This window comes from Clostridium sp. Marseille-Q2269, assembly GCF_943736985.1.
Classification (GTDB): Bacteria; Bacillota; Clostridia; order Clostridiales; family Clostridiaceae; genus Clostridium_F.
The window spans coordinates 57,672-115,342 of the sequence record NZ_CALSFS010000010.1; the positions used below are offsets into that span (position 1 = coordinate 57,672).

At 26.9% G+C, this 57,671-nt stretch carries 49 protein-coding genes, 1 pseudogene and 1 riboswitch (2 of these 51 cut by a window edge); of the genes and pseudogenes, 11 read left to right on the forward strand and 39 right to left on the reverse strand.

What is annotated here, in order from left to right; translation table 11 throughout:
• The 7 genes from NGI68_RS11945 to metF form a co-directional block, all read right to left on the reverse strand.
• Window positions 1-627, reverse strand: the start of a protein-coding gene (locus tag NGI68_RS11945; protein ID WP_251861704.1) for an ABC transporter permease/substrate-binding protein. Its footprint begins 951 nt before the window's first position; only the first 627 of its 1,578 coding nucleotides appear in the window; its start codon is at window positions 625-627; the stop codon falls past the left edge of the window.
• A complete protein-coding gene (locus NGI68_RS11950) occupies window positions 620-1,765 on the reverse strand; it encodes an ABC transporter ATP-binding protein (protein WP_251861705.1) in 1,146 nt (381 codons plus the stop codon). The genes NGI68_RS11945 and NGI68_RS11950 overlap by 8 nt, the downstream gene beginning before the upstream one ends.
• Window positions 1,766-2,055: 290 nt before the next feature.
• Window positions 2,056-3,549, reverse strand: coding sequence for a DUF4179 domain-containing protein (locus tag NGI68_RS11955; protein ID WP_251861706.1), 1,494 nt, complete (start codon window positions 3,547-3,549; stop codon window positions 2,056-2,058).
• Window positions 3,542-4,114, reverse strand: coding sequence for a sigma-70 family RNA polymerase sigma factor (locus tag NGI68_RS11960; RefSeq protein WP_251861707.1), 573 nt, complete (start codon window positions 4,112-4,114; stop codon window positions 3,542-3,544). The genes NGI68_RS11955 and NGI68_RS11960 overlap by 8 nt, the downstream gene beginning before the upstream one ends.
• A gap of 417 nt (window positions 4,115-4,531) precedes the next feature.
• A complete protein-coding gene (locus NGI68_RS11965; RefSeq protein WP_251861708.1) occupies window positions 4,532-6,910 on the reverse strand; it encodes a homocysteine S-methyltransferase family protein in 2,379 nt (792 codons plus the stop codon).
• Entirely contained in the window at window positions 6,900-7,580 is a 681-nt protein-coding gene (locus NGI68_RS11970; RefSeq protein ID WP_251861709.1) for a vitamin B12 dependent-methionine synthase activation domain-containing protein, read from the reverse strand. Before NGI68_RS11970 ends, NGI68_RS11965 begins: the two co-directional genes overlap by 11 nt.
• A 224-nt stretch (window positions 7,581-7,804) precedes the next feature.
• Window positions 7,805-8,692 carry a methylenetetrahydrofolate reductase [NAD(P)H] gene (metF, locus tag NGI68_RS11975; protein WP_251861710.1) on the reverse strand — a complete coding sequence of 296 codons (888 nt, stop codon included), beginning with the start codon at window positions 8,690-8,692 and terminating at the stop codon, window positions 7,805-7,807.
• A gap of 127 nt (window positions 8,693-8,819) precedes the next feature.
• A riboswitch (SAM riboswitch) is annotated at window positions 8,820-8,919 on the reverse strand.
• 454 nt (window positions 8,920-9,373) lie between these two features.
• On the opposite strand from metF, the gene NGI68_RS11980 reads away from it, so the two are divergent.
• The 3 genes from NGI68_RS11980 (at window position 9,374) to NGI68_RS11990 (ending at window position 15,052) form a co-directional block, all read left to right on the forward strand.
• Window positions 9,374-13,036 carry a collagenase gene (locus NGI68_RS11980; protein ID WP_251861711.1) on the forward strand — a complete coding sequence of 1,221 codons (3,663 nt, stop codon included), beginning with the start codon at window positions 9,374-9,376 and terminating at the stop codon, window positions 13,034-13,036.
• A gap of 379 nt (window positions 13,037-13,415) precedes the next feature.
• A complete protein-coding gene (locus tag NGI68_RS11985; protein WP_251861712.1) occupies window positions 13,416-14,183 on the forward strand; it encodes a DeoR/GlpR family DNA-binding transcription regulator in 768 nt (255 codons plus the stop codon).
• A gap of 11 nt (window positions 14,184-14,194) precedes the next feature.
• Complete coding sequence (locus tag NGI68_RS11990; protein WP_251861713.1) at window positions 14,195-15,052, forward strand: Cof-type HAD-IIB family hydrolase; 858 nt, start codon at window positions 14,195-14,197, stop codon at window positions 15,050-15,052.
• A gap of 340 nt (window positions 15,053-15,392) precedes the next feature.
• On the opposite strand, the gene NGI68_RS11995 is transcribed toward NGI68_RS11990, so the two are convergent.
• Entirely contained in the window at window positions 15,393-16,154 is a 762-nt protein-coding gene (locus NGI68_RS11995; protein ID WP_251861714.1) for a DeoR/GlpR family DNA-binding transcription regulator, read from the reverse strand.
• Window positions 16,155-16,421: 267 nt separating this feature from the next.
• On the opposite strand from NGI68_RS11995, the gene NGI68_RS17130 reads away from it, so the two are divergent.
• From NGI68_RS17130 to NGI68_RS12015, 5 genes and pseudogenes are all read left to right on the forward strand, one after another.
• The gene (locus tag NGI68_RS17130) at window positions 16,422-16,886 is read left to right on the forward strand and encodes a glycyl-radical enzyme activating protein (protein WP_353505391.1); all 465 of its coding nucleotides are present in this window, start codon (window positions 16,422-16,424) and stop codon (window positions 16,884-16,886) included.
• 38 nt (window positions 16,887-16,924) lie between these two features.
• Window positions 16,925-17,323 carry a radical SAM protein gene (locus NGI68_RS17135; protein WP_353505397.1) on the forward strand — a complete coding sequence of 133 codons (399 nt, stop codon included), beginning with the start codon at window positions 16,925-16,927 and terminating at the stop codon, window positions 17,321-17,323.
• Window positions 17,324-17,327: 4 nt separating this feature from the next.
• Window positions 17,328-19,255 (forward strand): annotated as a pseudogene (locus NGI68_RS12005) (formate C-acetyltransferase/glycerol dehydratase family glycyl radical enzyme); the annotation flags it as partial.
• Window positions 19,256-19,309: 54 nt separating this feature from the next.
• The gene (locus NGI68_RS12010; protein ID WP_251861794.1) at window positions 19,310-19,732 is read left to right on the forward strand and encodes a glycine radical domain-containing protein; all 423 of its coding nucleotides are present in this window, start codon (window positions 19,310-19,312) and stop codon (window positions 19,730-19,732) included.
• An 11-nt stretch (window positions 19,733-19,743) separates the two neighbouring features.
• Entirely contained in the window at window positions 19,744-20,412 is a 669-nt protein-coding gene (locus NGI68_RS12015; protein ID WP_251861715.1) for a fructose-6-phosphate aldolase, read from the forward strand.
• A gap of 187 nt (window positions 20,413-20,599) precedes the next feature.
• On the opposite strand, the gene NGI68_RS12020 is transcribed toward NGI68_RS12015, so the two are convergent.
• From NGI68_RS12020 to NGI68_RS12035, 4 genes are all read right to left on the reverse strand, one after another.
• A complete protein-coding gene (locus NGI68_RS12020) occupies window positions 20,600-21,526 on the reverse strand; it encodes a DUF6414 family protein (RefSeq protein WP_251861716.1) in 927 nt (308 codons plus the stop codon).
• 117 nt (window positions 21,527-21,643) lie between these two features.
• Entirely contained in the window at window positions 21,644-22,141 is a 498-nt protein-coding gene (locus tag NGI68_RS12025; protein ID WP_502799392.1) for a TspO/MBR family protein, read from the reverse strand.
• A gap of 328 nt (window positions 22,142-22,469) precedes the next feature.
• Window positions 22,470-22,916 (reverse strand): exosporium protein CsxB, encoded by a 447-nt coding sequence (csxB, locus tag NGI68_RS12030; protein WP_251861718.1) that lies wholly within the window; start codon window positions 22,914-22,916, stop codon window positions 22,470-22,472.
• Window positions 22,917-23,019: 103 nt separating this feature from the next.
• Complete coding sequence (locus NGI68_RS12035; RefSeq protein ID WP_251861719.1) at window positions 23,020-24,318, reverse strand: RNA polymerase subunit sigma; 1,299 nt, start codon at window positions 24,316-24,318, stop codon at window positions 23,020-23,022.
• A gap of 248 nt (window positions 24,319-24,566) precedes the next feature.
• On the opposite strand from NGI68_RS12035, the gene cutA reads away from it, so the two are divergent.
• A complete protein-coding gene (gene cutA, locus NGI68_RS12040; RefSeq protein ID WP_251861720.1) occupies window positions 24,567-24,902 on the forward strand; it encodes a divalent cation tolerance protein CutA in 336 nt (111 codons plus the stop codon).
• 76 nt (window positions 24,903-24,978) lie between these two features.
• Here the strand turns inward: cutA and NGI68_RS12045 are convergent, their stop codons facing one another.
• The 5 genes from NGI68_RS12045 to NGI68_RS12065 form a co-directional block, all read right to left on the reverse strand.
• The gene (locus NGI68_RS12045) at window positions 24,979-25,656 is read right to left on the reverse strand and encodes a response regulator transcription factor (RefSeq protein ID WP_353505398.1); all 678 of its coding nucleotides are present in this window, start codon (window positions 25,654-25,656) and stop codon (window positions 24,979-24,981) included.
• A 337-nt stretch (window positions 25,657-25,993) separates the two neighbouring features.
• Window positions 25,994-26,941 (reverse strand): ROK family protein, encoded by a 948-nt coding sequence (locus NGI68_RS12050; RefSeq protein WP_251861721.1) that lies wholly within the window; start codon window positions 26,939-26,941, stop codon window positions 25,994-25,996.
• Between the two features lie 285 nt (window positions 26,942-27,226).
• Complete coding sequence (locus tag NGI68_RS12055; RefSeq protein ID WP_251861722.1) at window positions 27,227-28,228, reverse strand: LacI family DNA-binding transcriptional regulator; 1,002 nt, start codon at window positions 28,226-28,228, stop codon at window positions 27,227-27,229.
• A gap of 271 nt (window positions 28,229-28,499) precedes the next feature.
• Window positions 28,500-28,955 (reverse strand): DUF2383 domain-containing protein, encoded by a 456-nt coding sequence (locus NGI68_RS12060; protein WP_251861723.1) that lies wholly within the window; start codon window positions 28,953-28,955, stop codon window positions 28,500-28,502.
• A 240-nt stretch (window positions 28,956-29,195) separates the two neighbouring features.
• Window positions 29,196-29,864 carry an NAD(P)H-dependent oxidoreductase gene (locus NGI68_RS12065; protein WP_251861724.1) on the reverse strand — a complete coding sequence of 223 codons (669 nt, stop codon included), beginning with the start codon at window positions 29,862-29,864 and terminating at the stop codon, window positions 29,196-29,198.
• 115 nt (window positions 29,865-29,979) lie between these two features.
• Here NGI68_RS12065 and NGI68_RS12070 point away from each other — a divergent pair, with 115 nt between their 5' ends.
• A complete protein-coding gene (locus NGI68_RS12070; RefSeq protein WP_251861725.1) occupies window positions 29,980-30,318 on the forward strand; it encodes a winged helix-turn-helix transcriptional regulator in 339 nt (112 codons plus the stop codon).
• 273 nt (window positions 30,319-30,591) lie between these two features.
• Here NGI68_RS12070 and NGI68_RS12075 read toward each other — a convergent pair whose 3' ends face one another.
• The 7 genes from NGI68_RS12075 to NGI68_RS12105 all read right to left on the reverse strand — a co-directional run bounded on the left by NGI68_RS12075 (window position 30,592) and on the right by NGI68_RS12105 (window position 39,568).
• Window positions 30,592-31,407, reverse strand: a complete 816-nt coding sequence (locus NGI68_RS12075) for a RelA/SpoT domain-containing protein (protein WP_251861726.1) — start codon at window positions 31,405-31,407, stop codon at window positions 30,592-30,594.
• Window positions 31,408-32,068: 661 nt separating this feature from the next.
• Entirely contained in the window at window positions 32,069-33,388 is a 1,320-nt protein-coding gene (locus tag NGI68_RS12080) for a family 4 glycosyl hydrolase (protein ID WP_251861727.1), read from the reverse strand.
• A gap of 93 nt (window positions 33,389-33,481) precedes the next feature.
• On the reverse strand, window positions 33,482-34,201 hold the full coding sequence (locus tag NGI68_RS12085) for a GntR family transcriptional regulator (protein ID WP_251861728.1): 720 nt from the start codon (window positions 34,199-34,201) through the stop codon (window positions 33,482-33,484).
• Between the two features lie 193 nt (window positions 34,202-34,394).
• Entirely contained in the window at window positions 34,395-35,423 is a 1,029-nt protein-coding gene (locus tag NGI68_RS12090) for a threonine aldolase family protein (protein ID WP_251861729.1), read from the reverse strand.
• Window positions 35,424-35,672: 249 nt separating this feature from the next.
• Entirely contained in the window at window positions 35,673-36,818 is a 1,146-nt protein-coding gene (locus tag NGI68_RS12095) for a glycerate kinase (protein WP_251861796.1), read from the reverse strand.
• Between the two features lie 108 nt (window positions 36,819-36,926).
• Window positions 36,927-38,180, reverse strand: a complete 1,254-nt coding sequence (locus NGI68_RS12100; protein WP_502799391.1) for a GntP family permease — start codon at window positions 38,178-38,180, stop codon at window positions 36,927-36,929.
• A gap of 332 nt (window positions 38,181-38,512) precedes the next feature.
• The gene (locus NGI68_RS12105) at window positions 38,513-39,568 is read right to left on the reverse strand and encodes a CdaR family transcriptional regulator (RefSeq protein ID WP_251861730.1); all 1,056 of its coding nucleotides are present in this window, start codon (window positions 39,566-39,568) and stop codon (window positions 38,513-38,515) included.
• A 281-nt stretch (window positions 39,569-39,849) separates the two neighbouring features.
• Between NGI68_RS12105 and NGI68_RS12110 the strand changes: the two genes are divergently transcribed.
• Complete coding sequence (locus tag NGI68_RS12110; RefSeq protein ID WP_251861731.1) at window positions 39,850-40,647, forward strand: SDR family NAD(P)-dependent oxidoreductase; 798 nt, start codon at window positions 39,850-39,852, stop codon at window positions 40,645-40,647.
• Window positions 40,648-40,726: 79 nt separating this feature from the next.
• Here the strand turns inward: NGI68_RS12110 and NGI68_RS12115 are convergent, their stop codons facing one another.
• From NGI68_RS12115 to NGI68_RS12185, 15 genes are all read right to left on the reverse strand, one after another.
• Window positions 40,727-41,212, reverse strand: a complete 486-nt coding sequence (locus tag NGI68_RS12115) for a DUF5673 domain-containing protein (protein WP_251861732.1) — start codon at window positions 41,210-41,212, stop codon at window positions 40,727-40,729.
• Between the two features lie 69 nt (window positions 41,213-41,281).
• Complete coding sequence (locus NGI68_RS12120) at window positions 41,282-42,460, reverse strand: ABC transporter permease (RefSeq protein ID WP_251861733.1); 1,179 nt, start codon at window positions 42,458-42,460, stop codon at window positions 41,282-41,284.
• Window positions 42,461-42,500: 40 nt separating this feature from the next.
• Complete coding sequence (locus tag NGI68_RS12125; RefSeq protein WP_251861734.1) at window positions 42,501-43,220, reverse strand: ABC transporter ATP-binding protein; 720 nt, start codon at window positions 43,218-43,220, stop codon at window positions 42,501-42,503.
• Window positions 43,221-43,581: 361 nt separating this feature from the next.
• The gene (locus NGI68_RS12130; RefSeq protein ID WP_251861735.1) at window positions 43,582-43,782 is read right to left on the reverse strand and encodes a hypothetical protein; all 201 of its coding nucleotides are present in this window, start codon (window positions 43,780-43,782) and stop codon (window positions 43,582-43,584) included.
• 158 nt (window positions 43,783-43,940) lie between these two features.
• Entirely contained in the window at window positions 43,941-45,380 is a 1,440-nt protein-coding gene (locus NGI68_RS12135) for an NAD(P)/FAD-dependent oxidoreductase (RefSeq protein WP_251861736.1), read from the reverse strand.
• Between the two features lie 121 nt (window positions 45,381-45,501).
• Window positions 45,502-46,053, reverse strand: coding sequence for an ADP-ribose-binding protein (locus tag NGI68_RS12140; protein ID WP_251861737.1), 552 nt, complete (start codon window positions 46,051-46,053; stop codon window positions 45,502-45,504).
• 27 nt (window positions 46,054-46,080) lie between these two features.
• Window positions 46,081-46,341 carry a DUF1294 domain-containing protein gene (locus NGI68_RS12145; RefSeq protein WP_251861738.1) on the reverse strand — a complete coding sequence of 87 codons (261 nt, stop codon included), beginning with the start codon at window positions 46,339-46,341 and terminating at the stop codon, window positions 46,081-46,083.
• 310 nt (window positions 46,342-46,651) lie between these two features.
• Window positions 46,652-47,629 carry a mannose-6-phosphate isomerase, class I gene (gene manA / locus NGI68_RS12150; protein ID WP_251861739.1) on the reverse strand — a complete coding sequence of 326 codons (978 nt, stop codon included), beginning with the start codon at window positions 47,627-47,629 and terminating at the stop codon, window positions 46,652-46,654.
• A 192-nt stretch (window positions 47,630-47,821) separates the two neighbouring features.
• Entirely contained in the window at window positions 47,822-48,805 is a 984-nt protein-coding gene (locus NGI68_RS12155) for a Gfo/Idh/MocA family protein (protein ID WP_251861740.1), read from the reverse strand.
• A 116-nt stretch (window positions 48,806-48,921) separates the two neighbouring features.
• Window positions 48,922-49,587, reverse strand: a complete 666-nt coding sequence (locus NGI68_RS12160; RefSeq protein WP_251861741.1) for a GntR family transcriptional regulator — start codon at window positions 49,585-49,587, stop codon at window positions 48,922-48,924.
• A 38-nt stretch (window positions 49,588-49,625) separates the two neighbouring features.
• Entirely contained in the window at window positions 49,626-50,537 is a 912-nt protein-coding gene (locus NGI68_RS12165; protein WP_251861742.1) for a glycyl-radical enzyme activating protein, read from the reverse strand.
• A gap of 21 nt (window positions 50,538-50,558) precedes the next feature.
• Window positions 50,559-52,847, reverse strand: coding sequence for a pyruvate formate lyase family protein (locus tag NGI68_RS12170; protein ID WP_251861743.1), 2,289 nt, complete (start codon window positions 52,845-52,847; stop codon window positions 50,559-50,561).
• A gap of 338 nt (window positions 52,848-53,185) precedes the next feature.
• Window positions 53,186-55,090, reverse strand: coding sequence for a PTS fructose transporter subunit IIABC (locus tag NGI68_RS12175; protein ID WP_251861744.1), 1,905 nt, complete (start codon window positions 55,088-55,090; stop codon window positions 53,186-53,188).
• 4 nt (window positions 55,091-55,094) lie between these two features.
• Window positions 55,095-57,020, reverse strand: a complete 1,926-nt coding sequence (locus NGI68_RS12180) for a BglG family transcription antiterminator (RefSeq protein WP_251861745.1) — start codon at window positions 57,018-57,020, stop codon at window positions 55,095-55,097.
• 333 nt (window positions 57,021-57,353) lie between these two features.
• A protein-coding gene (locus tag NGI68_RS12185) for a DAPG hydrolase family protein (protein WP_251861746.1) crosses the window boundary here: on the reverse strand, window positions 57,354-57,671 show its 3' end. 462 nt of this gene lie beyond the right edge of the window; only the last 318 of its 780 coding nucleotides appear in the window; the start codon falls outside the window, past its right edge; the stop codon is at window positions 57,354-57,356.

Sequence of the window (57,671 nt, forward strand, 5' to 3'; positions counted from 1 at the left end):
ACCATTCGGCATAGTTGCATCCTCTATTTTACCTGTTATATAGTCTATTATCAAAGCCAATATGGCTGCTGGGATAGCACCAAATAATATAAGGTTGTTATCCACAGTTTGTATTCCTGAGAACACTAAATACCCAAGTCCCCCTGCACCAATAAAGGCTGCTATAGTCATAAGTCCAACAGATGTTACAGATGCTATCCTTATCCCTGCCATTATTATTGGCATTGCTAAAGGTATCTTTATTAATTTAAGAGTTTGAGTATTTGTCATACCTAGACCTTTAGCGGCTTCCAACATATCTGGATTTATATTGGTAATTCCGGTATAAGTATTTTTTATTATTGGTAACATTGAATATAACACAACCATAGTTATAGCTGGTGGTGATCCTATTCCTATTACAGGTATCAAAAATCCTAAAATAGCTAAGCTTGGTATAGCTTGAGTTAAGTTTGCAAAGCCTATTACTACTTTAGCTAACTTTTTATTTTTAGTAATAATTATACCAAGTGGTACTCCAATAATAACTGCTACCAAAACTGATATTAAAGTAAGTTCTATATGTTCCCCTAGAAGAGATAATATTTGTGCTTTTTTTAATACTAGCTGCTCTATAAAACTATTCATGTATTATCTCCTCCATATCTATATATTGACTACTTAAAACTGATATTAAACTACTTCTTGTTATAAGTCCTAAAAGTTTTCCATGACTATCCCTTACAGGCAAATAGCCTCTTTTTAGGTTGTTAAATTGGTCTAATAGTTCTGGCAGACTAGTATCTCCAAGAACACATTCTGGATTTTTATTCATTACTTCCTCAACCAATTTGTTTTTTTCTTTTATTTTTAGAATATATTCTAAAGTTATATAACCAAGTAACTTTCTTTCTTTATCTATCACTAATAAACTATCTACTTTTTTATCTCTCATTATTTCTCTTGCCTGCAAAAGATTTCTCTTAGGAGTAACTATTATGGGAGTTGTTATCATAACATCTTCTGCTCTTATCATTTCTGGCTTAGTCCATATTTTGTTTTTACCTACAAATTCCTCAACATACTCTCCTGCTGGATTTTTTAATATATTTTCTGGAGTATCATATTGAAGTAATTTTCCATCTTTTAATATACAAATTTTATCTGCTAAGTTTAAAGCTTCATCCATATCATGAGTAACAAAAACTATAGTTTTTCTATATTCCTTTTGAATATTAAAAAGTTCTTCCTGAAGTTCTGCTCTGGTTATAGGATCCAATGCACTAAATGGTTCATCCATCAAAATTATTTCTGCATCTACTGCAAAAGCCCTAGCCACTCCAACCCTTTGTTGTTGACCTCCACTTAATTCAACTGGATATCTATCCATGTATTTTTCTGTATCTAATCCAACCATATTTAATAATTCATTTGTTTTGTTATCAATTTCTTCTTTAGATTTGCCCATAAGTTTGGGTATTATTTCTATGTTTTCTTTGACTGTTAGATGGGGGAAAAGACCGGTTTGTTGTATTACATATCCTATGCTTCTTCTTAATTTTATTGGATCTACTTCTTTTATATTCTTTCCATTGACTAATATTTCTCCCGATGTAGATTCTATTAGTCTGTTTATCATTTTTAACAATGTAGTTTTTCCAGAACCACTAGATCCTATTAATACAACTAAATTACCCTTTTCTATTTCTAAATTAAATTTTTCTATTACACTAACATCTTTATAACCTTTTTTGATGTTCTTAAATTCTATTATAGTATTCTTCATAAATACTTAACTCATCTTCCTCTCTTATGTTTAAAATTACATTTATTTGCATACTAGCAACTTACTCCTTGGACAAGTTGTATCTTTAATGCTAACACATCTATATACATATATCAAGTTTTGTTAAAAAATCCTCTTACATACACATATACTTATTGTTTTTTTTATTGTCTATTTTTATGTGTGAAAATACAATTATTTGTCTAAATACAAATAAAAAAGAGTATCTTACTTTTTAGTGAAATACTCTTTAGGTTCTATAATAACAAATTCTACAGTTCTTTTAATATTTATTTAGTAAGATCTATTCTAAACTTTAAATTATTTCTTATTTCATAATATCCTAAATCATTAGTACCTATCTTATATTTTTTATTTTTATCTAAAGGCTGAAATTCCATTATATACTCATTAGGATTATTTTTATCTTTTTTTATCTCCATATTATTGTCCTTTCTTTGTACTCCATTATCTTTATCATCCATTATGAATAGCTCTTTAGCTTGTAAAAATGCTGCATTTCCTTCTACTTTATATTTAACTATAGTTTTATCTTTATTAGTTTTTATTTCTTTTATTATAAGTTTACCTAAATTTCCTTGAGAAAGCTCTATTGGATATACTCCATTTATATTTTTATATACTGTTGGTATATATATTGATCCATCAGCAGATTTATATTTTTTGTATTCTTCCCTATCAAAATTAGTTTTATATGGTATCACAGTTAAATACTTGGGAATAGATTTTAAAGCAACAAAATTAAGATTATAAGCAAAGTCCTTTGAAGCCTCTTTTTCATATTCCTTAATATTTGAACCTTTTAGTGTAATTTCATTACCTTTATCATCAAAAACAAACCATTCATCGTATTTATATAAATTTTGCCCTGTTGACATTTCTCTCTTAAAATCTTCTTGTCTCATTTTAGCCGCTTCCTTACTTTTATCTTTGTAAGTACCAGTAACAGTTATATTAGTATTCATAGGTGTAAAGCTTACTTTTTCTACCTTAACAAGTGCATCTTCAAAGTACACTTTAATATGGGGCTTAAATACACTAGAATTCCTAGATGCCTCATCCTTTGAAACACTAAATTTAAAATTCCAATTTCCTTGTACACCATATATATTATTTATATTTAAATCCACATCAAAGTTATTTTTAAGATTCATATCCCTTATACCTATACTATCCGAATTTATATAAGTATTACTATCTAAATATTTACCATCAGAACTACCGCCACCACCATAAGACTCTTTACCATCTATCTTAATATATGGAACTAAACTAAAGTAAAAAGAACTAGCGTGTTTTCTTTCTTTAACTATATTTTTTATGTTTCCTATAGTTTTTATAGTATAACTTATCATTAATTCGCCCTCATCGCACACCACTTCGTTTATAGTTAAAGTTATGCCTTTATCAGTAACACTTTTATTTATTATATTGGAATATTTTTCATATTGTCCTTCCTTAGGTACTTCATTACCTACTAAAGCCTGAATTACTGTTTTAAATTCTGAAATATTTTTTGCAACAGCAGTTATATTTATACCAATAAGAATTACGGCTATTATTAAAGAAGCAACCATAGCCTTACCTTTAAATCCTTGTCTAGTTTTTTTATCTTTAACTTGCTTTAACAAATTCTTTTTTAATCTCTTTTTCCTCAAATCATCCATGTTTAAATCTTGTTTTTCTTCATCTTCATTTTTATCCATATTAATATAATTAAATAACTCCAATATATCCTTATCTTCAAATATATCCCTATTCATTTACACACTCCTCCTTATGTAAATTTTCTAACTTTTTTTTTAAAATTTTTCTACTTCTGGAAAGTCTGTTATCAACTACACTCCTATTTACACCTAAAAACTTTGCTATATCGACTATATCTTCCTGTATTAAATATCTTCTTATAAAAATTTCTCTATCTATGTCCTTTAAATCTTTTATCATTTTTATAATGTCCTGTTTATTTTCCTTTGACACAATGAAATTTTCTACCTGATCTTTTGATTGAAAATTATAATTTTCAATACAATCTAAATTTGTATTTTTAATAATTTTTTTCTTATAATTTATTGCTTTATACTTTGCCACAGCTTTAAACCAATATTTAAAGCTTCCCTTTTCTTCATGAAACTTATCTATGTTATCCCATAGACACATAAATATATCATTGATACATTCATCTATATAAGTTGAATGATCTTTAGAACCAAATACTGAAAATACTACTTTATATATATAATCGCAATAAGTATCAAAAGCATATTCCAAAGCTTTAGGATTTTTATCTTTTAATTCATTGATAAAATTCTCTTCATTTATCTGCATACTTACCTCCTGATGATGATTTGTAGTTATATTCCATTATACTAAATAATTACTAAAAGGCCTTTCATATACTAATACAAATGTTTTTATAACTTTCTATCATAAAATGAATTTTTTCCTAAAATTATTTCTTCATGTAGAAATATTAAAATTATCTTTACTATGTTAAGAACAAATATTCTGAAAGGCATCCAAAAGAAAAATATAAATATAAACTATATAAAATGATTTCAATAATTATGTACAAGTAACTTTAATAATACAAATCTATCTATATTCTCATCCTTTTATATAAATTTAAAAAGGTAAACTGTATCCTGCAGCATAGCACAGCCTCTTTTCTGTGTCTATTCTACAGGATACAGTTTACCTAAATTTCTTATTTTATAAAGTTTAATTTTCTTATTAATATAATTTTTAAAAGCCTCCAAAAAATCTTTTAGCTATATCTACTGCTTCCTTTGCATCTTTAGCATAATAATCTGCCTTTATCATTTGTGCATATTCCTCATTAAGAACTGCTCCTCCCACAAAAACTTTGCAGTCTACTCCACGCTCTCTCAAAAGCTTTATGGTATTTTCCATGCTCTTTACTGTAGTAGTCATAAGGGCACTTAATCCAACTAATTTTATATTATTCTTTTTTGCTTCTTCTACTATTCTTTCCTCTTCAACATCTTTTCCTAAATCTAAAATATCAAATCCGTAATTTTCTAATATAACTTTAACTATATTTTTCCCTATGTCATGAATATCTCCCTTAACAGTGGCTATTAATATTTTGCCCTTGCTTATTTTAGGGGAATTACTATCTTTAAAATTCTCTTTTATAGCTCCAAAAGATTTTTTTACTGTTTCTGCGGATTGAATTAACTGTGGTAGAAATATTATACCCTTTTCATATTTATCTCCAACCTCATCTAGGGCAGGAATTAATTCTTTATTTATTATGGAAAGTTCCTCTCTATCTTTAAGAAGCTCCTTGGTTTTATTATATGCTTCTTCTTTTATTCCTTTAACAACCATTTCTTTTAAAGTTAAATCATGATTTTCTGTTTTAGGGCCATTGTGTTTTATATCTTTATTACCATAAGTCTCTATATAATTTACAGATCCTTTATCTTCATTATTTAAAACCTTAAATGCATTTATAATATTTATCATTTCTTTATTATTAGGATTTAATATAGGTAAATCTAATCCTGAGTTAAGACTCATAGCCAAAAATGTTTTATTTATAAGCTCTCTATTAGGAAGTCCAAAGGATATATTAGATACTCCAAGTACTGTTTTAACTCCTAATTTATCTTTAACCAAAGTTACAGCCTTAAGAGTCTCTCTAATTTCTTCTTGCTGTGCTGATGCTGTTAAAACCAAACAATCAATAAATACATCCTCTCTTCTTATTCCATATTCTAATGCTTTATTAACTATTTTTTTAGCTATTTTTAGTCTTTCTTCAGCCTTTTTAGGTATACCTTTGTCATCTAAAGTAAGACCTACAACTGCAGCTCCATATTTTTTTATTAATGGTAATACATTTTCTAATATTTTGTCTTCCCCATTTACAGAATTAACTATAGCTTTACCATTGTATAATCTTAATGCACTTTCTATAACTTTAGGATTATTTGAATCTATTTGAAGAGGTGTATCTATTATAGATTGAATCTCCTTTATAACTTTTTTTATGGTTTCTTCTTCATCTATTTCTGGGAGACCAACATTTACATCTAATAAATCTGCCCCAGCTTCAACCTGATTTATAGCCTCTTTTAATATATAATCTATGTCATTATTTTTAAGAGCTTCTTTAAATAGCTTTTTTCCTGTAGGATTTATTCTCTCTCCTATTATCTTAACACCATCTATTAACACGGCATTTGTAGCAGAACATACACCAGTTATATTTTTTTGTTCTAACTTTTTTACTTTTACGTTTGTTAAAGCACACGATATTTCTTTTATAAACTTATCTGTAGTTCCACAACATCCCCCTACTATTCTTACTCCTTTTTCTACAATACTTTTTTGAAAATCTGCAAATTCTTTAGGTTTAACATCATAAATAGTTTCTTCATTTATAACCTTGGGAAGACCAGCATTAGGCTGAACCATTACAGGTATGCTTGAATATTTTATTAATTCATCTACAATATCACCTAATTCATTTGGTCCTAGAGAACAATTAATACCTAAAGCATCCACTCCTAATCCTTCTAATGTAAGAACCATGGATAAAGGAGTGCATCCTGTGAAAGTTCTCTTATTTTTTTCAAAGGTCATAGTACAGAACACAGGCAAGTCTGTATTTTCTTTTACTGCTAAAATTGCTGCTTTAGCCTCGTAAAGATCTGTCATAGTTTCTATTAAAATTATATCTGCTCCACTTTTTTTACCCTGTACAACTTGTTTTTTAAAAATTTCATAGGCTTCTTCAAATTTTAATGTTCCCATAGGCTCTAAAAGTTGACCTATTGGTCCTATATCCAATGCTATAAGTATTTCTTTATTTCCTTTTGCCACCTTTACATTATTTATGGCTGCATCTATAATGTTTTCAACAGAAAACTCACTAGTTTTAAGTTTAAGTTCATTTGCTCCAAAGGTATTAGTTGTTACAACCTGCGCTCCTGCATCTATATATTTCTTATGTATATTTATTATTTTTTCCGGTTGTTTTATGTTTAAGTCCTCTGGCAAATCAGAAATCTTAAGACCTGCTTTCTGAAGCATTGTACCCATAGCACCATCAAATATTAATGTATTATTTTTTATATATTCTCTAACATCCACATGTCTCACCTATCCTTCTAAAATTACAGCTTTCAAATTTATTGCATCCATTACAAGATTTCTTTTTTACTACAGTCTCTTTTGGAATTATACCTATAATGGCAGTTACAGATTTTCTAGGTATTAGTATATTATGAGATGAAGCTGTTAATCCAATAGTTCTCTCCGCATTCAATGATTTTAATAAATTTCCCTGTACTGATATATCTAGATCACCATACCCAGGGCTATATCTCCAATTTGTATTTAGATTTTCTTTATCTGCCTCTTTTTTTATCTTATTTTCTACAAAATCGCAATATGCTTCTATTGCTGTTGTAGCACAGGCATCTAAAATCACTGCTTTAGTCATATTAAATTTTTCATAATATAATATTTTTCTATCAATATTGCTTCCTAATGTAGCTGCCATTACACAGCATTTATTAGATGTTTTAAGATGATTTGCAATATCCTTTCCCTGAAGTTTTAAATGAATATCTATTAAATGAACTTGATTATCTATTTTAATTCGTGAATATTTATAAGTACTTCTTAAAGTTGATAAAATTTTTATTTCTTTTATACACTCTTCTATGAGAGTATGTATTTCACTTGATATATTCTGCCCCCTATATGCTAAATATCTTAATATTTCATTTTTATCTATATTTAAATTATTGTTTTCCATGCTTTTCACCCTATCTATCAAAATTACAATATTAATTTAAATCTTTATAATTTCTGGGTATACATTCATATTTTCTTATATAGAAACATAAAATATTCTATAATTAAATAACTAACTTATAAATATTTTGTTTAATATAAATTTAAAATTATTATAATCACATTTTATTTCTCATGATTTACCCTACGATGAGAAATTTCTACATGCCATATTAAATACAAATTTTAAACTGCTATATCTTTATTTATAGAATTAAATATGGATTTTGTGCTTTCTGTTATTTTCTTTGCTATATATGGATTATTCATTGTATATAAATGTATTCCTTTTACTCCACTGGATACTAAATCTACTATCTGTTCTACTGCATATGCTATTCCAGCATCTCTAATAGCATCTTTATCATGTTCATATTTATCTAATATTTTTATAAACTTTGTTGGTAATGTAGCACCGGATATTTTAACTATTCTCTCAATTTGTTTTTTATTAACTACAGGCAGTATTCCTGCTTGGATAGGTATATTTATATTATTTTCCTCAGCTTTGTTTAAAAATTTATAAAATAAGTTATTGTCAAAAAACAATTGAGATATTAAATGTTCTGCACCTTGGTCTACCTTTCTTTTTAATTGTTTTACATCCTCTTCTAAACTTTCACATTCAATATGTCCTTCTGGATAGCAAGCCGCTGCCACTCCAAAATTATTACTTGTTTTTATTTTATTTATAAGCTCAAAAGCATAATTATATTCTCCCGTAACACTTTTATCTTTTGGGATATCTCCTCTTAGTGCCAATATATTTTCAATATTATTATCCTTAAGTTGATTTAATATTAAATCTATATCACTGCTAGTTGAATTTATACAAGTTAGATGTGCTAATGCTTCTATGCCATATTTATTTTTCACCAAAGATGAAAGTTCACAGGTTTTATTGTCTCTTAAGCTTCCCCCTGCTCCATAGGTTACGCTTATAAAATCTGGAGTTAAATCTTTTAGCTCTTCTAAAGTATCATATATTGTATTTATAGATGATGTAACTTTCGGTGGAAAAATTTCAAAGGAAAAAACCAATTTCTTTTCGTTAAATAGTTCTTTTATACGCATTTTAAAGCCTCCTAATATTAAAACAATTTTTGTAATTTATATAATATTTAAAATATTCAAACTGAGAAACTTTAAAATAAAAAACCTAAAGGATAAATCCCTTAGGTTTGAAATTCCTAGATGTATATCCTCATCTCTCAGCTTATGCTGCAGGATTTAGCACCTTATAATTATATATAGGTTGCCGGGCTTCGCAGGGCCAGTCCCTCCACCTCTCTTGATAAGTGTGAAATTTTAACTTACTAAATTTTAAGTGTAATTATATACTAAAAAACTACCATTGTAAAGATTTTTTTAATATTTTTTATTAGAAAATATTTTTATACTTTAAACATATAAAATTTATATAAAAATCTATAAAGTAAATTATTGAATATATCTGTTTCATTCTTTGATTTTATTTGGAAATTTTTATTTTTTTATTCTAATTTATAATTAAAGTGCTACTATAAATAAATTGCTATTTATATGAAAAATTTAAGTTATGTTAAATAATTTTTAATTATAAACATTATTTCATATAATTATTTATTTTTACCTTAAATAAATTAATTTGCATTTTAACCAAATATATGTATAATAAATAATATATTACTACTTTAATATTTTTATTAATAAAATTAAACTTTTTATTAAATATTAAGGTAATACAAATAACATTTATTTTGTGAGGTGTAAATAATGAAAAGAAAATTTATTAAAATGCTGTGCTCATTAGCAATGACTTGTATGATAAGTGGAAGTTTTGCAGCTAGAGTATATGCATCCCCTAAACCTATTACTAATACTAATAAAGCTAATATTTCAACAAACAGTAATAATCCTGAGAGAATTCCTACTACTCAATCTAAGCCTTTAGGTTTAAATTATGCTAAGGCTAATACAAAAAAATATTCCTTTAATGATTTAAACAGGATGAGTACTAGAGAAATTTTAGATCTAACTTCTAAAATAAAATGGAATGATATTTCTGACCTTTTTGAGTATAACGGAGATACTTATGCTTTTTATTCAAATAAAGAACGTGTACAAGCATTAATAGATGGTCTATATGAAAAGGCTCAAACCTATACTAGTACGGATGATAAAGGAATTGATACATTAGTTGAAATTTTAAGATCTGCATTTTACTTAGGTTATAATAATGATTCTTTAAAATATTTAAATGATAGAGCACTGCATGATAAATGTATACCTGCAATGCTTGCTATAGAAAATAATCCAAACTTTAAACTAGGTGAAAAAGGTCAAGATACAGTAATTAATGCTTTAGCTAAACTTATTGGTAATGCTTCTTGTAATGCTGAATTAGTTAACAAAGCCACTCCTATTTTAGAACAATATTATAGAGAAATGAGCACTTATCCAAAGGATAAAATAAAAGCCGATGGTGTTTATAATATTATGAAACAAGTAGAATACGATATATCACAATATACATACGAACATAATATTAGAGACGGTAAAAATACTCCTTGGAATAATAAAATAGATACTTTTATAAATGCTGTCTCAAAATTTGCACTTATATCTAATATTACAGAAGACAATGCTTGGATTGTAAACAATGGTATTTACTATACTAGTAAATTTGCTCCATATCACACTAATTCATCCGTTCCTCATGCAATATTAGATAAATGCCTTCAAACACTTCCTGCTTATAGTGACTCATACTATGTGGCAGTAGAAAGATTAAAAACAGATTTTAACAGTAAAGATTCAAAAGGAAACCCTATAGATATTGACAAATTAATTGAAGATGGTAAAAAGCATTATCTACCTAAAACTTATAGTTTCGATAATGGAAAAATGATCATAAAAACTGGAGATAAAGTAGATGAATCAAAAGTTCAAAGACTTTATTGGGCATCTAAAGAAGTAAAATCTCAATTTCATAGAGTAATAGGCAATGATAAACCTTTAGAAAAAGGTAATGCAGATGATGTTTTAACTATGGTAATATACAATAGTCCAAAGGAATATAAACTTAATAGAACTTTATACGGATATGGTGTAGACAATGGTGGAATGTATATTGAAGGTGATGGTACTTTCTTTACTTACGAAAGAACTCCTGAAGAAAGTATATATAGCTTAGAAGAACTTTTCCGTCATGAATTTACTCATTACTTACAAGGTCGTTATCTAGTACCAGGCTTATTTGGCAGAGGTGATTTTTACAAAGGAAATAATTCAAGAATTACATGGTTTGAAGAAGGTTCTGCAGAATTCTTTGCAGGTTCAACTAGAACTTCTGTACAACCTAGAAAATCAATGGTAGGTGGAATAGGTAGAACTGCTCAAGAAAGATTTACTGCAAATAAAACATTACATTCAAAATATGACGATGGATGGACTTTTTATACATATGGCTATACTTTCTCAGATTATATGTATAATAACAACAAAAAACTTTTCAGTGATTTAGTAACTACTATGAAAAATAATGATGTTAAAGGTTATGAATCTATAATACAGAAATTAAGTAGCGATCCTCAAGTTAACCAAAGCTACCAAGATCATATGCAAAAATTAGTTGATAATCAAGAGAATTACTCAATACCTTTAGTATCTGATGATTATATGAAAAAATATGATAGCAAAAGTTTAGATGAAGTAAAATCTGATATTGAAAAAACTATAAATTTAACAAATTCAAAAATAACTAAGGAAAGTTCTCAATACTTTGATACTTACACTCTAAATGGAACTTACACACTAGCTTCAAACAAAGGTGAAGTTAATAATTGGAATGACATGAACAATAAGATTAATGAATCTTTAAATAAACTTGATAAATCAGGATGGGGTGCATATAAAACAGTTACTGCTTATTTCTCAAACCCTAGAGTAAATTCAAATAATCAAGTTGAATATGATGTTGTTTTCCATGGATTACTATCTCATAATAAAAACTTTAATGAACAACCAACAATTAAAGTTGACTTCCCTAAGACATGTAATGCAGATGAGGAAATTAAATTTTCTAGTGAAGGTTCAAAAGATGACGGTAAAATAGTTTCTTATAGTTGGGATTTTGGAGATGGTTCTACTAGTAGTGAAAAAAATCCTGTTCATGTTTATAAAAATGGGGGAACTTATGCAGTAAAACTTACTATTACAGATGATAAAGGTCTAAAAGCAGAAAAAACTTCAAATATAACTATAAATAAAGTTTTAAAAGGAAATGCAAAGTCAGAAAAAGAAGACAACAATGATTTTCAAATGGCTAACCCAGTTTATTCTAAAGATTTAGTAAATGGTTCTGTTAGTTCTAAAGATAGCAGAGATACTTTCACATTTAATGTTACTAAACCTTCAGACATAACTATAACTCTAGAAAAAAATAATAAAGATAACGGAAAAGTAACTTGGCTTTTATATAGTGATGAAGATAAATCAAACTATATTACTTTCCCTAAGAAACAAATAGGAAATCAGCTTTCTGATACTTTAAAAATAGATAAGCCTGGTAAATATTATTTAGTAGTTTATGTCTCTGATGGAGAAAAAGCTGATTATAAATTTAATATAGACGGTGCCATATCAGCCTCTGCAGCAGGTGATAAAGATACTGACAATAACAACAAAGATGACAATACCGATGCAGATAAAGATAAGATAGTTATATCAGAAAAAGAAGATAATAATTATTTTGATAAAGCTAATAGAGTTTGTAAAAATCAATCAGTAAAAGCTTTGTTAGATAGTAATGATGCTAATGACACTTATTACTTTGATGCCTTAGCTGCTGGAACCATAAATGTAACTATGGAAAATACTGATAATAACTCTAATACATTTAATTGGCTTGCTTATAGTAGTGATAATACAAGTAAATATATTGCATATCCTACTAAAAAAGAAGGTAATAAGCTTTCTGGAAGTTTCAAAGTAGATAAACCTGGAAGATATTATATAGTAGCATATAAAAATTCTACAAATAAAATCAACTATAAATTAAATATAGATGGTAATATTGATAATGCTCCACTTAAAAATGATATCCATGAAAAAGAAAACAATGATTCTTTCAAGTCTGCAAATAAAATTGTTCTTGATGCTCCTGTATTAGGGGGATTAAGCGCAAATGATGTTCAAGATACTTATTCATTTGATGTAAGTGAAGCTAAGGATTTAGATATAAAGCTAAATAATTTAAATAATTTAGGATTAACTTGGACTCTTTATAGTGAATCAAACTTAAACAATTATATTGCTTATGGTTCAAAATCAGGTAATACCATAATAGGAAAATCTCATGTAACTCCTGGTAAATATTATCTATGTGTATATAAATACTCTGGTAACTCTGGTAATTACTCATTTACAATAAAATAGTTTTGTATATTAAAACTTAAATTATTTTTCACATAAATACACTATTGAATAATTCTATTCAATAGTGTATTTATTACTTTAATTTTATATTTTAATATAAAATTTTATTGTTCTACTATTCCAATTATATAAAATCTTCTCCAAATACCCTATGTTATGTTTATGTTTTTAATATTACTTATTTATACTTTATATTAATTTACTCAATTGGATTCATTATTAAATTCATTTTTTAATATAACCATTAACATTCCTTAGAATATAGTCATTATAATTACAAACAAATTATAATTACTTAAATATGCTTAAATTAACTTGATTAATTCCTTATAAATGCTTATAATTAATTTATAAAGTTTTATTATGGAGGATTAAGAAATTGTATCAAGAAGAACGAATGGATAAAATACTTGATCATTTAAAAATAAATAAACGTATAAGAGTAGATGAAATATGCAAAATGTGTAATGTTTCAAGAGATACTGCACGGCGTGATTTAGTAAACCTTGAAAAAAACGGTTTAATTCTTAGAACTCATGGTGGAGCTATACTACCAAATGTAAAGGATAAAATAAAAAATTATAAAGATAGACTTCATTCTTGTTCTAAAGAAAAAAAGCTTATAGCAAAACTCGCCACTTCTCTAATAAAAAATGGTGACAAAATAATAATGGATACATCAACTACAGTACAAATTTTCGCAGAAATGCTTGAAGTTGATAATTGCTCTATTATAACAAATTCAATAAATTTGGCTGATATATTATCAGGAAAACCTGATGTAGATATTCATTTATTAGGAGGAATACTAGATAACCAACATAAATTTTTATATGGTTCCAATACCATAACTATGCTTTCCAATTATTTTGCTGATAAAGCATTCATCGGTGCTCTTGGAATGTCAGAAAATGGTGTAACAGTGGCTGACGCAGAAGATGCTTTTGTTATGAAAAGAATGATTGAACAATCTAATGAAACTATAGTTCTAGTAGACCACAGCAAATTTGGTACTAATGGTTTTTTTAAAGTATGTGATTTATGTGATATTGATTTAATAGTTACAGATAAATTACCTAATGAAAATTTAACTAAGATATTTGAAAAAAACAACATAGATATCATATCAGTAAATGAGAAAGGTTAGGGTGGACAATAATGAAGTTAATAGCATTAGATCTAGATGGTACATTATTAAATAATGATAATGTCATAAGTAAAGAAAATGCAGAAGCAATTAAGTATGCTCAAAGTAACGGAATAGAAGTCACACTTTCTACAGGGAGATCTCATTTTGATGCTTCTTCTATATGTGAAAAAGCCAATATATGTACACATATAATTAGTAATAACGGTGCTTCTATTCATAATAAACATAATACAAAGCTATATTCTCTATGTATAGATAAAAACCATGTAAAGGAAATATTACACTGGCTAGACCTTAATAACTTTTATTATGAAGTATCTACAGATAAAACTATCTATACTCCCTTTAATGGTAAAGATATATTAAAAATAGAAGTAGATAAATTAATTAGTACTAACCCTAGATATTTTAAAATGGAGAAACTCCAACAATCTTTAGAAAGACAATTTGTTCAATTGGGATTAGTTTCTGTAAACAATTATAAAGAAATATTAGATAAAGATGCTGATTTTTCCAATATATTAGCCTTTTCATTTGACGAGGATAAAAGAAAATCCTCTATGGATTACTTGAAAAATTTAAATAAATTTTCAGTATTCTCCTCTGGAGATCATAATTTTGAAATGGTAAATAAACATACCTCAAAAGGAGCTTCACTTGAAAGATTAGCATCAATTTTAAATATATCCCTAGAGGACACCATGGCTTTTGGTGATAACTATAATGATGTGTCTATGTTTGAAAAAGTAAAATATAGTGTAGCTATGGGCAATGCAGATGACCGCATTAAGTCCATGTGTAGATTAGTTACAGATACTAATTATAATAACGGAGTGGCAAAAATGATCTATAAATTCATAGACTAATTTTATAAAATAGTCTAAATTAACTTGTTGTGCTAGTTAAATTAGACTATAGAATCATACTTTGCACGTTAAACCAAGGCTAGATCAACTGACAGTAATATTAGCTTATTTAAAATAATAAAATTAATTAATCTCTTATGGGCGTGACCTTTTGGGCGTAACCATAAGTTATTAATACAGTCAGGATATTTTTCCTGTACGGAGACTGTTGATAAAAATATTTTATCAACAGTCTTTTTAACTGAATTTTCAGTTAAGTATTAAACTAAAAATCTAACCTATAATAACTTCTGGAATTCTACACTTAGTTTTGAATTTTTTCATAAAGCATATTGTGATATTAATATAATTTAACCTCATACTCTTTTAAAACTTTTAATATATCTTCACTTGGAGCTTTATCTGTAATTATGCCCTTAATACATTGTAAAGTTGAAAATGCGTATATACCTTCATAATAAAACTTTTCCTGCTCCATTAGTATATATGATTCATTACTTTGAGATATTATAGCTTCCTTAGTATTTCCTTCTTCTAAATCAAAATTACAAACAGTTCCATTTTCTAATTTCACACTAGAACTTCCTATAAAAGCTTTATTAAATGTATATTTTTTTAAAGTATTAATAGTTTCTGCTCCAACATTTCCACCTAGCTCCTTATTATACACACCCCCTATTACAATTAAATTGCAATTAGAATCTTCACCAAACAAGATAGGTATAGAACACATATTAGTTACTAAAGTTATTCTCTTATTTCCCTCGGCAATGAACTGAGCTAACAAAAAATTAATACTAGATATGTCTAAAAATATAATATCCTTTTCCTCTATTAAATCAAAAGCTTTTTTAGCAACCACTTGTTTATTCTCAATATTTTTATATATTCTAGTATTAATATTTATACTCTTTTTAAGATTACCATTAGCAATTGCCCCTCCATATGTTCTTTTTAAGTCTCCTTGTTTCTCTAATTTCTGAAGATCTTTACGTATCATTCCCTCAGACACATTAAACATTTCACTAAGATCTTTTACTAAAACTTTACCTTCTTTATTAATTATATCTATTATTTTTTCTAATCTTTCCTCTGCAAACATTTTATATCTCCTATATTGTTTAATATTATACTTTTACAATTCTTGTATTTAACTAAAGACTTTACAATAAAAATAAAATTTAGTTTATCACTATATCATATTTTTAAATTTATATATTATATTTATATATTATAACCTAAATTGATAATAAACAAAACAGAATAATAATAAATTTTCTTGACAACAAATACAAATACTACTACAATATAATTAAATAATAATAAATGATATAAAATAGTAATAAACAAAACTATAAGGAGTAGTGCTATGGAAAAAACCCTCATTTGTAATATAGAAAAATATGCTACCCATGATGGACCTGGAATTAGAACTGTAGTTTTTTTTAAAGGCTGCCCTTTAAAATGTGCTTGGTGCAGTAATCCTGAAACTCAAAAAAAAGAAAATGAACTATATTATAATAACAAAAACTGTGTGAGTTGTGGAAGTTGTGTAAATGTTTGTACGAAAAATGCCATTTCTATCAAGTATGGCTCAATATATATTGATAAATCTAAATGCATTAATTGTGGTAAATGTACAGACATATGTCCTATGAATGCTTTAAATTTAGTTGCAAAAGAAATGGATGTAGAAGAAGTATTCAAAGAAATTATGAAAGATGAAATTTTTTATAACAAATCTGGTGGAGGTGTAACCCTATCTGGTGGTGAAATATTAACTAGCGGAAATTTTGCTTTAACCTTACTAAAAAATGCAAAAATAATTATATAAATACAGCATTAGAAACTAGTGGATTTGGGAGCTTTGACATACTTTCAACGTTATCACAATTTTCTGATTTAATAATGTTTGATATTAAAAGCACAGACAATGAAATTCATAAAAAATTTGTAGGTGTGGATAATTCTTTAATACTTAAAAATTTAGAGCAACTTAGCAAAATTCACAAAAATATTATTTTAATAATTCCCCTAATACCTGGTATAAATGATACTTATAAAAATATAGAAAAAATTATAGAATTAGCTTTAAAAAATAATATTAAAGAAATTCATATTTTACCCTATCACTCTCTAGGTAAAGAAAAATACAATCAATTAAACAAAGAATATTCTCTTCAAGAACTAAGATCTCCTGATAACGATAAAGTTGATAGGTTTAAAACAATTATAGAAAAAAATAATATTAAATGTGTTGTTGGAGGTTAAATATATGAAAAATTATATTATTAAAAGTGAAAGAATAAAAAAATTAAGAGAAAATATATTAAACAAAACCCCTTCTGTTTGTATTGAAAGAGCTAAATATTTTACACAGTCCTATAAAGAAAATGAAGATAAACCTATATACATTAAAAGAGCCAAAGCTCTTGAAAAAACTTTAGAAAATATGAGTATCTATATTAAAGATGGAGAATTAATAGTTGGAAATCAAAGCTGTAACGAAAGAACTGCACCAATCTTTCCTGAATATGCAGTGCAATGGATAGAAGATGAATTAAAGGAAAAAGGTAATTTTAACAAACGAGAAGGTGATAACTTTTACTTAGAAGAAAACAAAATAGATGAACTTCTTGAAATAATACAATATTGGAAAGGAAAGACTTTAAAAGATAAATGCTATGCTATAATGCCAAAAGAAATAGAAGACGCTATCAATGTAAAAATAATACATGGAGAAGGAAACATGACTTCTGGAGATGGTCATATAATTCCAGATTTTGAAAAAGCTCTAAAGCTAGGACTTAATGGTATTATTAAAGAAGCAGAACATGCTTTAAAAAATATTGATATATGTGAAAATAACTCCTTTAAAAAAATAGCTTTTTTAGAATCTACTATAATTGTAAATAAATCTATTATAAATTTTGCATTAAGATATAGTAAACTAGCAAAAAAACTAGCTTCTAATACTAAAGATAGTATTAGAAAAAATGAATTACTTTTGATATCTAATATATGTGAAACTGTTCCTAAGAACCCTCCTAAAACTTTTATGAAGCTATTCAAATGGTTTGGTTTATACATTTAGTAATACAAATAGAGAGTAACGGACATTCAGCTTCTCTAGGTCGTATGGATCAATATTTATATCCTTACTACAAAAAAGATATTGAATCTGGTAAATTACAAAATAATTTTGCTAAAGAACTATTAGAATGTTTATGGATAAAATTATTTTCCATATTAAAAATACGTCCAACCTCTCATGCAGGTTACGGTGCTGGTTACCCTACCTATCAAAATGTAACTATAGGTGGTTCTAATGAATTCGGATATGACTGCACTAATGATTTGAGTTATTTAATATTGCAATCTGTTGGTGAAATGAAGTTAACTCAGCCAAATCTTTCTGCAAGACTTTTTGAAAATAGCAGTGAAAGATTTATAAGAGAATGTGCAGAAGTTATAAAAACAGGTTTTGGTATGCCTGCTCTCCATACAGATGAAATAATAATATCCTCTCTACTAAACAAAGGAGTGAATTATAAAGATGCATACAATTATGCTATGGTTGGTTGTGTTGAAGTAGCTGTTCCAGGGAAATGGGGCTATAGATGCACTGGTATGTCATTTTTAAATATGCTTAAAGCTATAGAATTAGTTTTAAATGATGGATATGATGAAAGAACACATAAAACTTTATTTAAAGGGAATGGTACTTTATTAGATTTTAATACTTTTGAAGATCTATGGTGTTCTTGGGAAAAAAATATATCTTATTACACTAAGCTTACTGTGGTACTAGATAAAATTGCAGATACAAACTTAGAAGAATTTCCTGACATATTCTGTTCATCTTTAGTAAGGGATTGTATAGGAAGAGGAAAACCTGTAAAAGAAGGTGGTGCCATATATGATATAGTATCTGGCCTACAGGTAGGCTTAGCAAATGCATCAAATTCATTATTTGCTTTAAAAGAACTAGTTTTTAATAAAAAACTTATTTCTCAAAAAGAAGTTATGAACGCATTAAAAAGCAACTTTGCTGGTACCAAAGGTGCTAAGATAAAAAAAATATTAAGCTCTGCCTCAAAATACGGAAACGATATAGAAGATGTAGATATTATGGCTAAGAAAATTTATGAAACCTATATACAAGAAATAAATAAATATACCAACACACGATATAAAAGAGGTCCTATTGGAGGTATTTATGGACTTTCAACCTCTGGAATATCATCAAATGTTCCTATGGGATGTGTTACAGCTGCAACACCTGATGGGAGATCTGCATGGACTCCAGCATCGGAGGGAGCATCTCCATCTCAAGGTTCTGATACTCAAGGCCCTACAGCAGTTTTGAAATCTATAAGTAAATTGCCTACTATATTAATGACAGGTGGACAACTATTAAACATGAAGTTCTCTCCTAATTTATTAATAGGAGAAGATGAATTTTTAAAATTTATAAGTCTTATAAAATCCTTTGTAGCAATGAAATGTTGGCATATACAATTTAATATTATAGATGCTGAAACTTTAAAGGCAGCACAACAAAACCCACATAAATATAGAGATATAATTGTTAGAGTGGCAGGCTACTGTACCCAATTTGTAACTTTAGATAAAACTACTCAAGAAGATATAATATCAAGAACAGAAAAAGCACTTTAGGAGGTTTTATTATGATATACATGATAGACACTGCAAATATTAATGAAATAAAAGATGCTATGGAGTTTTATCCACTTCATGGTGTCACCACAAATCCAACTATTCTTTCAAAAGAAAATAAAAATCCTATAGAATTATTAAAAGAAATTAGTAGCATCATAGGAGAAGAAACACCGTTACATGCCCAAGTAGTCTCCACTTCTTATGAAGGCATTATTAAAGATGCCAAATATTTAAAAGAAAATATTGATGGAAACTTATATATAAAAATTCCCGTTACTAAAGAAGGGATAAAGGCTATCAAATATCTTAAGTCTAAAGACTATAAAATAACTGCTACAGCAATTTTTACAGCTCAACAAGGATTGATGGCATCTGTAGCTGGTGCTGATTATATAGCTCCCTATGTAAATAGAATTGATAATATAAGTGGTAATGGTATAGAAGTGGTATCCTCTTTAATGGATATGTTAAAAAAATATAAACTATCTACCAAAATATTAGCAGCTTCATTTAAAAATGTACAACAAGTTAATGATCTAAGTAAAATTGGAGTTCACTGTGTTACTGTAAATAAAGATATTTTTGATAAAATGCTTCACCATCCTATGACTGATTGGAGTGTTGATAATTTCGCAAAAGATTGGGAAAAGTCTTTTCATAGAACTTCTTTAATTTAACTATGTAGATTTTAAAATTTTTATGTAGGTTTAAACAAAATCCTCCATAGAGTGGATGTTAACATAAAATTGTTAATAGATTCTATATATTAAATAAAACTACAATAACCCCTTCAGTATATATTTAAAAGGCCCTAGATAAAATATACTTATCAACGGCCTTTTAATATATATTATTTTATTTATATTAAACATATATACCTATAGGAATTATTTGTATAGCAGGTGCATTTATTTCCGTTATTATATTTTTAGGTATAGCTATATTGTTATTTCTAAGTATATCTAAGTATGGATTTAAATTATTTATAAAATCCATATAATAATCATCCATACCTGTTTTATCCATTAAGCATATACTTTTCTCATTACTCACACACCTTAAAACTTTTCCTAATACTGTACAAGGGAAATTTGAATTATCATATACATTTTTACAACAAAAAGACTTTTTATCTACATTTAACACTGCTCTACATTTATTGAAATCCGTTACTACATTAGCAGAATCATTAGATTCAAAAATCTTTTTTAAAATATCCAGTTGTTTTTCTATTACAGAGTAATTAGTAATATTATTTTTCATATCTGTAGTTTGTAGTAGTTTATTTAACTCTGATGGCTCATAACATTTTATAGTATTACATATGTTTGTTATTTCATTATAAGTATACTCTGTCATAGTATTAGAATTAAACTCTACATATTCTCCGGATTGTATATTATTATTAATAATATCATCTTCTGTAATATATCTTAACATATTTCTATTTATAAGATTATTTCTCAAATCATAAAATAAATAAAACTTAGTATATATCTTTTTTATAGTCAATTCATTTCTATTAGCAGACCTATCATCTAATGATCCTGAAAAATCATTTATTGTAGTTTCTGAAATATCTTCCACTTTATTACGATCTTTATCGTTATTAGATATCTTATTGTCCTCTGAACATTGATTTTTACATCCCTTTTGCAATCTTATAAAATCACTTTTATCTCTGGTACATCTTATAGATTTGCTTTCTATAAATCCATCTATAACTATAGGATAAATATCTAATAATAATCTTTCATTTAAATAAATAGGCATTACTCTTAATCCATTCAAAGATAATCTGAATCCATAATCAGATTTTCACCTGCCTTATATATTGATACTTATCATATCTATATATATTTTATTAAAATGATATAAATTACTTTTTAAATATATTTATTAAATTAATTACCTATTAAGAATCCATATAGAGTAATTTAGAATGCCAGCAAAACTTACCCATATTATATATGGTATCATTAAGTAAGCTGCTACTTTATCAATTTTATAAAATTCAAAGGTAGTTAATAAAATAAATATAAGTAATAATAGCAATTCTAAAAAAGCTACTCCATATAATCTAAATCTAAAAAATATAATTGTCCATAAAAAATTCAATGCTAATTGTATAAAAAAATATACAAGTGCTTTACTTATGTCTTCCCCCTGTTTTCCTTTTATTATTATTTTATAAAGCGCTACTGCCATAAGTAGATACAATATGGTCCAAACCACAGGAAATACCCATCCTGGTGGAGAAAAAGCTGGTTTTATAAGTTTAGTATATAAATTTTTATCAACCATTCCTAAAAATCCTGATATTAATCCTAAGCTTTCTATTGCTATAACAATAAATATAAGTAGTTTTATATCCTTCCAATGTTTTACTTTGAATATGTTCATAATTATCTCCATGATTATTAATATCTATTACATTATATGATCTCTTATTTTTTATATACTTACAAAGGAATTTTTATCTTATATAAATCATATATTTTTAATATTAAAAATTATAGAATCAACAAAAATTTTATAAATCTAATACTATAGATTTTAATTTTATACTAATCTAAAAATTTCAAACCGAAAGCACACCTACATTTAATAGGTGTGCTTTGAAAAGATGTGTCTTTTTAATTAAATACATAATAATGTTACATTATTATGTATTTAATTAGAATTTACTTTATAAATTATTTTAAACCATAAGCTGTACTTAAAGTCATTTATTTTAGCATGGGTTAGTATAGTTAGCAATTATTCTTACTCTTACATTCATTGATGAACATAAGTCTCTTGTTGGAAGAATAAAGCTAAATCTTCTATTAACATTTGTACATGGTGAACTAGTTTCATCTGAGCAGCCGCATCCACCGTGACCACTTACAGTAAAGGTTTGAGATCTAAAAGCTAATACGTTATTAGAGTCATCTATAATTATACATCCTACAGTTAATTCCTTTCCAATACAAACATTTCTTAAAACTACATTTACTTGTAATAGTCTTGATGTATCAGCCACATTTATAGGATCTGTTACTGTTCTTTTACAAATTTCACAAGGTTTAAAATGAATACAATTACTTCCTTGTTCTGCATTACAGAATTCTGATATAGTAAAAGTATTTACATCTAAAGCTTCTTTGTTTACCATCTTTTCTTCTGAAGATTTACTCATAACATTTATCCCCCTTTAACTAATTTAAATTGCATGAATTAAACGTCCTATACTATACTATATTAATGGGTGTTAATAAATGTTACCCTTGTTTTTTTATTTGTTAAGCCTCATCTTCACCTAAATTCATATCATACTCCATATCTATATTTATAGAGTTTTCTTTTAACTTTTCTATATCAATTTCACTAAAATTACTGTTATCCAAATTTATTTCTTGTGATTCTAAATTATTTAAATCATGGGATAAATCTATTTTTTCTATATTGGGCATTTCCATTTCATCTGTATTTTCCTGTTTTATTTTATCCACATTAATATTCTTTATTTCTTCCTGTGGAACTTTTTTCTCTACATATACATCGTTATCTTCCTCGTAAGGCACTTGTTGTTTTAGCCTTATATCCTCATTTTCATACTGTACTTCATCTTTTACAATTATATCTTTTTCTTCATTTTGCTCTTTTTCTTTTAAATTATAATCTGTTATTTCTTCCTTTAGAACTTCTTTATTCATATATTCATCTGTTACTTCTTTATGTGGAACTTCTTCTTTTATTTCTACATCTCTTATTTCCTTATATGGCGTATTCTCTTCTATATTTACATCATTTACTTCTTCATATGGAATCTGTTGCTCCATATTTATATTTTTTATTTCTTCATATAAATGTTCTTCTTCTATATTGGTTTCTGGTATATCTTCATATATGGTGGCCTCTCTTACATTTACGGACTGCACATCTTCATATTGTACATCTTTCATATTTTCATACTGTACTTGTTCAATATCTTCATATTCTACATCTTCCATATTTTCATACTGTACTTGTTCAATATCTTCATATTCTACATCTTCCATATTTTCATACTGTACTTGTTCAATATCTTCATATTCTACATTCTCATTATAATTAATTCCTTGGTCATAATCTTCCATAATTTCTGTGTATTGATTTTCTGTGTCTAAAATTGTCCCCATACCAATCAATAAAGATAGTGAAAATTTATTTTCGTTTAAAGCTGCAATAAATGCTTCTTCAACAAATAGAATTGGCTTTATATCATCTGCAAAATTAACATCTACTGGAAGCAATCCAGAAATGATCTTATTAACTTCTGTAGAATAAATATTGTCATCATATGGATTTTCTGAAAACAATATTCTTATATTTATAGACCCTTCTATAAAAATTTTATACTCTTCTTGAGTAAATATATACTGCCACTCAGTTATTTTAGGCTCTACAAAAACTTTTAAAATTTCTCCTATTTTTAGATTATTATTTACAAGACCTATTGTATAAGATTTACACAATTCTTTATAGGGATATTGTATATTATGTTTACTTATTTCCTCTTGAGAAGTAATTCCTTCTATTTCTATAGGTTTATTTTCCATAATAACACTCCTTTCTTATAGAATTTGTCCTTTCATAAATAGTTTATGTTCTTTTATTTATAACGTGTAATTTTTAACTATAATAGAAATGAAATTTTTAGGAAAGATATAAATTTACTCAATACATTTTAAAATTAAATGTTCAAATTTAAACTTGTTTTTTTAATTGATATTAAATAAATAATTTTAATACTTATGATGTAGGTTATAATAATAATAAATCCATATAGAAAGGAATATATAAAACAATGGAATTTGAATTTGTTAAAATAGAAACCTTTATACCAGAAGAATATATAAGCCAATTAAGAAATGAATTAAATCATATAGGGGCTCTTAGCATAGGTGGAAACTATGATAACTGTATGATGATTTCTAAAGTTAATGGTTCATGGAGAGCTTTAGAAGGATCAGATCCCTTTAAAGGTGAAATAGGTAAAATATGTGAAACAGAGGAATGTAAGATAGAATTTTGTTGTAATAAAGACGTATTAGAAAATGCAATATCTACTATAAAAAAAGTTCATCCATATGAAATACCAGTGATAAATATAATTCCTATATTAAATCCTTTTAAATTTTAATTATATAAAATAAAAAATAAGAAAGTATAACTTAGGACTTTTATTCTTTCTTATTTTTAATTAAAATACTTAAATTTTATATTCTATATCCTACTCTTCTAACAGTTTTTATATACATACAGTTTTTTGGATCTGTTTCTATCTTTCGCCTTATATTTGATATATGAACCATTACAGTATTATCCGATTTAAAAAAATTTTCTTTCCACACTCCTTTGTAAATTTCAGGTATACTCATGACTCTCCCCTTATTTTTTGCCAAAAGATCTAAAATACAAAACTCTTTTTGTGTGAAAATAATCTTTCTATTACCTATGAAAACTTGTTTTGTATTAGAATCAATCTTCAAGTCTCCTATTTTAATTATTGATTCACAATTGCAGCCTTTGGTAACTTTACTGTGCTTTTTTATTTCCAATCTTACTCTTAATATAAATTCTTCTCTAGTAAATTGCTTAGTTGTATATTCTGATGATAATCCAATTATTTTATCAACCACCTTACCTTCTTTTGTAGATAAAAATATTATAGGTTTATTACATTTTTCTCTTATTTCATTACAAAGTTCAATTCTATTCAATTCATCTATCATTATATCTAATATTACTAAATCTACACACTCTTCCTTTATAATCTTTAAAGCATTATGACTATCTGAAACCTGTATTTTATCATAACCTTCATTTCTAAGATATGTAGAAACAGTGTTTGTTATTATATTATTATTATCAACTATTAATATTTTTTCTAAGATTAATTATAGATTTTGTATGCACCTTCTTTTTTTCTATAAAAATAGTATAAAATATAAATATTAAAATATTAGTAAAGAATTCTTACGAATTATTAACATTATTAAATTGTTTATACTTATATTTAGCATCAATTGATAATTAAAAGGACAATTCATAAATTCATTATGCAATGGTTTTCCCATTATATAAAACATAATTCTTTTATAACAATATTGAAAGTAAATAAACTATAGGCATTAGCTATTATAGCTAATGCCTATAGTTTATTAATAATGGTAATTTTATAACTTTGGAAATATATAAATTAATCATCTATACCATGTTAACTTTAATACATTAATTTTCACTTTCAGTTATTGCCAAAGCTGCAGCTCCTAATACTCCTGCTTTTCCTCCAAGCTTTGCTTTTTCTATTTTACAGCTATCACTAATAGCCTTCCAACATCTATCTTTAACTTCTTTATTTATTGTATTTATAACAATTTCTCCTCCGTTTATAACGCCTCCACCTATAACAACCATTTCTGGATCAAAGGTATTTACTATATTGGCTACAGTTATACCTAAATAAGATAGACAGAATTCTAAGACTTCCTTTGAAATCTTGTCTTCATTTTTAGCTTCTTCAAAAACTTCCTTAGCAGTTAAATTGTCATATTTATTTAAAGAACTTTTACCATTTTTTTTACAGGCTTCTTTTGCCCTTTTCATTATTCCAGTACCAGAACCTAAACTTTCTGCACATCCTCTATTTCCGCAACCACATTCTGGGCCATCCTTCATAACTGTTGTGTGACCTATTTCTAAAGCATTTCCTGTATGTCCTCTATATATTTTATTATTTATTATAGCCCCTCCGCCAATACCTGTACTAGCAGTTATGTATATCATATTTTCCGTGCCTTTTCCTGTACCAAACATAAATTCAGCTAAAGTAGCTACATTAGCATCATTATCTAAATATGCTGGAATATTATATTTCTCTTCTATAGGTTTAACCAAGCTAAAATTTTCAAAAGGTAAATTTGAAGATGAAAGTATTATCCCTCTCTTAACATCTAATGGTCCTGGTGAACCTATTCCTATAGCTCTAATTTCTTCTGTATTTATACCTTCTATAACATGATCAATAGTATCTATTATTTTATGTAATACTTCATTTTCTCCCTTACTTGCCTCTGTTTTAACATGTCTTTCTTTTATTACATTTCCCTCTAAATCAACAAGTGCTGTATAAATCTTTGTTCCACCTAAATCAACACCTACTACATATTTTTTATTCATGTTATCACCTCAATAGTTAGTAATGTATATTTTTAAATTTTATGTTATAATTTTTAAATTTTATGTTATAATTTATAAAATTTATTGTTCATTTATATGATTTTCATTATATCAATGCTAGTAAAAGTTTACAACAAAAGGTGTTTTCAAATTCATTAATATCACTAATTTATTATGGTAAATTCAACAAAATACTCACTATTTTTAGTATATCCTTGTGCAAACGTTTGTCCAAAAGTTTATATTAATTATATGTATTTTTATATACTATATAAAAATACCAATCTATCTAAAGGATTCTCTTTCCATAAAAATTGTTTCCACTATATAATGAGTTCTTGAATTATCTATTCCTTCTATATTATCTATCAATAACTTAGTAGCATAATATCCAAGGGCTGACCCATTTATATCTACAGAAGCTAATTGAGGTCTTTGAAATATATCTAATGGTATATTATTAAACCCAACTATAGAAGTATTATTTAAATTTTTTTCTTGTAATGCCTTCATAGCCCCTATAGCTAATAAATCATCCATTGCAACTACTGCTGTAGGAATTGTTTTTTGTAATAATTTATTCATCTCAGCAAAACCTTCTTCTTCTTTAAACTCCTGCCCATAACTAATCAGCTTTTTATTAAAACTAATTCCATTCATCTCTAGCGCTACTCTATATCCCATTTCTCTATGCTTGCACATATTTAAATCCTTTTCAGCTCCTATTAAAGCTATCTTTGTATGTCCTTTATTTATTAATTTACTAACTATTTTATACATAACCTTAAAATTATCATTATCAACCCATAGTATTCCTTCTGTATCTTTCAATCTTCCCATAATAACAAAAGGAAAATTTATATCTTTTAAATATTTTATATTTTCATCATTTTCTTTTGGCCTTAGTAAAAGTATACCTTCTATTAATCCACTACTTGTTAAATCTCTTATATGTTTTTTCTCACTTTCTTTATTATTACTAAACGCATAAGTTATGTAATATTCTTTTTTTTCAGCATAGGAACTTATACCTTTCATAGCTTGTATAAAGAATGGATTTGATAATAAATTTTCTGCTTCTTCTGGAAGCACTACTCCTAATATTCTAGTTTTATTATTAACTAATCCCCTTGCTATTGCATTGGGTTTATATTTAAGTTTTTCTATAATTTTGTATACCTTTTCTTTTGTTTCATCACTTATTCTTGGATGATTTGATAATACTCTTGAAACTGTAGAAGGTGAAACGTTTGCTTCTTTAGCCACATCTTTTATAGTAATTTTCATTCTATTATCTCCTTTTAATACATTATATATAGTAACACAAAACTTTATTTTACTTATATTATCCATATATTATATAATTTTATGTTACAAATAAATATTTTAATTAAAAGTAATCATCTATAGCTTACCAACTAATTTAAATTTTCTCAAGAAAAAATTATAAATAAGAAAAATTTAAATATTAAAGCCTATAAATTGTAACAATAAATTTATAGGCTTATAATATAAATTTCCAATAATAATTTACTCATAAAAATTTACTATTTTTATATTATCTATTATAGTTTCTAATAATTTCGTTAAGAGTATTTAAATGAGTGTAATAATCATTGACTATAGCAATAACTTCCTTCATCAAACTAGAATCTAAGTCCTTATTTTCTTCTTTAAACTTTTCTGCTTGCTTTATTCCCATTTCCATAGCTTTTATAGCATGATCACAAACTTCTAGGTCATTATTTACAGGTATTAGCTTTATCTTTTGAAAAAATTCTGCCATAGTTCCAGAAAAACCCAAAGTATCTGGAGCATTTTCTCCCATTTGTTCTATTCTATTAGTAATAGCTTCTTCATGTCTTTTAAAAGACTCTATAATATTTCTTAATTCATCTTTAAGTTCTACATTTTGAGCCTTATCAAGATAATCTTTAAAAGTACTACCACCCATGTGTATACCTTTTAAAAATTTATCCATTTTTTTTGCATCCTTTTCTAATAATGTATTCATAGTAAAATCACCTCAACTTATTTTTATCCTATAGCATCTTTATTATACTTATATAAATTTCAAAAAATAAAAGAACTGTCTCATAATGTATGAAAATACAATATAAGAAGTCCTTTCTCTATTCTATATCTAAATTTTATTTAAAAAATTAATAATTAACAATATATTTTAGATTATTTTAAAATATTTTTGTATAACAATTTATTTTGACTCAACCTCTTTATTATATTAATTATATAATTAGATCCATTCAATAACTTCCTTTTTTGATTGTCTTGTTTTTTCATATATTTCAGCTTTTGGTGAGCGATATCCGAAAGCTACCATAACTGAAGCACTATAATGATCTGAATCCATTATATTGTTATTTTTTAATATTTCATTTATTTTTTCTCTATCAAAGCCCTCCATTGGACAAGAATCTATTCCAATTTGTGCAGCCGCAGACATCATATTAGCTAATGGAATATATGTTTGCTTTGAAGCCCAGTCAAATAATTTTCTTTCATCAGTTAAATCAAAGTCATTTTTTTGAAATTTAGAATAAAAATCTGCCTTCATTTCTACAACATCAGATGGCAATTTTTGTACATTATTCATTATATTAAAAGTGTAATCAGATCCTGCAGCAGTATCAATAGCTTTTCTTGCAAGAATTATAACAAAGTAACTAGCTGTTGGTAGTTGACCTTGAGCTCCCCATGAATATTTCTTTAATTCTTCTCTTATTTTTTTATCCTGTACTACAATAAATCTCCATGGTTCAAATCCAAATGAGCTGGGTGATAATCTAGCTGTTTCCAATATAAAATCAAAGTCTTCTTTAGAAACCTTTTTTTCAGGATCAAATTCCTTACACGCATATCTAAATTTAAAAGCATTTAAAATTTCTTGTTTTTTATTTTCCATTACTTTCACTCCTTTTCTTACTTATATCTTAGTGTTATACTAAGAATAAATTAATATTCTATTAATAACAAGTATGCACTTATTTGTTAGATACTAACTTAAAGGAGAGCAATGGATGAATAAAGAACAAAATGATAAAAAAATATGTTTAAGAGCTACATGCCCAATGGAATTTACCATGAATGAAATCGCTGGCAAATGGAAGCTAGTTATACTTTGGCATATTTATGATGAAAAAAATATTAGATACGGTGAATTAAAAAGAGCAGTAAATAATATATCCCACAAGATGTTAAGCAATCAATTAAAAGAATTAATTGATTCTGAATTAGTCCATAGAAAATTATATAATGAAGTCCCTCCTAAGGTAGAATATTCATTAACCACTAAAGGTAAAACCCTTATACCCTTATTAAATATGATGTATAATTGGGGATTAGAATTTATGAACTAAACATTGTATGATAACTTTGTATATAAATTAACTTGTTGTGCTAGTTAAAGTCAGCTTATAAAATTATATTTTACACATTAAACTAAGGCTAAGAACTGTCAGTAATATTGGCTCAAAGTTTAACTTATCAAAATATGATTTCTAAAGCCACTTTAAATAGCACGAGATATTAGTTTTTGTACTTAGCTATAATTATATTAAATTCTTTAATCTAAATGTAAATATAATTATATTAATATATTCTAAATAAAATAAAAACTATAAAAATACTATCTACTTATCTTTATTACGTTTTATTTCTTCTTTTAGTGCTTTTATTTCCTTATCCTTAGTGGCTATTATTTTCTCATACTTTCCTTCTCTTTCCCCCCAATTTTTATTAAGTAAATTTATAAACGAAGCCATTTCATCTGCACTTCCTGAAATACGATTAAATAAAAGAAGATTTAATGCTAACACTTCTGGAATTTCTTTATGACAATATCTCAATTGATGATCAATTTCTCCATAACCTTCTTCAAATATTGTCCTTACTTGAATTTCTGCTATAACCCTTTGATTTGTTGGAAAAAATTCTATTAAATAATGCACAGATCTATATCCGGATTTTCTTGATTGAATTTGAATATTAAGTTCATCAAATCTTTTAGTGTCATCTCCTTCTCTAACATTAGCAGTTATCTCTATAACTTTCCAAGTATCCAAGATGAATTTATGTATGTCTTCCCAATCCTGTTTAAATATATGTATAACCCTAATACCTATTAGATCATTTATTTCCTCTTTATAATTCTCAACAGTAAACTGAAAATCTTCACCATATTTTTCTTTTCTATTAGGAGTCTTTCTAATAATTTTTTCTATTAATCTTTCAGGATCTTTAACCCTAGATTTAACAGAATGTATTTTGTTATGGGTTCTTAATATATTAGATATAAAATCACTTTGGCTTTCGTAAGTATCTCTATATTTATTAAAATCTAAATATATATCATTTAAATTATCCCATTGTATTTTGTTTTTAATAATATCTTGTTCTATTGAAGGATACTTTTTAAAAAAATCTTCTTTTATAAGTTTGTTTTTCATGCTTTCCTCCCATTTGATAGACTTTTTTGTTATGCCTTTAAATATGAATTATATAAACTTCTACATATGAATTCTTATAAAAATAAAATTTAGGAATTACAAGAGATGATGTGAAATCACTTACTCCTTGATCAAATGTTATTACCTGGGAAATTCCACTTAATACAATCATTAATTCTGTAAAAATTTTACTATATTTGAATATTTATCAAAAACTATATCTATAAGTTCTCTTAAATTCAATAGTTATCACCTCCCACATTATTATATATCAAGAACATGGGTATTTTAAAATATATTTTTCTATGTGATTTTAAACTTTAATGCTTTAAATATAAACATCCACCTAATAAATATATAGATTAACTATTAGTTGAATATTCTTTTATTTTTAAAATTATTTCTTTTGTCAGTTGATAATATCATCCTTAATGTCAATATCCATTTCATCGCCCTGTTTAAAATATAAAAAACCCGTCTCTTAAATAAGGGACGGGTTAAACCGCGTTACCACCCTAATTCTATAAAAAGACCCATGCAAAAGAGACCTTTTATAGCTCTTAGTTACGTATACACCAATATGCTGATCTTTTAACCATAAAAGATTCCGACAAAACTTATTAAACTAATTTTAAGGATATGGGTTTCATGATTTTATAAACTATTTTAGTTCTGGAAAATATTCTTTGTTTGCTTCAATAAGTGCATCTAATATCTCTTTTGCTTTATGAACTGAAGGAACAGTAGCATTTAATGTTAATGCCTTAAGGGCTTTATCGTATGATCCCTCTAGTGCAGCATCAACAGTTAACTTTTCATAAGTATTTTGATTTACCATCATTGCTCTATAGAATGTAGGTATTTCTATGGAACTATTAACTTTTGCACCATCTTTCCCTATTGTTCCGAAGGTTTCTATAACAATATCATCATCCATATTAGAAAAGCTCCCATTGTTAACTACATTCACCATAAATCTTTCATTTGTATCGTTGGCTATAGCAACAGCCTGATCAACTATAAAGTCTCCATGAGCATCTAATGAATGTTCAAATTCCTTAATAGAATTAGCCTTTATAACTGCCTTGGCCTCTTCAAAAATCTTCTTTCTTCTTCCATCCATAACTTGATTTGCTCTTGTATAATTAGGATCTGATTTTTTAACCATAGCTTCTGGAAAATAATAATACTGCATATAAGTTAATGGTATATACTCAGGAAAGGCTTTTACTCCCTTGGCTATATTTTCAAATGTTTTTACCCAGCTATCATCTAGATGTCCAAAATCAACTAGTTTCATTTTGTCACCTTTTAACATAATATCTCTTAATTTATGAATTAACTCTTCTCCTAATTTATTTTTAATTGAAGTAAACCATCCAAAATGATTCAATCCAAAATATTCAAATGTTAGTTCTTTTTCTTCATATCCAAGGGTTTGAGCCATAGCCATTTGTTGAACTATAGGCATATCACATATAAATAAAGATTTTGATTCAGGCACTTCTCTTCTAACAGCTTCTGCTAAAATTGGAAGTGGATTTGAATAATTTATAACCCATGCATTAGGAGCATATTTAACTACATCTTTTGTTATTTTAATTATTGAATAAATGCTTCTCATTGCAAAAGCAAATCCACCTGGTCCACATGTTTCTTGACCAACTAAACTATGAGCTAAAGATACTTTCTCATCTTTCTCACGCATTTCTAATCCGCCTGTTCTTATTTGAGTAAATACAAAATCTGCTCCTTTAAAAGCTTCTTCATTAGAAGTAGTCCATTTAACTTCTGCTTTAAAATTTTCATCCCTAAATAATATCTGAAGGTATTTTCCCATTATTTCTAATTTTTCTTTATCTACATCTTGTAATACTAATGTTTCAATAGGCATTCTATCATAAGCATTCATAATACTTCTTACTATTCCAGGTGTATAACTACTTGCTCCTCCAACAATTACAATTGTATACTTTTTCATAAATATCTCTCCTTAGTTTTAAATATTTTTATTTTCTATTATGATTTCTATAAAAAATTCTTTAACTATAATAAGTTATTTTAGTAGTATACTCTAGCTATCAATTGTCATAACCATAGTATAAGCATCTCCCCTATAATAATTAAGGGTACATTCTATGGGAGTATCTTTTGAATAGGTTACTCTTTTACGTTTTAAAATAGGTTCATTAGCATTTATTTGTAAAAATTCACTAAGTTCATCATTGGATAAAATAGCCTGAACTTCTTGAAATGCTTTTGATGGCTTATATCCTTCTTCAGTTAAAATTTCATATATGGACTCAACAGATAAATCAGCTTCAAGCAATCTGGGGCATAGTGAATGTGGAACATATGACTTTTCTAGATTAATAATCTCATTATCTGCTAATCGCAATCTTTGTGTAAAAATAACCTTTTCATTTTCTAAAATTTGAAGTTTCTCACATAAATATTTATCTGGCAATATTATATCCTGACATATTACTTTACTTGATGGTTTCATATTTTTATTTCTAATAATTTCAGTAAATCCCATAAGTCCTGGAAAGAATCCTACTTTATTTTTAGATACAAAGGTTCCTTGCCCTCTTTTTCTATATAAGATCCCTTCTTCAACTAAGTTATTAATTGCTTTACTTATCGTCATTCTACTTAAATTAAATTCATCACTTAAAATTCTTTCCGATGGTATTTTTTCATCAACCTTATACTCACCTTCTTGAATTTTTTTTCTAATTATATTTTCTAATTGATAATATAATGGAATTTTACTATTATCATCTAGTTTCATTTTATCTCCTCTTTCTTAATTTGGAATAGTGGTCTATACCACTTCCTTGATTAAAATATACCATATACTTTTTACTAAGTCAATGAAGAATTTAAAAGACTGTTGATAAAATGTATTATCAACAGTCTTTTAAATTCTTCATATTCTATATACTTATCTATCATATTTATAATTTATAAATTCATTACATCTTTTATTTTTCTAAACATTTAAACGCTTTGATAAATTCAAGTACGGCTTCTTCTTTAGTTGCCCAAGAAGTAACTAATCTAATAGCATAATTCTGATCATCTATCTTTTCCCAAATGTTAAAAGAAAATTTTTCCTCTAATATTCTTATATATTCATTACTTAAAATTGGAAAAATTTGATTACTATTAGATTCCACAAAAAACTTACAGTTTTCTTCTTTTAATCCTTTAGTTAAAATAGAAGCCATTTTATTGGCATGCTTTGCAAGATCAAAATAAAGATTGTCTTTAAATAATTCTTCAAATTGTATTCCCAAAAGTCTTCCTTTAGCAAGAAGAGCACCTTTTTGTTTTATATGATATCTAAAATCTTCTTTTAACACTTCATTTTTTATAACTAAAGCTTCACCTATAAGTGCTCCATTTTTAGTTCCACCTATAAAGAATGCATCTGAAAAATCACACATATCTTTTAAAGTTAAATTTGATTCTTTAACATAAAGAGCAGAACCAATTCTTGCACCATCTACATACAAAATAAGATTATTAAGTTTACAAAATTCACTTAAAGCTTTCATTTCTTCTTTGTTATATACTGTTCCTACTTCTGTGGCATTAGAAATATAAACAAGTCTTGGTTTTACAAGGTGTTCATTATTATAAGCATCTAATACTTGCCGAATTTTATCTGTAGCAATTTTTCCATTAGTTGAATCAACAGTTATTACTTTGTGACCAGTATATTCAATAGCACCTGTTTCATGTCCTGCAATATGTCCTGTATCCACGCATATACAAGCTTCGTGAGGTTTTAAAAAGGCACTAATGGCAATTAAATTTGTTTGAGTTCCACCGGATATTAGATGAACATCTACATTCTCATTTTGTACTAATTTTTTTATTATAGAAACAGCATTTTTACTATGTAGATCCTCCCCATAACCTTCTTCTTGATCCATATTTGACTCTGCTAGTGCCCTTAAGATTCTTGGATGACATCCTTCACTATAATCATTTCTAAAACTATACATAATAATAACCCTCCTTTTTTAAATGCGCCTAATTCTAGTATGTCGCTATAGTAAAATAGCTATTTCATAAAATTAAGAATACTATAGAAGCATTTATTTTACAAGGATTATTTAAGAAAATTCAAAATCATCTGTCTTTGTCACAAAATTATCTTTGAATACTTACAAACTAATATATCTTAATAAATTTATTTTATATTTATATAAAAATTTCACACTTATATTTTTATTTTAAATCATAATCTATAATTATTTATTTCTTATTGTTAAAGCCAAAATTCTGGTTATATTTTCACTGGCTTTTTCCATGTTTATTTTTCCTTCTTTAAGTGCAGTTTTTAAGTCTATAGCTCCTCTTAAAATGTTTACTATAGAATCAATACCGTTTTCATATAAAACATCCACATCATCACCTATACGACCTGCAAAAGCTATAACTGGTATATCAAATTCTTTTGAAACCCTTGCTACTCCTAAAGGTGTTTTTCCGAAAATAGTTTGAAAATCAATACTTCCTTCTCCTGTAAATACAAAATCTGCCTCCTGTACTTTTTCTCTTAATTTTGTATATTCAATTACAAGATTAATTCCTCTTGCAAGCTTAGCATTTAAAAAAGCTATAAGAGCAAAACCTAATCCGCCTGCGGCGCCTGCTCCTTCTAGATTTCTTAAATCCTTACCTATTTTATTTTCTGTAATATCTGCAAAATAAGATAGATTTTTATCTAATTTTTCAACTATATCCTTTGTTGCACCCTTTTGTGGTCCAAAAACATGGGAAGCCCCCTTTTCTCCTACAAGTGGATTATCAACATCGCAAGCTACTCTTATATCTATATCTATAAGTCTTTTATCTAATCCATCTAAATCAATTTTATTTAATTTATCTAGATTTCCTCCACCAAATGGTATTTCTTTTTCTTTTTCATCTAAAAACTTAGCTCCAAGAGCTGTAAGCATCCCTGTACCAGCATCATTAGTTGCACTTCCTCCAATACCAATAAGTATTGTGGAAACCCCTTTATCTAAGGCAGCTTTTATAAGTTCTCCTGTTCCATAAGTTGTTGTATATAAAGGATTCCTTTTTTCCTTTTGTATAAGATGAAGTCCACTAGCACTAGCCATTTCTATAGCAGCAGTTTTACCATCTCCTAATATTCCAAACATAGCATCTACTTCACTTTTACCATCTGGACCAGTTACTTTAACATTAACTATTTCTCCCTTTGTTGCATCTACCAAAGATTGAACTGTTCCTTCCCCTCCATCTGCCATGGGTACTTTTATACATTCTGCATTTTTTAATACTTTTTTTATTCCTTTTTCCATAGCATCTGCCGCTTCTTTTGCAGTCATGCTTTCTTTAAAAGAATCCGGAGCTAAAACAAATTTCATTTTATTCAATCCTTTCCATACTATTGCTCTAGTCATTGTATATATTGTTATAATTGGTATTACTTAATAAATATTTATATCATAAAATTTAAATATAGAATAATAGGTCTACTTTGAAAATATTCCAAATATTAAAGTTGAAGCTATGGTCATTGAAAGACCTACAATTGATTCATAAGGTATAAGATATAATCTTTCCTTCATTTTCATAAATACACTTCCTCCTGTGGAATGAAAGAAACTTCCATGAGGAAGATGATCTAAAACAGTTGCTCCTGAATGTATCATTGCTCCTGCTGACAAAGGCTTTATACCAAGCTCAGTTATAGTTGCTCCAAATATTTGACTTGCAACAGCTGACCCTGAAGTTGTTGAAGCGGTTGCACCAGACATTAATATTCCTGCCACTGGAGCTAATGCAAAAGCTGGTAGTCCAACTACATTAAGTCCTGCCACAATTGCATCTTTAAGTCCTGAATTTGCTATAATACCTGCTATAGTTCCAGTTCCTATAAGTAGTATTGCAACTGGTGCCATTTTATTTATTCCACTAATGGCATATTTATTTATACTTTTTATTTTTCCCATAAACAAGCATCCAACAATTCCACCTAATGGAAGTGCAATAAGGGGATCTATATTTATATTAAATAAAGGTCTAAGAGATAATAACACTATTGCAAGTAATGGACCTATAATTGCTGAGAAAAATCCTGGCATATCTTTTGATGAAGATGAAAGTTCTTCTGATACCACAAAACTTCCTTTTTTAGTTAACCTTTTTGCAATTATGCATGTGACTATAAGACCTACTATTCCTGGAATTATTCCCGCTACCATAACTGATGTAAGTGGTACTTTAAAAGAATCTGATATAGCTATAGCATTAGGATTAGGGGACATTACATTTCCTGCTTTTCCTCCTCCGATCATAGCTAACAGTATTGATGTTTTTGAAAGATTAGCTCTTTTGGCAATAGCTAGAGCTATAGGTGCTACTGTTATAACAGATACATCTACAAATACTCCTGCTGCTGTAAGTACTAACGTAGAACAGGCTAAAGCTATTAAAGAATTTGTATCCCCTATTTTATCTATAATTGTTTCTGCAATTTTCCCTGCTGCACCTGATTCTATAAGTACACCTGCAAGAACACCTGCTGTTAATATTCTAAGTATAGCTGGCATTATTCCCTGGGCACCTTTTATCATTAATGTTACAGTATTAGCAAGCCCTGCTCCTCCAACTAACCCTCCTACTATAGCCCCAAGTATAAGACCATAAGCTGGATGCACTTTTTTTATAATAAGCGCAATTGCCACCGCTAGTCCCACAATGGCTCCTAAAGCTGTTACTTCCATAAATATACCTCCATCCTTTGTTTTCGTTTACATATTATATATAAATTATAATTTTCGCCTATTATTTTTTCATTATTCATAAATATAATTAATAAAAATTTTTTTTGTTCATTTGAACAAAAACAGAAGAATATCTAACTTTTGTTTACAATTTTTAAGGGTAACTACTAATATTCACCATTCACACAAAAACTCTTAAACTCTCTCTAACTTTACAGTTAAAAGTTTAAAATCATAGATATATATACTGTAATTTCATATTGAAATTACAGTATATATTAAAAATATCACCTTGAAATAATTAACAAATTAAAGCAAAACAAACAATATCTTTACTTTAATTTATACACAATATACGCTACATAAAGTTCTAACAGATCTATAACTTTTTTAGGATCTTTACCTGTTATTTCCTTAATTTTCTTTAATCTATAATTAAGACTATTTCTATGTATAAACATTCTTTTAGCAACTAGATTTAACTCTCCATTAAGGAAAATATAATTTTTTAATGTTTCTATAAGTTCTATCCCCTTATTCTCCTCTTTTAATTTGTCTATTGTTTTTAAAAATTTTTCATTATTTTTTTGTTTAGATAAATAATCCATAAATTCTACTTGTTCATATTTGTATATATCATTAGGCATATCTAATTTCTTTATAATATTAATTACTTTTTTTGCTTCTTTTACTGACTTTGCAAAAAACTCATTTCTGTTACCTATAGCAATCTTATCTATACATTTAAATATATTTTTTATGTTCTGTATCCTTTTTTCTAATTCCCTATCCCATTTCATAAAAATTAATATGTTTTCTTGATTAAATTTTAAAATATACTCTGTAGCATACAAATATGCATTAATAAAATCTATGTTATTTTTATTATCATTAAAGTTAATTATTACAGCTACTCTCTCTATATTTAAATCTACATTTAAAAGATTAGCTCGTTCTAAAAAATTATTATCATAATCACTTACATAGGCCCATTGATATAAAAACTCCTCTTTTATTTGTTCTTTAACTCTCTTTTCTTTAAATACATATTCTTGCTCTATTAAAAGTTCTGCAGTTATTTTAACCAAAGATGCAAAAGGCATAACTTTTTCAGGTTCACCACTTATTCCAATAACTCCTATTACATTATTGTGAAAAACTATAGGCATATTTACTCCAGGTCTTGCTCCACCATTTTCTTTGTAAATAGTGATTATTTCATTATTTAAAATAGCCTGCAATGCTCCTTGGTGTAAGTCTCCTATTCTTTTTTTATCTCCACTATCTATAATAACACCTTTATTATTCATCATATTAATATTATATGGTATGACTTTCATTACTTTTTCTACAATTTTTTTTGCATATTCTTTTGTAAGATTATTCATTTTAATCCCTCTTTAAGGCTTATATTTTAATATTTATTATACATCTTATTTATGTATATAATGAAAAAAACTTTAAAAATAAATATATTATTAATATAGCTTCATTTCAAATCTATAATAAAAATCAAAAAACTCATCCTAATATTCCACTGAATGTTCCTTTTAGCTAGCATAATTTATATTCTAATTGTAAAACATAAACTATATGTAGTATATGTATAAATCAAATAAAAATAAGTCTCATTCTAGTTACTAGAGGACATATTAATAGGAGTGATATTATGAGCAAAATATTAATTACAGGCGCAGGCTCTGGCCTTGGAAAAGCTGCTTCTATTGCTTTAGCTAAAAGAGGTCATAAAGTTTATGCCACCACTCATACAAAACCTGAAGCAGATGATTTAAAAGAAATAGGTTTAAGAGAAAACATAAGTAAAAATATTGAAAGCTTTAAATTAGATATAACCTTAAAAGCAGATAGAGATATTGCAAAAGATTTAGATGTAGATGCATTAATTAATAATGCTGCTATAGGAGATTCTGGTTCAGCATCAGAGGTTCCAGTTGATAAATATAGAACTGTATTTGAAACTAATGTATTTTCCCCTTTAGAACTTACCCAGATTGTATTTAAAAATATGGTTAAAAAGAGTGAAGGAAGAATTATCTTCTTATCCTCATTGTCTGGTAGAATAACAATGCCTTTTTTATCACCATATACTTCTAGTAAATTTGCTTTGGAAGCAATAGTATCTTCTCTAAAAGAAGAGGTAAAAGAACTTGATAACTCAAATATTGATATAATTTTAATTGAACCTGGAGCTTATAAAACTGGATTTAACCAAAAAAACATTGATAAACAATTTGTATGGATGATGGAAAAATCTTATTTTAAAGATAAATCATCAAAACTAAAAAATAAACAATACAATTATTTTGAACTAACAGAGGAAAAATCCTTTGATTCTATAATAGCTCAATATATAAATGCTATAGAAGATAAAAAACCTAAGTTTAGATATAAAGCGCCTTTAATTCAAAGTGCTTTTACTCAAGGACAAAGGATATTAGGTAAATAAAATCTGTATAACAAAAAAGATAACAAATTGTTATCTTTTTTGTTATTTATATTGTATATTTGTATCTTCCCAGGTTTACTTATATAAATGCTAAAATCTTATTTTCATTAATTATATATTGTACTTTTTCACTATCTTCTGTTTTTATCTTTATTTTACGTATAACACCTAGTTTATTAATCTTAAACTTTAAAAGTCCATAATCCCATTCATAGCCATCGATTTCTTCCCATTTAAAAAAAGCACCATAATCTATTGTGACTCCATTTTCGCCTATAGTATAATATTTGCTTGAAAAAGTTGAAACCATCTGTCTAGTACAAATTGCCACGAATATTGCATGTATTATATATCCAATATTTATAGATTTGAAATCAGAATAATCTATCATAAATATAAACAAAATAACTGTTCCTATAATGGCTACCATAAGCTTTAGGTTTTTTCTTTTCACTATAACTTGTCCCAATTTCTTCTTAGCTAAATATTCTCTAGACAAAAATATTATAGTAACTAAAATACTTATGATAGAAATAACCATTTGTAAAATATCTAGCTTAAACATGATTTATCCTCCTGTATATTTTCATTTGTGATCATATATAATCTATCATAATACCCAATTATGTTATATTTACGTTCTAAATATAACCTCTTCTTTTGAAAACATGTATCTTGCAAACAAAATAGCTCCCAATATATATACAGCTATCCATCCAAAGGTTATTGCTATATGAGTATAATTATAAATTCCACCTAAAAATTCTTTCATAAGACATACTCCATTTGTAAGTGGTATATTAAAATAAATCATGGGTATATTTTTAGGGTCTTTCATCATAACCATATAAATTAAAACCATTGCTATAACAGTCATAGGACTTAAATAAGTTTGAGCTTCTTTAAATGATCTTGCATATATACTTATAGCAAGTTGAATTGCTCCAAACACCATTGTATATAAAATAGGTAAAATCATAATTAGCACCAAAGTAGCTGGTCCTAAATTTAATCCTGCTTCTCCAAACATTCCATTTGGTTGCTTCATTGTTAGTATTATTCCTAATAAATAAGCAAAAGACATTAATATTCCCATTACCGTTATTGCAAGAAACTTTCCTACAAGTAGGGATGCTCTTCCTGCTTTTGTGGTAAGAAGTGGTTCTAAAGTATCTCTTTCTTTTTCTCCTGCACCAAGATCTACAGCTGCTCCGATTGTACTTGTTGCACTATAAATCATTAAGAGTAATGGAATCATCATGGAACCAATCATTTTACCCATTCCATCATTTTTATCTCCCACTATATTGTCTACAACATTAACTGGATTTAATATAGATTGATCTATGTTTTTCTTTTCAAGTCTTTTTGAAACTATTTGCTTGGAATACTCAGTTATATACTCCTTAACTATTGATACAGCTACCATAGCATCACTACTAGAATTATCATATTTTAATTCTATTTTTTCATTTTTATCCTTTGATATAGCCTCATCAAATCCCTTTGGAATGGTAAGTTTTAAGAATATATCCCCTTCTTTTATGCCCTCATCAATATTTTTAGACTTTACAATGTTAACATTTTTATGAGATTTTATAAATTTAAAAAAGCTGCTATTTCCCTTATCTTCTATTGCTATCTTAAGGTTATCCTGCACATTTTTCTCATCTGAATTACCCATTTTACCAATAAAAAAAGACATGGCTGGTAGAAGGATTATTGGAATTAATATACTTAATATTATTGTTTTCTTGTCTCTAAATAAATCTAAAAGTTCTTTTTTTAGAACTACTAATGTTATATTTTTCACATAATCACCTACTTTTTTTATATTATCTTGAAATCCACCTTTATTTTCCTATTAATTTTATAAATATTTCTTCTATATTATTATTATATTTTTCTTTTAAATCATTAAGCTTGCCATCTTCTACTATTTTACCTTTGTGGATTATAACAATTCTATCACATAGTTTTTCTACTTCTGGTATTGTATGACTTGAAAATATAATTGTTCTACCATCCTTTTTACATTTTAATATAAAGTCTTGTACAATTTTCGCAGAAGTTACATCTAATCCTATAGTTGGTTCATCAAACAAAACTACAGATGGGTTATGTACTATAGATCTTGCAATAGCTACCTTTTGTTTCATACCTCTTGAAAACTTACCTACTCTTCTATCGAGATATTCCGTCATTTCTAAACTTTCAGCAATAGCTTGTATACTGTTATGAGTTTCTTCATTAGACATACCATTAAGCTCTGCAAAATACCTTATATTCTCTCTTGCTGTAAGTCTATCATAAAGTCCTACCTCCCCACCAAATAAAATTCCTATTTCTCCTCTTACTTGGTCCGCTTCTTTACTTACGTCATGTCCATTTACCACAGCTTTACCTTCTGTAATCTTAAGCATAGTTGCAAGCATTCTAAGAGTTGTGGTTTTACCTGCTCCATTTTCTCCAAGTAAACCAAGTATCTCTCCATCATTTGCTTTAAAGCTTATATTATCCACAGCAGTGACACCCTTTTTAAAACGCTTAGTTAAATTTTTAACTTCAATCATTCCTTTATCTAAACCTCCTTAATAATAGTTTTTATTATACTAAACTAATTTTAGTATATAGTAAAATATTCCTTTATTAAAATTAAGAATATCATATAATCATTATTATTACAATAATTAACATAATCCTCTTTTTTCTTGTTAACTATAATAAAACTATGTATTATGTATATTATTAAATTATAAAAAGTACATTTTGCATTTTACAACTACATATTACTATTAGAACAAATTATAATAATTATATCTCTAAAGTTTCTATAAATATAAAAATGCTCTTTAAATTAATAAAATATAATTAATCTAAAGAGTATTTTCACAATTAATCTCTACCACATTTTATTGTTTATATAATGTTCTATTAACCATATAACTTCCTTAATTTTTTATAATCTATTTTATCTACTGTATCTTCATTAGTACTTATCCAAGGCAAAGCTAATTCATTTTTACCTTCTTCCTTTATAAAATTAGCTCTTGTTATGGTAAACATATTAAATTTGTTCTCATGAAAATTATTGTAAATACCATCTAAGAATTGACCTACTAAATATTTTAACATAATAAGGTTAATTTTAATTATTTTTGTTATATTTTAAATAATACTTTACAATCATTTCCTTTAAGTTAATACTTTATTATATTTGTATCACAATTTAACTATATCGTAGTTATATTTTAAAACTTTAAAACTCTATTATTAAATATGTCTGATACCCATTAAATTTCTCTTATAGTCTTAATACTCACTCTTTCAGACATCTTTACTGAATTTTTTCCTCTTATGGTAATATATTCTATTGGTATACCTACTTCTCTTGCTATTATAGCTTTTACCCTTTTCCTACAGAAATTACCTTGACAAAATCCCATACCTGCTCTAGTACGCCTTTTTATAGCATCTGTAGATTTTATTGGTATTCCTCTTTTTATAGCATCTATTATTTCTGCTTCTGTTACCTTTTCACATCTACATATTATGTTCTTTTTAGGATCCTCATCATCTATTTTTCCTTTAAATGTTTTGTCCTTTTTAACGATTATAGCTTTCCTATAGGGATTAAAATCTTTATCTTTTATAAATTTTAATCCAGATTCTTTAAGAATTTCAACTATTTTTTCTGCTATAGCTGGTGATGATGTAAGTCCTGGTGAATCTATACCTGCTGCATTTATAAACCCTTTAATTTTACTTTCTCCTATTACAAAATCTCCTGTACTACTAATTGCTCTTATGCCTGCAAAAGTAGTTAAAGATTTTCTCACATCAAAATCTGGTATAGATTTTCTAGCTGTTTTTATTATATACTCTATGCTTTCTATATCTGTTCCTATATCTTCTTTATTATCTACATCCTGTGCATCAGGGCCTATCATAAAGTTTCCATGATAAGTAGTAGTAACTAATATTCCTTTACCTTTTTCATTTGGTACTTGAAATATAACCTTGTTTACAAGATATCCTTGATCTTTTGTAGAAAGTACATATTGTCCTCTTCTTGGTAATATTTTAAAATCATCCATTCCTAACATGTTTGCTACCTTATCACTATACAAGCCAGCAGCATTTATAATATATTTACTTTCTATTTCACCGTTATTGGTCCTTATTATAAAATCTTTATTTTTCTTAACTATATCTAATACTTTTGTTTCTAGTTTTAAATCTACACCATTTTTTATAGCATTTTCAGTGAAAGCTATAGTCATCTCATAAGGGGATGCTACACCAACACTTTTATCGTATAATGCTACTTTAACATCTTGATTTATATGGGGTTCTAATTTTTTTATTTCATTTTCATATATTATTTCAAGATCATTACATCCTACTTTAATTCCATTTTCATATAATTTCTTTATTCTATTTTCATCTTCTTTGTCAAAACCTATTACTAGTGCACCTGTATTTCTATATCCAAAATTAAGCTCTTTTTCAAGTTCTCTATACATACTGTTTCCTTTTATGCATAACTGTCCTTTTAAAGTTCCATATTTAGCTACATATCCACCATGAACAATGCCACTATTTGCTTTTGAAGCCCCTGTTCCAACATCTTCTTCCTTTTCTATAAGACATATTTTAAAATCATATTTTGATAGTTCCCTAGCAATAGCTGATCCAACTACTCCTGCACCTATGATGGTTATATCATACATAATTTCACCCTCTTTCTTATACTTAGTTTTGAAATTGCTAACAATTAATATCTTTTAATATTTTTTATTACCATAATATTATTTTAAATCTTAATATATGAAAACAAAAGCATAATTTATACTATTTAATTTGCATTCTATCTCTCATCAATAAATCCAAATATAGCTTATAATTATATTCATCAAAACACACAAACATAACTTTCTCTATATTTTTATATTCTATTAAGCTTTCCTTTACAGCATTATAAGCAACCTTTGCCGCTAAATCTTTAGGGTATTCATAAACACCTGTGCTAATATTAGGGAAAGCCACAGTTTTAATATTATTTTCACAAGCTAATTTTACACTATTTTTATAACAATTAAATAAAAGAGCTTCTTCATTATTATGCCCTCCATGCCATATAGGACCTACAGTATGAATAACATATTTAGCTTTAAGATTTCCTCCTGAAGTTATTACTGCTTCTCCTGTACTTAAAGATCCTATTTTATCTACAATTTTTTTACATTCTTTAAGTATATTTTCTCCTTCTGCTCTATGGATGGCACCATCTACACCACCCCCACCTAGTAAGCCGCTATTAGCAGCATTAACAATAGCATCTACATTTTCCTTTGTAATATCTCCTTTTATTATATTTATTTTGTTTATATATGATGTACACAAAATATAACCCCTTCTCTAAAAAAACAATTAATATAATTTATTTAAATATAACACTACAATTAGCTGAACTAAAATTATAAATGGAATACCATATTTAAATTTAATATGTTTTGTCTTATGCCTAAATGTTTTCATGCCTATATAAGATCCTATACTTCCTCCCAATATACATATGAACAATAAAGTATTCTCCTTGATCCTCCATTTATTTGCCTTAGCTTTTTCTTTATCTATATACATAGACAAAAATCCTAATAAATTCAATAATATAAAATAATATTTAATCATAACTTCTCTCTTTCTTTCAAATTATCTTCATTAATGTTATCTAGTAAATAATATACGTACTTGCATTTTCAATCATATTATTAATCAATTGTACCATATTTTTCTTTTATCTATATAAAACTGTACACAGAATTCATATAAAATTACAATAATAAAAGTGAGTTATAAAATTCATATATACATAGCTTTTTTTAAAATAATATAATTTGTTATAAGTAAAAAGTATAAATTATTATGGGTGAAGTTAGTTAAAGTAGAATTTATGTAATACAAAAACACTGCCTCAATATTAATTAAGACAGTGCTTTTTTTATTCAACTTCTTTTAATATTTCATTTTTTATTTTATTTATATCAGGTACATAACTTTTCAAAAGTTTCATGTTTCCCTTTAAAGTGTATTCACCTAAATAAGCTGGAACTAAGAAACTGTCACCTTTCTTAATTTGTTCTTTATTGTCACCACTTGTTATTATTCCTTCACCTTCAACACAAGTAAATATAAAAAATCTTTCTTTGTCGCTACATTCCACTGCTTCCTCTAAAATATCATAAAGTTCTAATGAAAATTCTTCACACAAGCATAAATAAGTTTTTTCGTATCCACTTTCTATAACTTTTAAGCCTTTTCTTTTATTTGAGCTTAATTGTAAGTTAATTACATCTAGTGCCTTCTTTACATGAATTTCTCGTCCTCTATTATAATCGTAGACTCTGTATGTGGTATCACTATTTTGTTGAATTTCTGCTATTACCACACCTTCTCCAATAGCATGGATAAGGCCACTTTTTACAAAATATACGTCACCTTTTTTTACTTGAACTTTATTTAAATGTTTTTCAACATCTCCTGATTCAAGTGCATCTTTTATATCTTGCTTTGTTACTCCTTCTTTTGTCCCTACCACAAGATTTGCACCTTCAAATGCATCTACTACATACCATACTTCTGTTTTTCCTAATTCACCCTCTACTTTTCTTGCATATTCATTTTCAGGATGCACTTGAACAGATAAAGGCTCATTAGCATTTATAAGCTTAACTAAAAGTGGAAATTTTTCTTTATCTATTTTTGTTCCTAATAATTCATCTTTATATTCTTCTATAACCTGCTTTAAAGTTTTTCCCTTAAAGATACCATTAGATACAATACTCATACCATTTTCATGACAAGCTACATCCCAACTTTCTCCAATATTTCCCTTAGGTAAATTATCTCTAAATAATTCTAAATGGCGTCCACCCCATATTTTTTCATAATATAAATTCTCAAATTTTAATGGATACATAATCATACTCCTATTCTTAATTTTATATTTTAAAATTATTTGTAGTTTCTTAAAAAAATTATATATTACTATTCATCTAAATGTAATGGTTTATTGTATAAATAAAACTATTTTTTTCTACATACTAGGGTAAATATCTTATATCTGTATAAAAAACATATAATATATAAACTTTTCTTTTAATTATAAAATCTATAAATCTGATGGAAATACTACGCCCATCTGCTTTCTAGCTTTTTGTAATATTCTCATTACAATTTTTGAAGTACTATAAGAATTTATACTTGACTCTAATTTTCCTGATTTAATAATTTCTACAAATTCTTTTGCTTCATAATACATTGTATCCTTTGATTGAGATATTGTAATATCTTCTACTTCACCATTTTTATATGAAATTTTTATATTTTCTGGAGTGTGTATCTTATCTATAATCATATTACCATTCTCACCTTGTATTTCACTCGGTATAGAAGAATTAGCTATTTTAGAATGCATTATTACAGCATCCATATCTTCATAATTTAAAATTAAACTTCCTTCTCCATCAACTCCAGATTCTAATAAAACACCTGTTGCGCATACTTCTTTAGGTTCTCCAAAAAGATGTACTAACGGATAAATGCAATAAATACCTATATCCATAAGGGATCCATTAGAAAATTTAGGATTAAATGTGTTTGGATTCTCTCCACCCTTATATTTATCATATCTTGAAGAGTATTGACAATAGCTGCTAAAGTATCTTCTTATTTTACCTATCTTATGTAGATTATTTTTTATAACATAAAAGTTTGGTAAAAAAGAAGATTTCATTCCTTCCATTAATGCTACTTTATTTTCTTTAGCTATATTTATTATTTCCTCCAACTGTCTCAAATTAGATGTTATAGGTTTTTCACACATAACATGTTTTTTATTTTCTAAAAATATTTTAGCTTGAGAGGCATGAAAAGAATTGGGACTGGCTATATATACTGCATCTATACAATTACTTTCCGCCATCTTGTTAATATCCGTAAAAATTTTACTTATTGAATATTTACTCCCGAATTCCTTTGCTTTTTCTTCTGTTCTAGAATATATTGCAGTTAACTGAAAATCTTCTACTAACTCAGCACATCTTATAAATTCTTCTGTTATCCAACTAGTTCCTACTACTCCAAATCTTATCAAAAAATCACTTCCTATATTACATATTTATAAAAATGTTATTCAACATTTTTTACTATAACAAATTATGAGTTGTTTACAAATAAAAAATTCAAACTACATAATTAAAAACTTTAATGTTAAGTGGATATAATTGTTACATCTGAATTATACTTAATCTGTTTACTTATTTGAATTAGTACATTGTTAGAATATAAATTATGTGTAGTTTGGATAGAATGTGTAACCTTTTTAGGGGTATATTGGTTTATTATATGTTCATCCTCTATTAGTACACTTTTTAATTCTTTTCTATCATGTGTTAATGCATATTTCATCTCATCTTGAAAATAGCTTAAAATGCTGCCTTCACATTTTTTTACATTAAAATTTTCAAATAAATCATAAGGTACATATCCCTCTTCATAAATCACATTATCTTCTGTTTTAATTATTCGTTTATATGTGTGTAAATATTTTGAATTAAACTTCTCTCCAATATGATTTAAAATTGTTTTAAACTCTAACACAATTGTAGAATGTTTTGCTTTACTTTCAACACTTAAAGATGCAATAGTAGTATTTAAATAAAATTCTCTAGGATTTATATAATATCCTTTTCCTTGTTTAGAATTAACATATCCTTTTTCTATTAACTTTTTTAAAGCCCTTCTTACAGGCTCTCTAGATACGTTATATCTTTTACATATCTCATTTTCAGAAATTAACAATTCTCCTTCTTTAAATTCTTCATTTAATATTAATTTCTTTAATTCACCGTATACATAATCTTTTTTGGTAGTCATTTATATCCTTCCTTTATGCAACTGTAGTATATAAAGTTTTAAATCTTTTCATTTTCAATTATACCATTTTTTAATCCATTTTCTTTTAAAATTTTTTTCCACTTAATTTTATTTTCTTCTGAAGGAATTTGAAACTTAGTCTGTTGATTTACATATTTAAATCTATTAACTTTTATTAAATTATGATATGGTAAAATGTCTACTTGCTTGATATTTTTATATTTATTTGAAATACAAGAAATAGCTTTAAAATGTTCTTCTGTATCATTTACACCTGGAATTATAGGACATCTTAAGGTTATAATTTTATTATTATTATTTAATAATTCTATTATCTTATAAAAATCAAATTCTCTTCCAACATATTCTTTGTATCTTTCTTTATCTGTTAACTTATAATCTAACAAATATTCATCTACAAAATCTATTGTTTTTTCTATATTATTATTAATATCATATCCACTAATATCTAAACAAATATTAATACTTAGTTCTTTTAATTTATGGCCCAGTTCACAAATAAAATCTATTTGGTTAAGAGCTTCCCCTCCACTAAAGGTAACTCCACCTTTAGAATTATCATAATAATCTTTATCTTTCATAATAATATTAATTAATTCCTCAGTTGTATATTTCTTTCCATACTTACTATAAGCTTTCATTGGACAAACTTCTATTAAATCAAAATTTTCATCATGCTTTGAAAAATCTATTTTTAATTCATTATTTATTATTTCTATGCCATCACCTTTTACATATTTAACACATTTGCCACATAAAATACATTTCTTAGGATTGTAATTAAATTGTATTTTAGGAGAAATAGATTCTGGATTATGACACCATTTACATCTTAAAGAACAACCCTTAAAAAATAGGGTTGTTCTTATTCCTGGACCATCATTAACAGAAAAGCGTTGTATATCAAATAATATTCCTTTTTTACTCATTGACACTTACTTCCCTTCCTTTTAATCATTACAGGTTCTTGCCATAATTTCTCTTTGAACATCATCTTCCAAATTAACAAATCTTGCACTAAAGCCACCTACACGAACTGTCAAGTTTTTATATGCTTCTGGATTTTTATATGCTGCTTCTAATTCTTCTTTTCCTACAACATTTATCATTAATTGGGGTCCGCCTTTTTTAAAGTAGGTAGAAAATAGAATCTTTATTTTATCTTTTTCTTTATTAAACATTTTTTTAGAAAATTTAATATTTTGTACACTTCCTCCATGAATATCTGCTCTTATTTTAGCTAATGAGTTTAACATTGCAGTTGGGCCATTTATATCAGCTCCACTTTGTGGATTATTAGCATTACTCATATATAAACCAGCTATTCTTCCATCTGGTGATGATGCTGTAGCTCTCCCCCATTCTGTATTAACTTGATTATTTATTACAACTACTAGCCAACTATCCAATCCAACTTTAGGAGCTTGTTTAGCTACTTCATTACAAGTAAATTCATGAAGTTCCACTGCTAATGAATCTACATAGTCATCATCATTTCCAAATTTAGGGCACTCTTTCATTTCTTCTTGAACATCTTCAAATCCATCAAAATCTTTTGATAGTATTTCTTGAATTTCAGTTAATGTGTATTTTTTATCATCAAATACTAATTTTTTAATTGCTGCTAATGAATCTGCAGTACTCATATTACCATACATTTCATTTGTACCACCTAGATGTTTTACACCACCATTTAAAACCATTTTACCTCTACCTATACAATCATCTATTAAAATACTAGTATATATAAATCCTACCTTTCTATTCATAACCTTATAGGAATGTGCATGAGCTTCTGCTGTTAATTCAATATAGTATGTTAATAGCTTTTTATATTCGTTGAAGAATTCATCAAAACTTTTAATGTGCTCCATTTTCTTTAATTTAAGTTCACCATATTTATATTTATAATTCCACTGATCCACACCATCATGTATAAATATTGTTAAAGCTTTCAATAAATTAATGCATGCATTTGGTGTACCTACTCCTTGGCCTGAAAGTACAAATTCTCCACAACCAAAAGGAACATATTGTTCTGCTGTTCTTTCATCTACATGCATTGTTTTCATAACAGCAGGAACATTTACATCATCATTATAAATAATAGGATAAGTTGTTCCTTCACCTATAGAATTAAGAGCTATATCATATATTGCAGGATCCATTCCTTTATAAATTCTTAATGTAAATTGTGGTTCTACTAATTTTGCTCTTTTTGTAGCTTCTATAGCTAGTCTGCAAAAAACATCTGCATTTTTAGGATTTCTTCTTCCTCTGCCTCCAACAATAACCCTACCATTTACATTTGTTCTTTTAACTTCTATCAATCTCCATTGAGACTCTATATATTCAATTGCTTCTTCTTCTGTAATTATTTTATTTTCCAAATCATGAACTAAATAATCTCCTAAATAGTCATCCATTCTACCATAATTAACTACACCGGATACTGATGAATATAACCAAGCTAGTTGCATTGCAGAAATAAAAGAATTTGGTTTATCATTTTCAATTGTTTTAAGAGCTTTTAACAACTTCTCCATTTGATTTTTTCTTTTAGGAGAAAGACTTTCTTTTTGAAGCTTAACTTCAACCTCTCTTATGTGATGCGTAACTACATTTTGCAAAAGCTCTAATGCTTCAATCATAACCTGATATTCTTCTGTTGAATTAGGATTTATTTTTCTTTTTGAATTTATCAAATCTTTTAATCCATTTATTCCATTTTCAAGTAATAAATTATAATTTAAATACATACCACTAAAACGTGCAGTAATAATTGCTGGAAATAATACATCAACAAAACGCCCTAATACGTTTTCTTTTAGTCGTTCTCTATAAAAAACCTCTCTTGTATCATTTTCTTTCCAATATTCTTTTAAATAATCAATATCTTTTTTATACTTATCTCCAAGCTTTTCAAGTAATGAATCTAATTTTTCTAATCTACAATAATGCCCTGGTCCTCCAACAGATGTAACACTTCCAAAACCAATTAGTAATGCATCTAATCTACCTAAAATTAAATCATCTTCATACATTGGTCTAAACACTTTTGGGAAAAGTACTTTTAAACACTCTATTTCTCTTTTTAATTTTTCTTCATCTGTATATTTGCTGTGTACTCTTGTATACTCTAGCATAGTTTTTAATTGTTCTAATTCATTCATATATAAAGGTTCTTTTGGTGCTACTGCTACATTGGTGTCATTTTTTCTTAATTCTCTTATTACCATAAATACACCCTCCTAAATATTTATCATATTATGATATACTTATAATTACAAGTTTTATAAAGCCGTATACTTTATTATATCATTTATATATAAATCATTGAATTTCAATAATTATGAATTGTAATTACAAGTTAATTTTATATCTTATTTTCATATGAGTCAAGTTAAATTTAAATGAACTATGGAATAGTTATATTATTTATAATTTTGTTAAAAATTACTTTGATTTTTTAATAATTATAAATTTAAATTACGTTATAACTTATAACGTTAATATTAAATCATTATATAACCATATAAAAACAGCAACCTAATTTTTATTAGATTGCTGTTTTATATTATGCTGCTGAGATAGATTTTTTTCTTCTTTTATTGAGTAATTTTTTCATAAATATTGTTGCAAATCCAGTTACAAGAGAACCTGCCAACATTGCTAACAATGCTAATAATGGTTTATTTATAGCTCCAAATAATACAACTATTGGGCCACCATGAGCTACGTTATTTCTAATTCCGAATAAAAAACCTAAAACGCACGCTACTACACTACCTAACATATTAGAAGGTATTATAGCTAAAGGATCACTAGCTGCAAAAGGTATAGCCCCTTCTGAAATACCAACAAGTCCCATTGCTAAAGCTGCTTTACCATTAGCTACTTCTTCTTCATTAAACAACTTCATTTTTTTACCTATGAAAGTTGCTATTGCCATACCAATTGGTGCTACTGGAATAGCACAAGCTTGTGCTCCCATGAATTGAGTTTGTCCATTAGCAATTAACCCTACACTAAACATAAATGCTACTTTACCAAAAGGTCCGCCCATATCAAATCCTTGCATCAAACCTATAACAATACCAATAACAACAAGACTTCCTGAAGATAGAGATTGTAGCATTCTAACTAAAGAATCCATTAATGAAGCTATTGGTGCACCTATAACTAATATAAATATTGCAGATATAGTTAATGAACCAAGAATAGGTATTATCATAATTGGAACTAAAGGCTCCATCATCTTAGGGAATTTCCATGATTTAATCCATTTAACAAGATATCCAGCAATAATTCCTGCTATAATAGCTCCTATAAACCCAGTACCTGAAGCTGCATGATAAAAAGAACCATCATTAGCTATCCATCCGCCTATCATACCTGGTGCTAATGCCGCTCTGTCTCCAATTCCATAAGAAATATAACCAGCAAGTATAGGTATCATAAGTTTAAATCCTACTGTACCAACATTAAGTATTTGGTTCCAAAAACTATCTTTCGGTATCTGAAGACCATTTGGAGTAGGCTTACCACCTACAGCAAGAGAGATTGCAATTAATAATCCTCCTATTACTACGAATGGTATCATATATGAAACACCATTCATCAAATATTTATATAGTCCTGTTTTTTCTTTTGAAGAACTATTTGAAGATGTTTTTTTATTATTAGATGCGTATATAGGTATATTACCATTTAAAGCCTCATCTATAAGTTCCTTAGGTCTATCTATAGCTTCTTTTACATTTACAAATATAACTTTTTTTCCATTAAATCTATCTAATTCAACTTGCTTATCACAAGCTACAATAATAGCCTCAGCTTTATCAATTTCAGCTTTTGTAGGTACATTTTCAACTCCTACAGACCCATTTGTTTCTACTTTTATATCCACTCCAACTTCATCTGCATATTTCTTTAAAGCCTTTGCTGCAAGATAAGTATGAGCAATACCTACAGGACAACCTGTAACACCTATTAAAAATCTTCCATCTTTCTTCTTTTCATTAGACTCTTTTTCCTCTTCTTTAAAAAGATTAAGAACTTCCTTTGCACTGTTAGCTTTCAACAAAGCTTGTTTAAATGAAGCATCAAGTAATCTTGAAGTTATTTCAGACAATGTTTTTACATGTAAATCACTAGAATTATCTGGCATAGCTATTAAAAAGAATACTTTAGATTTCTCTCCATCTAAAGAGTTACAATCTATACCTTTTTTACTTATCCCTATAGCAATGGAAGCTTGTTTTACATTGCTTGATTTAGCATGTGGCATTACTACACCATCTTCAAAAGCCGTAGACATTTGACTTTCTCTTTCTAATACATCATTTACAAAAAGCTTTACATTTGTAATCTTATCATTTTCATATAAAAGTTCTGAAAGTTCTTTTATAGCTTCTTCTTTTGTGTTTCCCTTTAAAGAAACTTTAATTAAATTTATATTTATCATATCATTAAAATTCATTATATCACCTCTTAGATTTAATAAGTTTCATAAAGTTTTCAAAACAATCTGCCTTTACTAATTCCAATACTCCTTTTTTATCATCTAATATTGAAAAAAGTGTATCAAATATATTTGTAAAATCTTCATCTGTCATTTTTTCAAGGGCTAATAAAAGTACAATTTGAACCATATTCTCACCCCATTGAATAGGTTTCTCTAATATCCCTATAGCAATCTTTGAATCAATAACGTTTTCAAACAATGCATGAGGTATAGCTACTAAATTACTAATAGATGTGGATGATATTTGTTCTCTTTCTATAACTGATTGTAAAAATTCTTCTGTAACACAATTTTTATCGTTTAGTAATTTACTTAATATTTTTATGACTTCAAACTTATCCTTAGTTTTTATTCCTTTAATATATAAATCCTTGTGGAACAAATCATACAATTTAATTTTTTCACTTACTTTTTCTGAGTCTTCTATAACATCTCTTATTTTTTGTAAATCTTTTTTCCCTAATAAAGAACTAACATATATAACAGGAACATTATTAACCTTAATAGGTATAGTACTTAATATTAAGTCCGGTTTTTTTAATAATACTTCTTCAATTTTATAAGATGGATGTATACCCGTTATAATAATATTAGGAAATGTATTTCTTATTTTAGAAGCTAATAACTGTGCTGTACCTATCCCTGTAGAGCAAATTATAGCTACCTTTTTAATTGTTTTTTTCCCTATATCCTTTTTTCTTTCAAGAGAAGCTCCTATATGCATTGCTATATATCCTATTTCATCTTCATTAATCTTTAGATTAATATTATGCTCTAATACTTTGCTAGCAACAACACCCATTTCAAAGGCACGAGGATATTCTTCTTTTATTTCATTTAATAATGGATTTCTTAAATTCATATTATACTTCACTCTATTAACGGCAGGCTTTAAATGTAAAACTAATCCATAAATTAATTTTTCGTCTTTTGAAAAATTAATTTTGTATACTTCCTCTAATTTTGTTAACATGTCATATATAATTTTAAGTAAATTACTTCCTATAACAGCTTCTAGTTCTTCCATATTAAGCTCTTCATCTTTTAATGCTTTAATTCCAAGTAAATGTATTGTGATATATGCTTTCTCTCCATGGGGTATACTGATACAAAACTCTTTTTCTAAAGTATTTACAATTTTCTCTGCCATTTCATATTCTTTTTTACCCTTTAGATTTGTAATTTCAGTTGGAGGTAAGCTAATATCTTTTCCTTCTTTAATTCTTTTAATTGCTATTGCAATGTGTATTATTAAATTATTAAAAGCAACATCAGATAACTTTAACGAAGTTATTTCGTCCATATCCAGTATAATATTTCTTATTTTATCAACATTCATATTTAAAATATCTTCTATATATTTTGTATCACAAATACTCATAAAGTAATCTGATATAGAATATCTAAACTGCATTTCATCCCCATGTATTTTTATGCCATAATTAGGTCTTTTAATTAATTCTAAATTATTCTTTTTAACCCACTTCTCAACTTTATCAATATCGTTGTCCACAGTTGATTTACTTACATATAACTCATTGGACAATTGTTCCAAAGTTATAAATTTGCTAGTATCTAAAAGTCTTTTTATTATATAAAAAACTCTGTCTTCTGGAAGTATTGCTATATTGTCTTTTGTCCCTTCAGTATATTTTTTTAATACTTTGAAAGTGTTGTTATTATATGGATTAACACTATATCCAATTCTAGGTGTAGATGTAATTTCTATTTCTTCTGTCTTTAATTCCTTATTTAATAGTTTTATATCATTCCGTATAGTCCTTGAAGATACTCCAACTACTTTTGATAAATACTCTCCTGTAATGGGCCCATTACATTCTATAAATTCACTTATTATTTTCTTTTTGCGCGCATCATAACTCAAATTCATCTCACCTCTCTTGTACTTGTAATTATAAGTCATGTACTATGACAATGCAATTCAACAATTTTCCGCATATATTGCGGAAAATTTATTAAGGGAGTTTTAATGAGAACTCAAATGTATTTTAATTAAATCAATTCATAATTTTCATGATAAATATAACTTTTTAAAAAATTACTTAATATTTAGCAAATTAAAATAACTAGATATTAGTATTCCAATACTAATATCTAGTTATTCAGTGTATTATAAAACATATTTTAAAACAGTATAAAATTTTATGTTATATTTTCAAAATAGATTTAATTTTATTTTTTCATATTATTTTAAAATTTATTCCTTGTGCTTTTCTTCTTCATAAACAGAAGGTAATATTTTTGCTAAGTTGCTATATTCTTTAATATTATGAAGAAGCAACCTCTTTGCTACTTCTAATGGCACCTTATCACCTTCTGGTAAAATCTTAACTGGTTTTTTATCTACAATATTATATCCAATCCAAAATCTTGAACGAAGTTCTATTCCATGTTCTACTGATCTTATTGAATGACACATAACTGCATCATCCCCATTTCCTGAAACTATTGACAAAACATTAGATTGTTTTAAAAGTTTCATATCAAATCCCATATCTTCTGGAGACATAAAGTT

Coding starts and splice junctions, on each gene's coding strand:
- NGI68_RS11950 (WP_251861705.1), bottom strand. CDS start 1,765: ATGAAGAATACTATAATAGAATTTAAGAACATCAAAAAAGGTTATAAA.
- NGI68_RS11955 (WP_251861706.1), bottom strand. CDS start 3,549: ATGAATAGGGATATATTTGAAGATAAGGATATATTGGAGTTATTTAAT.
- NGI68_RS11960 (WP_251861707.1), bottom strand. CDS start 4,114: ATGCAGATAAATGAAGAGAATTTTATCAATGAATTAAAAGATAAAAAT.
- NGI68_RS11970 (WP_251861709.1), bottom strand. CDS start 7,580: ATGGAAAACAATAATTTAAATATAGATAAAAATGAAATATTAAGATAT.
- metF (WP_251861710.1), bottom strand. CDS start 8,692: ATGCGTATAAAAGAACTATTTAACGAAAAGAAATTGGTTTTTTCCTTT.
- NGI68_RS11980 (WP_251861711.1), top strand. CDS start 9,374: ATGAAAAGAAAATTTATTAAAATGCTGTGCTCATTAGCAATGACTTGT.
- NGI68_RS11990 (WP_251861713.1), top strand. CDS start 14,195: ATGAAGTTAATAGCATTAGATCTAGATGGTACATTATTAAATAATGAT.
- NGI68_RS11995 (WP_251861714.1), bottom strand. CDS start 16,154: ATGTTTGCAGAGGAAAGATTAGAAAAAATAATAGATATAATTAATAAA.
- NGI68_RS17130 (WP_353505391.1), top strand. CDS start 16,422: ATGGAAAAAACCCTCATTTGTAATATAGAAAAATATGCTACCCATGAT.
- NGI68_RS12010 (WP_251861794.1), top strand. CDS start 19,310: ATGGGATGTGTTACAGCTGCAACACCTGATGGGAGATCTGCATGGACT.
- NGI68_RS12015 (WP_251861715.1), top strand. CDS start 19,744: ATGATATACATGATAGACACTGCAAATATTAATGAAATAAAAGATGCT.
- csxB (WP_251861718.1), bottom strand. CDS start 22,916: ATGAGTAAATCTTCAGAAGAAAAGATGGTAAACAAAGAAGCTTTAGAT.
- NGI68_RS12035 (WP_251861719.1), bottom strand. CDS start 24,318: ATGGAAAATAAACCTATAGAAATAGAAGGAATTACTTCTCAAGAGGAA.
- cutA (WP_251861720.1), top strand. CDS start 24,567: ATGGAATTTGAATTTGTTAAAATAGAAACCTTTATACCAGAAGAATAT.
- NGI68_RS12050 (WP_251861721.1), bottom strand. CDS start 26,941: ATGAATAAAAAATATGTAGTAGGTGTTGATTTAGGTGGAACAAAGATT.
- NGI68_RS12055 (WP_251861722.1), bottom strand. CDS start 28,228: ATGAAAATTACTATAAAAGATGTGGCTAAAGAAGCAAACGTTTCACCT.
- NGI68_RS12060 (WP_251861723.1), bottom strand. CDS start 28,955: ATGAATACATTATTAGAAAAGGATGCAAAAAAAATGGATAAATTTTTA.
- NGI68_RS12065 (WP_251861724.1), bottom strand. CDS start 29,864: ATGGAAAATAAAAAACAAGAAATTTTAAATGCTTTTAAATTTAGATAT.
- NGI68_RS12070 (WP_251861725.1), top strand. CDS start 29,980: ATGAATAAAGAACAAAATGATAAAAAAATATGTTTAAGAGCTACATGC.
- NGI68_RS12075 (WP_251861726.1), bottom strand. CDS start 31,407: ATGAAAAACAAACTTATAAAAGAAGATTTTTTTAAAAAGTATCCTTCA.
- NGI68_RS12080 (WP_251861727.1), bottom strand. CDS start 33,388: ATGAAAAAGTATACAATTGTAATTGTTGGAGGAGCAAGTAGTTATACA.
- NGI68_RS12085 (WP_251861728.1), bottom strand. CDS start 34,201: ATGAAACTAGATGATAATAGTAAAATTCCATTATATTATCAATTAGAA.
- NGI68_RS12090 (WP_251861729.1), bottom strand. CDS start 35,423: ATGTATAGTTTTAGAAATGATTATAGTGAAGGATGTCATCCAAGAATC.
- NGI68_RS12095 (WP_251861796.1), bottom strand. CDS start 36,818: ATGAAATTTGTTTTAGCTCCGGATTCTTTTAAAGAAAGCATGACTGCA.
- NGI68_RS12100 (WP_502799391.1), bottom strand. CDS start 38,180: ATGGAAGTAACAGCTTTAGGAGCCATTGTGGGACTAGCGGTGGCAATT.
- NGI68_RS12105 (WP_251861730.1), bottom strand. CDS start 39,568: ATGAATAATCTTACAAAAGAATATGCAAAAAAAATTGTAGAAAAAGTA.
- NGI68_RS12110 (WP_251861731.1), top strand. CDS start 39,850: ATGAGCAAAATATTAATTACAGGCGCAGGCTCTGGCCTTGGAAAAGCT.
- NGI68_RS12115 (WP_251861732.1), bottom strand. CDS start 41,212: ATGTTTAAGCTAGATATTTTACAAATGGTTATTTCTATCATAAGTATT.
- NGI68_RS12125 (WP_251861734.1), bottom strand. CDS start 43,220: ATGATTGAAGTTAAAAATTTAACTAAGCGTTTTAAAAAGGGTGTCACT.
- NGI68_RS12130 (WP_251861735.1), bottom strand. CDS start 43,782: ATGTTAAAATATTTAGTAGGTCAATTCTTAGATGGTATTTACAATAAT.
- NGI68_RS12135 (WP_251861736.1), bottom strand. CDS start 45,380: ATGTATGATATAACCATCATAGGTGCAGGAGTAGTTGGATCAGCTATT.
- NGI68_RS12145 (WP_251861738.1), bottom strand. CDS start 46,341: ATGATTAAATATTATTTTATATTATTGAATTTATTAGGATTTTTGTCT.
- manA (WP_251861739.1), bottom strand. CDS start 47,629: ATGTATCCATTAAAATTTGAGAATTTATATTATGAAAAAATATGGGGT.
- NGI68_RS12160 (WP_251861741.1), bottom strand. CDS start 49,587: ATGACTACCAAAAAAGATTATGTATACGGTGAATTAAAGAAATTAATA.
- NGI68_RS12165 (WP_251861742.1), bottom strand. CDS start 50,537: ATGAGTAAAAAAGGAATATTATTTGATATACAACGCTTTTCTGTTAAT.
- NGI68_RS12170 (WP_251861743.1), bottom strand. CDS start 52,847: ATGGTAATAAGAGAATTAAGAAAAAATGACACCAATGTAGCAGTAGCA.
- NGI68_RS12175 (WP_251861744.1), bottom strand. CDS start 55,090: ATGAATTTTAATGATATGATAAATATAAATTTAATTAAAGTTTCTTTA.